Origin of the sequence: Streptomyces sp. NPDC052023 (genome assembly GCF_044548465.1) — a bacterium.
Taxonomy (GTDB): Bacteria; Actinomycetota; Actinomycetes; order Streptomycetales; family Streptomycetaceae; genus Streptomyces.
On sequence record NZ_JBIUBW010000001.1, the window covers coordinates 57672 to 115062 of the forward strand.

Sequence of the window (57391 nt, forward strand, 5' to 3'; positions counted from 1 at the left end):
TGTACTGGGAGACCGCCGACCAGGATCCATCGCTCGACGACTCCAGGCTCGAGTGGGCCGCGCTCTGGAACCCGCTGCCGAAGGTGGTGTTCTCCACCACGCTGTCGGCGGTGCAGGGCGTTGCCCGCCTGGCCTCCGGGAGCCTGGCGGAGGTGATCGAGCGGTTGCGGGCAGAGCCGGGGGAGGGCGACATCGCGATCGGCGGCGCGACCCTCGCCGCCGAGGCGGCCGCGTTGGGTCTGATCGACGAGTACCGGGCCATGGTCCACCCGGTGCTGGTCGGCGGCGGCATCCCGTTCTTCCCCCAGCGTGAGCGCCGGGTGGATCTCGAACTCGTCGAGACCCGCGCCTTCAGTTCGGGAGTCGTCCACCTCCGCCACCGCGTGGCGCGTTAGCCGACTCCTCCGCCAAGCCCTGGGAAGAACGGGCCAGTCATTCCCCACGGCCCGTCCTGGGGTCGGACTGGCCGACCGACACACGCAAACACCGAGGTCAGATATGCAATTCACGACTCGCCCCACCCTGAAGGGCACCTTCGGCATGGTGTCGTCCACCCACTGGCTCGCCTCGCAGTGCGCGATGGCCGTGCTGGAGGACGGGGGCAATGCCTACGACGCCGCCGTGGCCGGGGCGTTCGTGCTGCACGTCGTCGAGCCGCATCTCAACGGGCCCGCCGGCGAGGTGCCCATCCTGATCGCTCCCGCGGGCGATGAGGTGCGGGTGCTGTGCGGGCAGGGCGTGGCGCCCGCCGGGGCGAGCGTCGCCCACTACCGGGGGCTCGGCCTCGGCCTCGTCCCCGGCACCGGACCGCTCGCCGCCGCCGTCCCAGGTGCCTTCGACGCCTGGATGCTGCTGCTGCGCGACCACGGTACGAAGCCGCTCGCCGAGGTGCTGAAGTACGCCGTCGGTTACGCCGAGCACGGGCACGCGCCCGTGGAGCGCGTCGGCGAGACCGTCGAGAGCGTGCGTGAGCTGTTCGAGAAGGAATGGATCTCGTCGGCGGAGCTGTACCTGCCGGGAGGCAGGTCCCCGCGCCCCGGCGAGCTGCTGCGCAACCCCGCGCTGGCCGCCACCTGGAAGCGGCTGCTCGCCGAGGTCGCCGGGGCGGGGGACCGGGAGGCGCAGATCGACGCGGCGCGGGAGGTGTGGCGCACCGGATTCATCGCCGAGGCCCTGGTACGGCAGTCGGCGCGCCCCACGCTGGACACCAGCGGCCGGCACCACACCGGCACCCTCACGGCCGCCGACCTGGCCGGCTGGTCCGCGACCTACGAGGCGCCGGCGACGTACGACTGGAACGGCTGGACCGTGTGCAAGGCCGGCCCCTGGAGCCAGGGCCCGGTGCTGCTCCAGCAGCTCGCCCTGCTGCCGCCCGAGCTGCCCGCCTACGGCTCCGCGGACTACGTCCATCTGCTCATCGAAGGCGCCAAACTCGCCCTGGCCGACCGCGAGGCCTGGTACGGCGACGCGTGCGACGTGCCGCTCGGCGACCTGTTGTCGGCGCCCTACAACGCGGAGCGGCGCGGCCTCGTCGGCCACCGGGCCTCGTACGAGCTGCGGCCGGGGAGCCCGGGCGGACGCACGCCCCGGCTGAGCGCCCTCGCGGGTGTGGTGGCCGCCGACGAGCCCGGCTTCCACCCCATGGGGGCGGGGGAGCCGACCGTCGCCCGCAGCCCGGCCTCCCCGGTACCCGGCGAGCCCGGCGTCTCGGCGGACGGCGGTACCCGGGGCGACACCTGTCACCTGGACGTCGTCGACCGGTGGGGCAACATGGTCGCCGCCACCCCCAGCGGCGGCTGGCTCCAGTCCAACCCCGTCGTGCCCGAGCTGGGCTTTCCGCTCGGTACGCGGTTGCAGATGACCTGGCTGGAGGACGGTCTGCCGAACTCGCTCACGCCAGGACGCCGGCCGCGGACCACTCTCACCCCGTCGATCGCGCTGCGTGACGGGGTGCCGGTGATGGCGTTCGGCACGCCCGGCGGCGACCAGCAGGACCAGTGGCAGCTGCACTTCTTCCTGGCGGTCGCCCTGCGCTCCCCGGTCCGCGGCGGCCTCGACCTCCAGGGCGCCATCGACGCCCCGAACTGGCACAACGACAGCTTCCCCGGCTCCTTCCACCCGCGCGGAATGCGCCCGGGGAGCGTGACCGTGGAGGGCCGGACGGCCCCGGAGGTGGTCGAGGAGCTGCGGCGACGCGGACATGACGTCACCGTGGGTGACGACTGGTCGGAGGGTCGGCTGTGCGCGGTGGCGCGTGACCCGGAGACGGGTGTGCTGTCGGCGGCGGCGAATCCGCGCGGGATGCAGGGGTACGCGGTCGGACGGTGAGCTCCGGGGGCGGGGAGGGGGAGCCGGGAATTCATCCCGATTCCACCCGGAGTGCACCGGCGGGGCGGGGATTGTCAGTGCCACGTGCTCTCATGGAGGCATGTTCGAAGACATGGAAACCATCGACGAGTTTCTCGCACGTCACTCGGCCGACGTCGAAGAAGCGGTGCGCAAGGCCGCCGCGGCCGAGATCATGCCGCGCTTCCGGCAGCTGGCGGCGCACGAGGTCGACCAGAAGAGCGGCCCGCACGACCTGGTGACGGACGCCGACCGGCTGGCCGAGCGGCACCTCACCGAGGCGCTCGGCGCGCTGCTGCCCGGCTCCGTGGTGGTCGGCGAGGAGGCGGTGCACGCCAACCCCGCGTCGTACGACGCCATACGCGGCGACGCCCCGGTCTGGATCGTCGACCCCGTGGACGGCACCCGGCAGTTCGTGCACGGCGACGAGGGCTTCTGCACGCTGGTCGCGCTCGCGCACCACGGCGTCGTGCTGGCGTCGTGGACGTATGCGGCCGCCCGTGACCAGCTGGCCACGGCCGTCCGCGACCAGGGCGCCTTCCTCGACGGCGAGCGGCTGTTCCCCGGACCGCCCACGCCAGGCCGCGACCTGCGGATCGCCACCTCCCACCCGGACTACACGACCGACGAGGAGAAGCGCGCGCTGCTCGGCCTGTGGACGGACGGCGTCGCGCCGCGGGAGTGCGGCTCGGCCGGCCTGGAGTATCTCGCCGTCGCGCGGGGCGAGTCGGACGCGACGGCGTTCTCATGGGAGGCCGCGTGGGACCACGCGGCGGGGCTGCTGCTGGTCGAGGAGGCGGGCGGCGCCCATCTGACCCGTACCGGCGAGCCGTTCCGCATCACGGGAGGCAATGTCCTGCCCTTCACCGCGGCCCGCGACACGGCCACGGCCCGACGGGTGGCGGGACTGCTCGCCGCGGCGGTCTGAGCGAGGGTTCTCTCCCGAGGGGCACGGGGGTCACCCCGGCCACCTCGGCCTGACCGCGCCCGGCCGCCGTCCCGGCGGACCTGCCCGTCTGGCGCCAGGCCCTTCCCGTCCGGCGCGGGGAGCTGCCGGTCCTGGGGCGGGGCCCTACGGGTCCTGGCGCGGCGGGCCCCGTTGTCCCCGGCGTGCGGTGGAGGCACCGGCCCTCGCACGCCGTCGCTCGCGCCACGCGCCCCGTCGTCTTGGGCGCCACGCCCCGGCGCTCCCGGCCGTCGCCTCCGCCACGCCGTCCCTGCCTCCGCCCCGAACACCCCCGTCCCCGCCCGGCGGGCCCCCGTCGCGGAGGAGTGTCAGTCTCCCGGCATATCCTGATCCTGAGTGGCCATCGGCTGACGAAGGAGTCCGAAGGTGCCGTCGATGCTCGATGCGGTCGTGGTGGGTGCGGGGCCGAACGGACTGACCGCCGCCGTGGAGCTGGCCCGCCGGGGCTTCTCCGTGGCGGTGTTCGAGGCGCGGGACACGATCGGCGGCGGCGCCCGCACCGAGGAGCTCACGCTCCCCGGCTTCCGTCACGACCCGTGCTCGGCAGCCCATCCCCTCGGTATCAACTCCCCGGCGTTCCGGGCGCTCCCCCTGGACCGCTACGGCCTGGAGTGGCTGCACGCCGAGTTCCCCATGGCGCACCCGTTTCCCGACGGCAGAGCCGCGGTCCTGTCCCGCTCGGTCGGTGAGACGGCCGCGTCCCTCGGCCCGCGCGACGCAGGGGCGTACCGCAGGCTGGTGGAGCCCTTCCTGCCCCACTGGGACACGCTGGCCCGCGACTTCATGTCCCTGCCGACGACCGCGCTGCCCCGCGACCCGGTCACCCTCGCCCGCTTCGGCCTGGTGGGTCTGCCCCCTTCCACCTGGCTGACCCGCCGCTTCCGCGACGAGCCCGCCAAGACCCTCTTCGCCGGTCTCGTCGCCCATGTGATGGCTCCGCTCACCGGCCTCGCCACCGGCGCGATCGGCCTGGTCTTCGCCCTCGCCGCGCACGCCAGGGGCTGGCCCGTGGCCCGCGGCGGCTCCCAGTCCATCTCGGACGCGCTCGCCGCGTATCTGAAGGACCTCGGCGGCACGATCCACACGGACTACGAGGTCAAGCGCCTGGACGACCTGCCGCCCGCGCGCGCGTACGTCTTCGACACCTCACCCACCGCCCTGGCCCGCATCGCGGGCTTCGGCCGGTACTACGAGGGGTACCGCTACGGCCCGGGCGTCTTCAAGATCGACTACGCGCTGGACGGCCCCGTTCCGTGGACCGCCGAGGAGCCACGCAGGGCCGGGACCGTGCAGATCGGCGGGGACAGCGCCGAGATCGGCACCGCGCTGCGCGAGGCGTCCCGTCTCGGCCGGGCACCAGGGCGGCCGTTCCTCATCACCGTGCAGCCCGGTGTCGCCGACCCCACCCGCGCTCCCGAGGGCAAGCAGGTCTTCTGGACGTACGGCCATGTCCCGAGCCGCTGGACCGGAGACCTCACCGACGCCGTCGAGCGCCAACTGGAGCGCTTCGCCCCGGGGTTCCGTGACCGTGTCCTCGCCCGCGCCACCGCCGGACCCCCCGAGATCGCCGCCCGCAACGCCAACTACGTCGGCGGCGACATCGCCTCCGGCGCGGTCAGCGGTCTGCAGACCCTGCTGCGGCCCACCCTGTCCCTGTTCCCGTACCGCACCCCGCACCCGGCCGTGTACATCTGTTCCTCGGCCACCCCGCCGGGGCCGGGGGTGCACGGCATGTCGGGACACAACGCGGCGAAGGCCGTGTGGAGGAGGCTGAGGCAGACATGACCCCTCGCATCACGCTCGTCCAGGGCGACATCACCGAGCAGCGCGCCGACGCCGTCGTCAACGCCGCCAACTCCTCTCTGCTGGGCGGCGGAGGAGTGGACGGCGCGATCCACCGGCGCGGCGGCCCCGCGATCCTGGAGGACTGCCGCAAGCTGCGCGCCTCCCACTACGGCAAGGGCCTGCCGACCGGACAGGCGGTCGCCACGACGGCGGGCGACCTGGACGCGCGGTGGGTGATCCACACCGTGGGGCCGGTGCACTCCGCGCAGGAGGACCGCTCCGGGCTGCTGGCCTCGTGCTACCGGGAATCCCTCCGCGTGGCCGACGAGTTGGGCGCGCGAACCGTCGCGTTCCCGGCCGTCTCCGCCGGCATCTTCGGCTGGCCGATGGACGACGCCGCGCGCATCGCCGTCGAGACGGTACGGGCCGCGGGGACGTCGGTCGAGGAGGTCACGTTCGTGTTGTTCGACCAGGAGGCCTACGACGCCTTCGCGCGGCAGGTGGGCTGACCCGGGCCGCCCTGCCGGGCTCTCTCAGGGCGGCGCGCCGGACCTTCCCGCACTTCGAGGGCGGCAAGTCCGCCCGCTACGGGGGCGGCGACGACAGCTGGGGCGCGCACACGCACGACGAGTTCGCCGACTGCGACCGCGCCCGCACGTACCGTGCGCGCCCGCCGAGCGACGTGCGGGAGGCGAGGGCGGCGGCACACGCAGGGCGGCGGCCGCCGGGTGCCGGTAAGGAGGTCCCCGGCACCTGACGTGAGGTTCTGCGCGTGTCGGGCGCCGCACGGTGGAAACCCGTACGACCACGGGGCGCGAAAACGGCCCCGCGGCGGAAGGGGAGCACATGCGTTTCCGTGACCGCGCGCACGCCGGCCGGGAACTGGCCGGGCACATGCGCATCCTGCAGGAGAAGGGGACGCTCCCGGATCCCGTGGTCCTCGCCCTGCCCCGCGGCGGCGTCACGGTGGCCCGGGAGGTCGCGCTGGCACTCGGCGCGCCGCTCGACGTGCTGGTGGTCCGCAAGATCGGGGCGCCGTTCCACGAGGAGTTCGGGGTCGGTGCCATCGCGGGCGACGAGCCGCCGTTCTTCGACACCCGGGCCCTGGACCAGCTCGGCCTGAAGGAGGCCGAGCTGGCACCGATCGTGGCCCGGGAGCGCAGCGAGCTGCACCGCAGGGAGCAGCGCTACCGCCAGGACCGGCCCGCCGCCGAACTGCACGGACGTACCGCCATCCTCGTCGACGACGGACTGGCCACCGGATCGACCGCACGGGCCGCCGTGCGCGCGGTACGGCACCGGGAGCCCGAGCGGATCGTCGTCGCCGCGCCGGTCTGCTCGCACGAGGCCGTCGAGCTGCTGCGCGGCGAGGCCGACGACGTGGTGTGCATGCTGCGGCCGAGCCCGTTCCACGCGGTGGGCCTGTGGTACGACGACTTCGAGCAGCTGACGGACGAGGACGTGCTGGAAGCGCTGCACGGCAGCCGACCGGTCTGAGACCGGCCGGTTTAGCGATCAGTGTGGTCATGGGCGGGGCGGGGCGAAAGAATCCCTTTCGTACGTGAAGTCTGCGCATCACACCGAAAGGGACCTGACGCATGGACCAGCAGGACGAGCAGGAGCGCTTCGACGTCGTCGTTCTCGGAGCGGGCCCCGGCGGTTACGTCGCCGCCGTCCGGGCCGCCCAGCTGGGCAAGCGCGTCGCCGTCGTGGAGGAGAAGTACTGGGGCGGCGTCTGCCTGAACGTCGGCTGCATCCCCACCAAGGCCCTGCTGCGCAACGCCGAGCTCGCGCACATCGTCACCCGGGAGGCCAAGACCTTCGGCATCAAGGTCGACGGCGAGGTCTCCTTCGACTACGGCGAGGCCTTCCGCCGCAGCCGCCGGGTCGCGGACGGCCGGGTCAAGGGCGTCCACTACCTGATGAAGAAGAACAAGATCACGGAGATCGACGGGCGCGGCACGTTCCTGGACCCGCACACCCTCCAGGTCACCGACTACGAGGGCGGCACCCGCACGATCGGCTTCGAGAACTGCGTCATCGCCACCGGCGCCACCCCCAAGCTGCTCCCCGGCACCCGCCGCACCTCGCGCGTGGTGACCTACGAGGAGCAGATCCTCGCCGAGGACCTGCCGCGCTCGGTCGTCATCGCGGGCGCCGGGGCGATCGGCGTCGAGTTCGCCTACGTGCTGCACAACTACGGCGTGAAGGTCACCGTCGTCGAGTTCCTGGAGCGCGTCGCCCCGACCGAGGACGCCGACGTCTCGGCCGAACTGGCCCGCCAGTACCGCAAGCTGGGTATCGACGTGATGACCTCGACCCGCGTGGACGCCATCGACGAGTCCGGCCCCCAGGTCCGTGTCACGGTCACCGCCAAGGACGGCTCCCAGCAGGTGCTGGAGGCCGACAAGGTGCTCCAGGCGATCGGTTTCGCCCCCAACGTCACCGGCTACGGCCTGGAGAACACCGGCGTCCGCGTCAGCGACCGCGGCGCGATCGACGTCGACGGACGCTGCCGCACCTCCGTGCCGCACATCTACGCCATCGGCGACGTCACCGCCAAGCTCATGCTCGCGCACGCCGCCGAGGCCATGGGCATCGTCGCCGCGGAGACCCTCGCGGACGCCGAGACGATGGAACTCGACTACGCGATGATCCCGCGCGCCACCTACTGTCAGCCTCAGGTGGCCAGCTTCGGCTACACCGAGGCCCAGGCCCGCGAGCGCGGCCACGACGTCAAGGTGGTCAAGTTCCCCTTCACCGCCAACGCCAAGGCGCACGGCCTCGGCGACGCCACCGGCTTCGTGAAGCTGATCAGCGACGCCAGGTACGGCGAGCTCATCGGCGGCCACCTCATCGGCCCGGACGTCACCGAGTTGCTGCCCGAGCTGACCCTGGCCCAGCAGTGGGACCTGACCGTCCACGAGGTCGCCCGTAACGTGCACGCCCACCCGACGCTGGGAGAGGCGGTCAAGGAGGCGGTGCACGGGCTGGCCGGCCACATGATCAACATGTGAGCGCCCTTCACCCGGCCGGCGTAACCGGAATGGCGGCACCCCAGGGGCGCCCGGACGCTGGAGTCACCCACATGGGGACCCCGTCGGGCGCCCCTCACGGGGCCCGGCACGCGGCTCCCCGGGGGCTCATCGGGACATCTGCTCGGGGACGGAAGGAACGGCCGCCATGACTCAGCACGCTGCACATCAAACGGGAACCTCGCCCACCGGGCCTTCCGGCCGCCGCGAGGGATGGGTGACCGGCGGTGTCATGTTCGCCGCAGTGCTGATGCTGGTCGGCGGCGTGCTGGCGGTGCTCCAGGGCATCGCGGCGATCGCCGCGGACGACGTGTACACCCGCGTCGGCACATACGTCTACGAGCTGAACCTCACCGGCTGGGGCTGGATCCACCTGGTCGTGGGCGTGCTGGTGGCCGTCACCGGCTGGGGCCTGATGATGGGCGCGCCCTGGGCGCGGGTCGCCGGTATCACCCTGGCCGCGATCAGCCTGATCCTCCAGTTCCTCTTCCTGCCGTACCAGCCCGTCTGGTCCGTCGTCATGATGGCGATCGACGTGTTCGTGATCTGGGCCCTGGCCTCCTGGCGGGAGACCCCGGCCACCCGCTGAGGCAGCTCACCAACAGGGCGGCACCTCCGGGTGCCGCCCTGACCCGTGATCCGGCCGGGCCCAGGACAGAGAAGGTTGATGTCGGATTCTCGCCAGTCCCGGCGCGTCCGGTCGACCATGCTTGAGGCATGCAGAAGGGGATGCACACCGACACCGAACGCTGTCTGCGAGCCGTCCGTTCGAAGGACGCGCGATTCGACGGCTGGTTCTTCACGGCCGTCCTGACCACCGGCATCTACTGCCGGCCCAGCTGCCCGGTCGTGCCGCCCAAGCCGGAGAACATGGTGTTCCAGCCGAGCGCCGCGGCCTGTCAGCAGGCCGGCTTCCGCGCGTGCAAGCGCTGCCGTCCGGACACCAGCCCCGGCTCCCCGGAGTGGAACCAGCGCGCCGACCTGGTCGCCCGCGCCATGCGGCTGATCGCCGACGGCGTGGTGGACCGCGAGGGCGTGCCCGGTCTCGCCGCACGGCTCGGCTACAGCGCCCGGCAGATCCAACGCCAGCTGCTCGCCGAACTCGGCGCGGGCCCGCTCTCACTGGCCCGCGCCCAGCGTGCCCAGACCGCCCGGCTGCTCATCGAGACGACCGCGCTGCCCATGGCGCAGATCGCCTTCGCGGCCGGCTTCTCCTCCATCCGCACCTTCAACGACACCGTCCGCGAGGTCTACGCGCTCACCCCCGGCGATCTGCGCGCGCGGGTACCGGAGGGACACTCCGCAGGCACCCCGGGCGCCCTGTCCCTCCGGCTCCCGTTCCGCGCCCCGCTCAACCCCGACAACCTCTTCGGTCACCTCGCCGCCACCGCCGTACCCGGCGTGGAGGAGTGGCGCGACGGCGCCTACCGGCGCACGCTCCGCCTCCCCTACGGCCACGGCATCGTCGCGCTCACCCCGCAGCCCGACCACATCGCCTGCCGCCTCACCCTGAGTGACCTGCGCGATCTGCCCGTCGCCATCAGCCGCTGCCGCCGGATGCTCGACCTGGACGCCGACCCGGTCGCGGTGGACGACCAGCTGCGCGCCGACCCGGTGCTGGCGCCGCTGGTCGACAAGGCGCCCGGCCGGCGGGTGCCACGCACGGTCGACGAGGCCGAGTTCGCGATACGGGCGGTGCTCGGCCAGCAGGTCTCCACGGCGGCCGCCCGCACCCACGCCGCCCGGCTGGTCACCGCGCACGGCGAGCCGGTCGAGGACCCCGAGGGCGGCCTTACCCACCTGTTCCCGTCTCCCGAGGCCCTGGCCGGCCTGGATCCCGCCTCCCTCGCCATGCCCCGCACCCGCCGCACGACGTTCACGACCCTCGTGGGCCGACTCGCCGACGGCTCACTCCACCTGGGGGTGGAGAGCGACTGGCCGGACGCCCGCGCCCGGCTGCTGGCCCTGCCCGGCTTCGGCCCCTGGACGGCCGACGTCATCGCGATGCGCGCCCTCGGCGACCCCGACGCCTTCCTCCCCACCGACCTCGGCATCCGCCGTGCGGCGGGGGAGCTGGGCCTGCCCGCCACGCCGGCGGCGCTCACCGCGCGCGCGGCGGCGTGGCGGCCCTGGCGGGCGTACGCGGTCCAGTACCTGTGGGCGACCGACAGCCACCCGATCAACTTCCTCCCCGTGTAAGCGCCTTGGCACGTACCCGTGCAGTAGCCGCGAAAGAACCCGGACAAGGACCCCGATGCGACAGCACACCGTCATCGACAGCCCCTACGGCCTGCTCACCCTCGTCGCCGACGACGGCATCCTGAGCGGCCTCTACATGACGGACCAGCGTCACCGCCCGGCCGAGGAGACCTTCGGCGGGCGCGACGACAGGCCCTTCGGCGCGGCCGTCGACCAGCTGACGGCCTACTTCGACGGCGAGTTGCGGGACTTCACCGTCGAACTGCGCCTGAACGGCACGCCGTTCCAGCGCACCGTCTGGGACCAGTTGCGCCGCATCCCGTACGGTGAGACCCGCTCGTACGGCGAACTGGCCGAAGCCCTGGGCAATCCCTTTGCCTCCCGTGCGGTCGGCCTCGCCAACGGCAGGAACCCCATCGGCATCATCGTCCCCTGCCATCGCGTCATCGGCGCCGGCGGCGGCCTCACCGGCTACGGCGGCGGCCTGGAACGCAAGCGGCGCCTGCTCGACTTCGAGCGCGGCGCGGCCCTCTTCCCGCTCCCGCCCCGGCCCTGACGACAGGCCCTAACCGGCGAAGGCCCGCAGCAACCTGGGCAGCGCGGTACCGATCGGTTCCCGTACGACCTCGTCGGCGCGTTCGTCGTACGGGGTCGGCTCGGCGTTGACGATCACCAGCCGCGCCCCGTGGCCGACGGCGACGTCCGCGAGCCCGGCGGCGGGGTGCACCTGGAGGCTGGTGCCGACCGCGACGAACACCTGGCAGGCCTTGGTGATCGCGACGGCCTCGCCGAGGACCACCGGGTCGAGCCGCTCGCCGAACATGACCGTCGCCGACTTCAGGATCCCGCCGCACTCCCGGCACGCCGGGTCGTCCTCACCGGCCTCGACGCGGGCGAGCGCGTCCATCATGGACCCGCGCGCATGACACCCGGTGCACACCACACCACGTGCGCTGCCGTGCAGTTCGAGCACCTTGCGGGCGGGCATCCCGGCGAGCTGGTGCAGGCCGTCCACGTTCTGCGTGATGACCCGCACCGGCACCCCGGACCGCCCCAGCTCCGCCACCGCCCGGTGCGCGGCGTTCGGCTCCGCCCGCAGCGCCGCGTTCCTCCGCCGCATCTGCCAGGAGCGCCGGCGGATCTCCGGATCGCCCATGTAGTACTCGTACGCCACGAGCTTCTCGGCCTCCGGATCCCGCCGCCACAGCCCGTTCGGGCCGCGGTAGTCCGGGATGCCGGAGTCGGTGGAGATGCCGGCGCCGCTGAGAAGGGCGACGAGGGGCCTGTTCATGGCACCGAGGGCAGGGCGGCGGCCGGCGGGACGGCGAACGGATGTCCGGGCCGGCCGACGCAGGCTCAGCCGGCCCGGTGGCCGTTCTCCAGCTCGACCGTCTCCGAGCCGTCCGCCAGGGCGTCCAGCGCGGCCAGCACGCGGCGGCCCGTGGCGCCGGGCAGGTGGCCGGCGAGGTCGCCGGGCGCGACGAACCGCCACGACAGCAGCTCCTCCTCCTGCAACCGGATCGCCTTGATGTCCTCCTGGCTCAGGATCCCGCCGTCGTACAGGTACGCCACCAGCGGCGGCCGGGCCGTGCCGTGCACCCAGTCCACGGCGAGCAGCCGCCCGAGTTCGCGGTCCAGGCCGATCTCCTCCGCGGTCTCGCGCCGGGCGCCCTGCCGGGGGGTCTCGCCGTCGTCGGACTCGATCGTGCCGCCCGGCAGTGCCCAGCCCTCGCGGTAGTTGGGCTCGACGAGCAGCACACGGCCCTCGGCGTCGCGGAAGAGCGTGGCGGCACCAGCGAGGACGCGCGGCAGGCTCGCGATGTACGTGGCGAAGTCAGGAGTGGTCACCCTGGCAAGGGTAACCAGCGCGCAGGACCGTCTTCTGCGGCGCACGACCGCCCCGCCCGCGCCTTCCCGGCCTGTCCACGCGTCTTTGCCCACGTCCCTAGGTATCCGCCTGCGCCAGCCGCAGGGTCCGCTCCGCCAGTTCGCTGATCCGGATCCCGTCGAAGCCGAACACCGCGCTGCGCACCGTGTCCTGAAGCGGCTCCTTCCACTGCTCCGGGATCGCGTCCGCACCGGTCAGCACGCCGGCCACCGAGCCCGCAGTGGCGCCGTTGGAGTCGGTGTCCAGTCCGCCGCGGACGGTCAGCGTGACGGTGCGGGTGAAGTCTCCGTCGCCGTACAGCAGCCCCGCGGTGAGCACGGCGGCGTTCGGAATCGTGTGGATCCAGCCCAGCCCGGCGGTCTCCTCGCCCACCGTGGTCAGCGTGTCCTCCCAGGTCATCCGGGTCTCGTGCAGCGACATGACCCGCCGGACCGTGCGGGCCAGCCGGCTGCTCGCCGGAACGACGGCCAGCGCCTCGTCCAGGGCCTGGCGCACGGTGGAGACGGTGAACGCCGCCGAGACCAGCGCCGCCGCCCACATGGCGCCGTAGACGCCGTTGCCGGTGTGCGAGAGCACCGCGTCCCGGCGGGCCAGCCCGGCCGCGCGCCGGGGCTCGCCGGGACAGGTCCAGCCGTAGATGTCGGCACGGATCAGCGCGCCGATCCACTCCTGGTACGGGTTCTCGAACGTGGCCGTCAGCGGCGGCTTCAGGCCGCTCGCCAGGTTCCGGTACGCCGCCCGCTCGGCCGTGAAGGTCTGCAGGTACGGCAGCCGCAGCAGCCACAGGTCGCCGACCTGCTCGGTGCTGAAGCCGAAGCCGTGCGTCTCCAGCAGGTGCAGCCCGAGGATCGCGTAGTCGACGTCGTCGTCGCGGCAGCTGCCGTGGATGTGGCCACGGACGCACTGGCGCCACTCCGGGCGCAGTTCGATGGCGGTGCCGCCCGGAGGCGGCTCGGGGAAGTAGTCGGTGAGGGGCAGGGCGGAGGCCTGCCGCAGGTAGTCGTCGATGCGGTCGCGCGTCCACAGGTCGCCCTGCTCGACCGGTTTGCCCAGCATGTTGCCGGCGATCCGGCCCAGCCAGCCCCCCAGGACGCGGTCGGCGAGCTCTGGCTCGGTGCCCACAGGGGTCATGGCTACGGTCTACCCACTTCCGGCCACCGCCACAGACCGGCCCGGCCGGGCGCCGGGGATCCCGCGGACCGGGCCGGGTATGACGGCGGGGGTGTCCTGCGGTTAAGGTCGCAGCGGCGCGACTGGCCCTGACGTGCGCGGGGCCCGGAGAGCGAGGGGAAGACAAGGTGGCTGACGCTGTGGACGGTGCCCGTGGGGTGCTCATCGCCGCGGACAAGTTCAAGGGGTCGCTGACGGCCGTACAGGTCGCCGAGCGGATCACGGCCGGGCTGCGCCGCGTCGTGCCGGACCTCGCCGTGGAGTCGCTGCCCGTGGCGGACGGCGGCGACGGGACGGTGGACGCGGCCGTCGCGGCCGGTTTCGAGCGGCGCGAGGTGCGGGTCGCCGGTCCCCTCGGGGACCAGGTGACGGCCGCCTACGCGCTGCGCGGTGACACGGCGGTGGTGGAGATGGCCGAGGCGAGCGGGCTCCAGCGGCTGCCGGCCGGGGTCTTCGCACCCCTGACCGCTTCCACGTACGGCTCCGGGGAGCTGCTGCGGGCCGCCCTCGACGCCGGGGCGCGCACGATCGTCTTCGGGGTCGGCGGCAGTGCGACGACCGACGGCGGGGCGGGCATGCTGTCCGCGCTCGGGGCGCGGTTCCTGACGGCCGGCGGGGAGCCGGTGACGCCGGGCGGCGGCGGGCTGGCCGAGCTGGCGTCCGCGGACCTGTCGGGCCTGGACGCGCGGCTCTCCTCGGTCGAACTGGTGCTGGCCAGCGACGTCGACAACCCCCTGACCGGACCCAAGGGCGCGCCCGCGGTGTACGGCCCGCAGAAGGGGGCCTCCCCCGACGACGTGGCGACGCTGGACGCGGCGCTGGGGCACTTCGCCAAGGTCCTGGAGCAGTCCGTGGGCGCCCGGGCGGGCGAGTACGCGGGTGCGCCGGGGGCGGGTGCGGCGGGCGGCATCGGCTACGGCGCCATGCTGCTCGGCGCGCGCTTCCGGCCCGGCATCGAGGTCATGCTCGACGTGCTCGGCTTCGCGCCCGCCCTGGAGCGCGCGCACCTGGTGATCACCGGTGAGGGGTCGCTGGACGAGCAGACGCTGCACGGCAAGGCCCCGGCGGGCGTCGCCGCGGCGGCGCGGGCGGCGGGCAAGGAGGTCGTCGCGGTGTGCGGGCGCCTCGCGCTGACGCCTCAGGCACTGGAGGGAGCGGGGATCCGGCGGGCCTACCCGCTGAGCGAGATCGAGCCGGACGTGGCGAAGAGCATCGCGGACGCCGGCCCGCTCCTGGAGCGGACCGCGGAGCGCATCGCGCGCGACCACCTGGCCTGACACCTTCCGGTCGCCCCGGGCTCGCCCCCCACAGCGGGTGGGCGTCCAGGGGCGCCGCGATCACGGGCCCGGCATGCCGCCGACCCCGTCCAGCAGGGCCATGGTCCCGGGCGGCGGCTCGAACTCCGCCGCCAGGTTCTCCCGCGGACGGGTGACCGGCGAGGTGCCGGGATCACGGCGATCGCCGGGGAGCGGTGCCGGAGCAAGGCCGGTGCCACCTTCTCCGGGGAGACACCCGGCGCCCCGCCGCCACGCCGGCCGGCGTTCCCGACCGGTGAGCCGCCACACCGTCCGGGCGCACTGGGGACGCGTCAGCCGGCCGCGCCCTCCGCATCACGGTCGCCAAGGAACGGTGAAGGGCCCCGAACCACTCAGGTCCGGGGCCCTTCACCCACGTATCACCGTCCGCCACCGCCTACGGCAGCTGCGCCGCCCGTGCCTCGCGCCGGTTGTCACGGATGTTGTTCACGCGGCGGGCCGTGGCGAACAGCGGGATCACCGCGCCCATGACCAGCTGGAGCGCGCAGCCCGTCTGGAGGAGCAGCTGGCCGCTGGGGGCACCGAAGGCCCAGGCCACCAGCAGGCCCATGCTCAGCACGATCCAGGCGAGCATCGCGCCGGCCAGGCGGCCCCGCGGCTTCGGGTACTCCACGCGGCTCACCATCAGCCACGCGGTACCCAGGATCGCCAGCAGCGTCGCCGCGAAGGGCAGCTCCAGCAGCACGATGGCGACGACCGTCAGCGCGCCGAAGGGGCTCGGCATGCCCTGGAACATGCCGTTGGTCGGCGTCACACAGGAGAATCTCGCGAGCCTGAGCACCACGGCGAGCAGTACGACGATCGCGCCGACCGCCGCCACCCGCTGGTGCGCGTCGTCGGCGACCATGCCGTAGACCAGCACGAAGTACGCCGGGGCCAGGCCGAAGCTGATCAGGTCGGACAGGTTGTCCAGCTCGGCGCCCATGGGGGAGGAGCGCAGCTTGCGCGCGACCAGGCCGTCGAACAGGTCGAAGACCGCCGCGCAGAGCATCAGGATGACCGCCGTGGCCGCGCTGTGGCGGGCCATGCCGGTCTCCTGGCTGCCGGTGAGGTGCGGGATCAGGATGCCGGTGGTGGTGAAGTACACCGCCATGAAGCCGCACGTGGCGTTGCCGAGGGTGAGGGTGTCCGCTATCGAGAGGCGGAGAGAGAGCGGCATCTCCTCCTCGTCGTCGGCCTCCTCGGCCTCGGGCACCCAGCCGGCCTGGGTCTCCGGGTCAATCACGGTCAATTCGAGTCACCCCAGCCACGGTCTTCTGACCGACCTCGACCGCGACCTCCACGCCCTCCGGCAGATAGAGGTCCACACGTGAGCCGAAGCGGATCAGTCCGATCCGGTCGCCCTGCTCGACCTTCGTGCCCTCGGGCACGTAAGGCACGATACGCCGGGCCACGGCACCGGCGATCTGAATCATCTCGATGTCGCCGAGCTCGGTGTCGAAGTGCCAGACCACCCGCTCGTTGTTCTCGCTCTCCTTGTTGAAGGCGGGAACGAAGCCACCCGGGACGTGCTCGACGGACGTCACGGTGCCGGCCAGGGGAGCGCGGTTGACGTGGACGTTGAGCGGGCTCATGAAGATCGCGACGCGGGTGCGTCCGTCCTTCCACGGCATGATGCTCTGCACCACACCGTCGGCCGGCGAGATGACCCGGCCCTGGGCGATCTCACGCTCGGGGTCGCGGAAGAACCACAGCATCCCCGCCGCGAGCGCGGTGGCGGGAACGGCGACGGCCTTCGCGGCACCGGAGCGGCGTGCGCGGGCCAGGCTGAGGGCTGCGGTGGCGACGGTCGGCAGAAGCCACGGCGATGCTCCGCGCGCGAGGCGTACGCCGACCAGGCTGTCGCGGTGTGCAGAGGTTTGGCTGTGGGGCATGGATGACCTTCGTAGCGGATGATGCCGCGCTTCTGACGGGGGACGGCGGCTTTCCGGCGATCGTAGCGGCTAAGCGCCACAACTGGGTAAGCCAGGAAGCCGAGTCGGCGGCCGAAGAGTGCCTACGGGGTGTGATCTTCTTCTCGAAGAAAACACCCCGCTTCCGGACAATTCAGCCCTGGAACCGATACTCTTCGAGCAGCCTGCGCCCGATGATCATTTTCTGGATCTCGGCGGTACCTTCACCGATCAGCAGCATGGGAGCCTCACGGTAGAGACGCTCGATCTCGTACTCCTTCGAGAAGCCGTAGCCGCCGTGGATCCGGAAGGCATCCTCCACGACCTCCTTGCAGTACTCGGAGGCGAGGTACTTCGCCATCCCTGCCTCGAGGTCGTTGCGCTCCCCGGAGTCCTTCTTGCGCGCAGCGTTGACCATCATGGCATGCGCGGCCTCGACCTTGGTAGCCATCTCGGCGAGCTTGAACTGGATCGCCTGGTGCTGCGCGATCGGCTTGCCGAAGGTGTGGCGCTGCTGGGCGTACTGGACGCCCAGCTCGAACGCACGCTGAGCGACACCGCAGCCACGTGCGGCCACGTTGACGCGCCCGACCTCCACGCCGTCCATCATCTGGTAGAAGCCGCGTCCGGTGACCCCGCCGAGCACGCGATCCGCGGGAATCCGCAGGCCGTCCATGATGAGCTCGGTGGTGTCGACGCCCTTGTAGCCCATCTTGTCGATCTTGCCGGGGATGGTCAGGCCGGGACGGACCTCACCGAAGCCGGGCTCCTTCTCGACGAGGAAGGTGGTCATCGACTTGTGCGGGGCGGTGCCCTCGGGGTGACCTTCGTCACTTCGCACCAGTACGGCCACCAGGGACGACGTACCCCCGTTGGTCAGCCACATCTTCTGACCGTTCAGGATGAATTCATCGCCGTCCCGGACCGCCTTGGACGTGATGGCCGACACGTCGGAGCCCAGACCCGGCTCGGACATCGAGAAGGCGCCGCGGATCTCTCCGGCCGCCATCCTGGGCAGGTAGTGGTCCTTCTGCTCCTGCGTGCCGTGCTGCTTGAGCATGTACGCCACGATGAAGTGCGTGTTGATGATGCCGGAGACCGACATCCAGCCGCGGGCGATCTCCTCGACGCAGAGGGCGTACGTCAGGAGCGACTCGCCCAGACCCCCGTACTCCTCGGGGATCATCAGGCCGAACAGGCCCAACTCCTTGAGGCCGTCGACGATCGCCTGCGGGTACTCGTCGCGGTGCTCCAGCCCGGTGGCGACCGGGATGATCTCCTTGTCCACGAAGTCCCGGACCGTGGACAGGATCTCCTGCTGGACGTCGGTCAGACCGGCGGTCTGGGCGAGTCGCGCCATCGCTACTTCCCCTGTTCCTTTTCCTCGAGTTCGGGCCGGCCCGGCTGCTCGCCGCCGCGCTCCTTGATGTACGTCTCCGTGGGGACCATCACCTTGCGGCGGAACACGCAGACCAGCGTGCCGTCCTGCTTGTAGCCCCTGGTCTCCACGTGCACGATGCCGCGGTCGTTCTTCGACTTCGACGGCCACTTGTCCAGCACGGTCGTCTCGCCGTAGATGGTGTCGCCGTGGAAGGTCGGCGCCACGTGCCGGAGCGACTCGATCTCCAGGTTGGCGATCGCCTTGCCGGAGACGTCCGGGACGGACATGCCGAGGAGCAGGGAGTAGATGTAGTTGCCGACCACCACGTTCTTGCCGAAGTCGGTCGTCTTCTCGGCGTAGTTGGTGTCCATGTGGAGCGGGTGGTGGTTCATGGTGAGGAGACAGAACAGGTGGTCGTCGTACTCGGTGACCGTCTTGCCCGGCCAGTGCTTGTACGTCGCGCCGACCTCGAACTCCTCGTAGGTGCGTCCGAACTGCATCGCGCTCAGGCCTCCGGGATCTCGAACTTCGACGTGCGCCGCATGCCGGCCGCGCGGCCCTTGCCGGAGATGACCAGCGCCATCTTGCGGCTGGCCTCGTCGATCATCTCGTCGCCGAGCATCGCGGAGCCCTTCTTGCCGCCCGCCTCGGACGTGTAGTAGTCGTACGCGTCCAGGATCAGCTCGGCGTGGTCGTAGTCCTCCTGCGAGGGCGAGAAGATCTCGTTGGACGCCTCGACCTGACCCGGGTGCAGCACCCACTTGCCGTCGAAGCCGAGGGCCGCGGCGCGCCGGGCGACCTCGCGGTAGCCGTCGATGTTGCGGATCTGCAGGTAGGGGCCGTCGATCGCCTGGAGGTCGTTGGCACGGGCGGCCATCAGGATCTTCATCAGGATGTAGTGGTAGGCGTCCGCCGGGTAGCCGGGCGGCTGCTCGCCCACGACCAGCGACTTCATGTTGATGGACGCCATGAAGTCGGCCGGGCCGAAGATGATCGTCTCGACCCGCGGCGAAGCCTGCGCGATCTCGTTGACGTTGTTCAGACCCTGCGCGTTCTCGATCTGCGCCTCGATGCCGATCCGCCCGACCTCGAAGCCCATCGTCTTCTCGATCTGCGTCAGCAGCAGGTCGAGGGCGACGATCTGCTGGGCGTCCTGCACCTTGGGCAGCATGATGCAGTCGAGGTTGGGGCCGGCGCCCTCGACCACCGTCACGACGTCGCGGTACGTCCACTCCGTCGTCCAGTCGTTGACCCGCACGACCCTGGTCTTGCCCGTCCAGTCACCCTCGTTGAGGAACTTGACGATGGTGTGCCGGGCCTCGGGCTTGGCGAGCGGCGCGCAGGCGTCCTCCAGGTCGAGGAAGACCTGGTCGGCCGGGAGGCCCTGCGCCTTCTCCAGGAAGCGGGGGTTGCTTCCCGGGACCGCCAGACAGGAACGGCGGGGGCGCAGACGGTTGACGGTCATGCGGGGACCTCCAGGGGGTCGAGCTTGTTCGCTTTGCGGATCTCGTCGACGATACGGCCGATGATCCCGGTGATGTCGAAGTCCTTCGGGGTGAAGACCGCGGCCACTCCGGCGGCCCTGAGCTGCTCGGCGTCGCCGTTCGGGATGATCCCGCCGGCGATCACCGGGATGTCGGGCGCTCCGGCCTCGCGCAGCCGCTCCAGCACGTCCGGGACCAGCTGGGCGTGCGAACCGGAGAGGATGGAGAGCCCGACCGCGTGCACGTCCTCCGCCAGGGCGGCGTCGACGATCTGCTCGGGCGTCAGCCGGATGCCCTGGTAGACCACCTCGAAGCCGGCGTCACGCGCGCGCACCGCGATCTGCTCGGCGCCGTTGGAGTGCCCGTCCAGGCCCGGCTTGCCGACCAGGAAGCGCAGCTTGCCCACACCGAGGTCCTGGGCCGTCAGGTTCACCTTGCGCCGCACCCCGGACAGGGCGCTGCCCTCCTCGGCGGGGACGGCGACCGGCGCCGACGAGACTCCCGTCGGGGCGCGGAACTCGCCGAACACCTCGCGCAGGGCCCCGGCCCACTCGCCGGTCGTCACCCCGGCACGGGCGCACTCCAGGGTGGCCTCCATGAGGTTCCCGGTGCCCTTGGCGGCCTCCTTCAGCCGCTCCAGCGCCTTGCAGGGGCGGGGGTGGTTGAAGGGCGGCTGGTAGCGGGTGTCGCGCCAGCGCCCCAGCGCCTCGACGACGCGGGCCTCGACGGCCGGGTCGACCGTCTGGATCGCGGTGTCCAGGTCGGCGGTCAGCGGGTTCGGCTCGGTCGTCTCGAAGATGTTGACGCCGATGATCTTCTCCTGGCCGGACTCGATCCGCCCCCGGCGCTCGGCGTGCGAGGCGACCAGCTGCGACTTGAGGTAGCCCGACTCGACGGCGGCCATCGCGCCGCCCATCTCCTGGATGCGCTCCATCTCGGCGAGGGACTCGGTGACGAGCTCGCCCACCTTCGCCTCTATCACCTTCGAGCCCTCGAAGATGTCGTCGTACTCCAGCAGGTCGCTCTCGTGTGCGAGCACCTGCTGGATGCGCAGGGACCACTGCTGGTCCCAGGGGCGGGGCAGACCCAGGGCCTCGTTCCAGGCGGGCAGCTGCACGGCCCGCGCGCGGGCGTCCTTGGAGAGCGTCACGGCCAGCATCTCCAGGACGATGCGCTGGACGTTGTTCTCCGGCTGTGCCTCGGTCAGGCCGAGGGAGTTGACCTGCACGCCGTAGCGGAACCGGCGCTGCTTGGGGTTCTCGATGCCGTACCGCTCGCGCGTGACCTGGTCCCAGATCCGCCCGAACGCCCGCATCTTGCACATCTCCTCGATGAAGCGGACGCCCGCGTTCACGAAGAAGGAGATGCGGGCCACGACATCCCCGAACTTCTCCTGGGGAACCTGCCCTGAGTCGCGTACGGCATCGAGAACCGCGATCGCGGTGGACATCGCGTACGCGATCTCCTGGACCGGGGTGGCGCCCGCCTCCTGCAGGTGGTAGCTGCAGATGTTGATCGGGTTCCACTTCGGGATGTGGGAGACCGTGTACGCGATCATGTCCGTGGTCAGCCGGAGTGAGGGCCCCGGCGGGAACACGTGCGTCCCCCGCGAGAGGTACTCCTTGACGATGTCGTTCTGGGTCGTGCCCTGGAGCTTGGTGATGTCCGCACCCTGCTCCTCCGCGACGACCTGGTAGAGCGCCAGCAGCCACATGGCCGTGGCGTTGATGGTCATCGAGGTGTTCATCTGCTCCAGGGGGATGTCCTGGAACAGCCGGCGCATGTCACCGAGGTGCCCGATCGGCACACCGACCCGGCCGACCTCGCCGCGGGCGAGGATGTGGTCGGAGTCGTAGCCGGTCTGCGTCGGCAGGTCGAACGCCACCGACAGCCCTGTCTGGCCCTTGGCGAGGTTGCGCCGGTACAACTCGTTGGACGCCTCGGCCGTGGAGTGACCGGCGTACGTGCGCATGAGCCACGGCCGGTCCTTCTGACGCTCAGTCATGCAGCGCTCCTCAGATGTTCCGGAAGCGGTTGATCGCGTCGACGTGCTGGGCGCGCTTCTCCTGGTCGCGCACGCCGAGCCCTTCCTCGGGCGCCAGGCACAGCACGCCGACCTTGCCCTGGTGGGCGTTGCGGTGGACGTCGTGGGCGGCCTGGCCGGTCTCCTCCAGCGGGTAGACCTTGGAGAGCGTCGGGTGGATCTTGCCCTTGGCGATGAGGCGGTTGGCCTCCCAGGCCTCGCGGTAGTTGGCGAAGTGGGAGCCGATGATCCGCTTCAGCGACATCCACAGGTAGCGGTTGTCGTACTCGTGCATGTAGCCCGAGGTCGAGGCGCAGGTGGTGATGGTGCCGCCCTTGCGGGTGACGAAGACGGAGGCACCGAAGGTCTCGCGGCCGGGGTGCTCGAAGACGATGTCGATGTCCTCGCCGCCGGTGAGTTCGCGGATGCGCTTGCCGAATCGCTTCCACTCCTTGGGGTCCTGGGTCTGCTCGTCCTTCCAGAACTTGTAGCCCTCGGCGTTGCGGTCGATGATCGCCTCGGCGCCCATCGACCGGCAGATGTCGGCCTTCTGGTCGCTGGAGACGACGCAGATCGGGGTCGCTCCGCCGGCCAGCGCGAACTGCGTGGCGTACGAGCCGAGTCCGCCGCTCGCGCCCCAGATCAGGACGTTGTCGCCCTGCTTCATGCCGGCGCCGTTGCGGGAGACCAGCTGCCGGTACGCGGTGGAGTTGACCAGGCCCGGGGCCGCGGCCTCCTCCCACGACAGGTGGGTGGGCTTGGGCATCAGCTGGTTGGACTTCACGAGCGCGATCTCGGCGAGGCCGCCGAAGTTGGTCTCGAAGCCCCAGATCCGCTGCTCGGGGTCGAGCATGGTGTCGTTGTGCCCGTCGGACGACTCCAGCTCGACGGACAGGCAGTGCGCGACGACCTCGTCACCGGGCTTCCAGGAGTTGACGCCCGGACCGGTGCGCAGGACGACGCCGGCCAGGTCGGAGCCGATGATGTGGTACGGCAGGTCATGGCGCTTGGCGAGCGGCGAGAGCCGCCCGTAGCGCTCCAGGAAGCCGAAGGTCGACAGCGGCTCGAAGATCGAGGTCCACACCGAGTTGTAGTTCACCGAGGAGGCCATGACGGCCACCAGGGCCTCACCCGGGCCGAGTTCCGGCACCGGCACCTCGTCCAGGTGGATCGACTTGCGGGGGTCCTTGTCGCGGGTCGCGAGGCCCGCGAACATCTCCGTCTCGTCCTTGTGCACGGTGATCGCGCGGTACGACTCGGGGAGCGGCAGAGCGGCGAAGTCGGCCGGCGTGGAGTCGGGCGACTGGATCGCGGCGAGGATGTCCTTCACGGTCACGGTGTTGCCTCCGGCGGTGAGCGCCTCTGAGGGAGGGGCGCTGAGGGTTACGTCGGTGCTGCTGAGGGATGAGGGGTGTGCCGTCGGTTCGGCGGACAGTGCTTGTTCGGCAGCGCTTTGTGGCGCGGGAGGTTGCCTGTGACGCAGGCGTCCGGGCGCGCAAGCCGTCGGTTTGCGGGGACAGCCGGCGTACGAAAGGTCGCTGCACGCCGGCCGCCCGGACAACATCAACGTATGGCACCCCGTGTCATCCGGCAAGGCACTGGGTGCCAGAAATCTCGCTCAGACGAAATCTTTACGTAACAAATGAGCGATGATCGATCGAATGGTGTCCTGGAAGGCGTCAAAAAGGGGCTCTGACATGCCAAAACGGCCACCCCGAAGGGTGGCCGTCATCACAGCGGGCGAACCGCTCAGCGCTCCTTGAGCGCCTCCTCGATGGTCCGCATGACCTCGTCCAGCGGGGCATCGGTGCGGGCGACCGTCACCAGTACCTCGCCGTGCGCCGAGACCGCCGCGGGGGCCGGCTTCGGCGCCGTGGAGCGCCCGACGCCGATGCCCGCCCCGAACGTCTTGCGCACGATCCCGAAGGCGTGGTCCAGCTGCGCCTCCACGTCCCCCTGGCCGCCCGCGCGCAGCCAGCGCCGCAGGACGTGGTTGTGGGCGGTCACGACGGCGGACGCGGCCACCTCGGCCAGCAGCGGGTCGTCGTTGGCGTCGTCGTCGTGCGCGTGCTCGTCGAAGTGGCCCAGCAGATAGCGCGTGAAGAGGCGCTCGTAGCGGGCCACCGAGGCGATCTCGGCCTCGCGCAGCGTGGGCACCTCACGCGTGAGCTTGTAGCGGGCGACCGAGATCTCCGGCCGGGCCGCGTACATCTTCATGACTTCCTTGATCCCCCGGCACACCGTGTCGAGCGGGTGCTCGTGCGCGGGTGCCGCGTTGAGCACCGCCTCTGCCCGGATCAGGGTGTCGTCGTGGTCGGGGAAGATCGCCTCTTCCTTGGAGCGGAAGTGGCGGAAGAAGGTGCGGCGTGCGACCCCGGCCTGGGCCGCGATCTCGTCGACGGTGGTCGCCTCGTAGCCCTTGGTCGCGAACAGCTCCATCGCCGCGGCCGCCAGTTCCCGGCGCATTTTGAGCCGTTGGGCGGCGGCGCGACCGCCCGCGGCGCTCTCCGGCGCGTCGGGCGTGGCTGGTGTACGTGAGGACTTGGCGGGCTGGGACATGCCCTGAACGTACTGCATGTCCGCAGCTCGATGCGCAGGTCCGGGGTTTCCCCCGCCGCCGGCGGGCGGGACAGCGCCGGGCCGGGCGCCCGGAGATCGGCTGCCCGGCTCCAGCAGCCCGCCCCACTCCCCGGCCGTCCTGAACCAGTCGCCGGGCCGCCCGGCCCCGCCCGCCAGGGGCTGCGTCCCCGCGACCCGGCCCGGCGTGGTCGCGCCGGGCCGCTCCTGCGGGCCGGACGGATCCACGGAACGCCCCTAGCGGCGGGCGTACTCGCGGAAGCCCCGGCCCGTCTTGCGGCCGAGACAGCCCGCGGCGACCAGGTGCTCCAGCAGGGGCGCCGGGGCCAGTCCCGGGTCCCGGAACTCGCGGTGCAGCACCTTCTCGATGGCCAGCGACACATCCAGGCCGACCACGTCGAGCAGCTCGAAGGGGCCCATGGGGTAGCCGCCGCCCAGCTTCATCGCCGCGTCGATGTCGTCGAGGGACGCGTAGTGGTCCTGCACCATCTTGATCGCGTTGTTCAGGTACGGGAAGAGCAGGGCGTTGACGATGAACCCGGCACGGTCGCCGCAGTCGACGGCGTGCTTCCTGACCTTGGCGCAGACCTCGCGGACCGTGGCGTGGACGTCGTCGGCCGTCAGCACCGTGCGGACGACCTCGACCAGCTTCATCGCCGGCGCCGGGTTGAAGAAGTGCATGCCGATCACGTCCTGCGGACGCGAGGTGGCGCGGGCGCACGCGACGACGGGCAGCGACGAGGTGGTCGTCGCCAGGACCGCGCCCGGCTTGCACACCTTGTCCAGCGCCGCGAACAGCTGCCGCTTGATCTCCAGGTCCTCGGCGACGGCCTCGACGGCCAGGTCGACGTCCGCGAAGGCCTCGTACGAGCCCGCCGGGGTGATCCGCTCCAGGGTCTGCGCCGCCGCCTGCGCGGTCAGCCTGCCCTTGTCGACGGAGCGGGCGAGGGACTTGCCGATGCGGGCCTTGGCCGTCTGCGCCTTCTCCTCGCTGCGGGCGGCGAGCACCACCTCGTAGCCCGCCTTCGCGAACACCTCGGCGATGCCGGACGCCATGGTGCCGGAGCCCGCGACACCGACCGAGCGGACCGCGCGGCCCGGCGTCAGGTTCTCGTCCTCCCGCGGTGTCAGCGCGTCCGGCACGACGGTGGCGCTGCCCGGGGACTCGTAGGTGTAGAAGCCCCGGCCCGACTTGCGTCCCGCCAGGCCCGCCTCGCTGAGCTGCTTCAGGATCGGGGCGGGGGCGTGCAGCCGGTCACGGGACGCGGTGTACATGGCGTCCAGGACGGTCCGCGCGGTGTCGACGCCGATCAGGTCGAGCAGGGCGAGCGGCCCCATCGGCAGGCCGCAGCCCAGCCGCATCGCGGCGTCGATGTCCTCGCGGGAGGCGTACCTCGCCTCGTACATCGCGGCGGCCTGGTTGAGGTAACCGAACAGCAGGCCGTCGGCGACGAATCCGGGCCGGTCACCGACCGCCACGGGCTCCTTGCCCAGCTCGATCGCGAGGTCCGTGACCGCGGCCGTGGCCTGCGGTGCGGTGAGCACCGAGGAGACCACCTCGACGAGCTTCATCGCCGGGGCCGGGTTGAAGAAGTGCAGTCCCAGCACGCGCTCCGGGCGGGCCGAGTCGGCGGCCAGGCGCGTCACGGACAGGGCGTTGGTGCCGGTCGCCAGGATCGTCTCCGGGCGCACCACGCCGTCCAGTTCGCGGAAGATCTGCTGCTTGATCTCGTACGACTCCGGCGCCACCTCGATCACCAGGTCGGCGTCGGCCGCCGCCCGCAGGTCGGTGGCGGTGCGGACGCGGGCGAGGGTGTCCGTGCGCTCCTGCGCGGTCAGGCGGCCGCGCTCCACGGCGCGGGCCGTGGAGGACTCCAGGGCGGCGACGCAGCGCACCGCCTGGGCCTCGCTGATGTCGATGCCGACGACGTCGCGGCCGGCCTTGGCCAGGACCTCGGCGATGCCGGTGCCCATGGTGCCGAGGCCGACCACGGCAATGGTCTTGAGCGGGGACAGAGGGCTGTCGGACAGGGGAGTGGCCATCGCGGGACTCCTGGAAAATGAGGGTGACGACTGGGAACGCGCCGGGTGCGCCAAGGGCGCACCGGGTGCGTGAGGAGTGCGGGTGATTCCGGGCCGCAAGCGCACACGCCCGGCGCCGTCGCCGCGGACGTGCACACGCCCGGGAACGGAGATGACCGACCGGCCCTGTCCCGTGGCCGAGTCGTACTGCGGTACCTGACGTACCGAACCGACTTCTCGCGGCGGCTGCGTCACCAGGCCGTCGCGAGCGGGGTGCGAGTGGGTAACTCGCTCGTCTGAGCTTAACTCGTGGGTAACGAGCGCGCCAGCCCTCTGTCTTTGTGATGTAGGTCCCTCACGCCGAGATCGTTTGTACGCTCGCTTCATGGACGAAGAGTTGCGATCGCTCACGGAGCGCTTACGGCAGGAGTCCGCAGGTTCCGCGGAGTACGAGCGGCTGGCGGGCACCGAGGATCACGGCGAACTGGCCGAGGTGCTCACAGCGCCCGGACGGCCGTTGTGGGCCAGGGAGCTGGCCGCCTTCCGGCTCGGCCTCGCGGGCGACCGGCGGGCCTTCGAGTCCCTCGTCCTGCTCCTCAACCACCGTGATCCACCGCGCTGTGCGTCCGCCGCCCACGCCCTCGCCCGGCTCGGCGACCCGCGCACCGCCCGCGCGGCCGCCGCCCTCGCCACGAACGAACTGCGCGTCGCCTACGCCCTGCACCCCGTGCGCCTGCTCGTCGAGCTGCGTGCCCCCGAGTCCGCCCCCGCGCTGATCACCACGTTGCGGCGCCGGCTGCGCCCGCACGACCCCTACCACCGTGTGGCCCTCGCCTGCGTGGAGGGGCTGGGCGCGCTGGGCGACACCCGGGCCAGGGCCGTGCTGCACGAGGCGCTGGCACACCCGGCGCTTGCGGAGGCGGCGGTGGCGGCACTGGCACGCATTCCGGAGCAGCGCAGGGGTGAGGCGAGCGGTCACGGCTGACGCGGGTGGGGCAGCTCCCGTGCGTACCGCACCTCCGGCACCTCGACCCCCTCCACCTCGAAGGGCTCCTCCACGCCGTCCGCGGTGAACCCCGCCCGCTCGTAGAAGCGGCGGGCGGGGGTGTTGTCCCGCAGGACCCACAGCATCATCCGCGGGTGACCGGAGGCCCGGCAGCGTCGTACCGACTCCTCCAGCAGGGCCTGCCCGATGCCCTCGCCGTACCGCTCGGGGTGCACGTAGATCGCGTACAACTCGGCGTCCGCGGTGCGTACTTCGCCGTCCCGGTAGGGGCCGTGACAGGCCCAGCCGACGATCTCGCCCGCCCGCTCGGCGACCAGGTTCACCACCGTGCCGTCGCCCTGCCCGAAGCGGGCCCGGTGACGCGCGGCGTCCTGCGCCACGCTGAGCGCGTCGAGGTAGGCCTGCGGCATCAGGCCCCGGTAGGCGCTCTGCCAGCCACGGACGCGGATCTCGGCCACCCGGTCGCAGTCGGCGAGGGCCAGCTCCCGGATGTGCGGCCCGGTCACGCGGCGACCACCGCGAACGCGTCGATCTCCCTCAGGTACACGGGGCGGACCGGCCCGGCGACACGTACGAAGACCTGGCGGGCCTGGGCGGCCGGGTCGCCCGCGCCGGCCGGCTCACCGCGCTCGTCGAGCGGGAGCCGCGAGACGGCGACGATGCGGCCGGTGCCGATGACCCCGTGCGAGTACTGCGTGGCGGCTGCGACCCCGACGGGAGCGGGGATCCTGGTCGGCTCACTCATGCGTCCATCGTGGACCATGGGTCCGGCGTCGCTCCCGACGGGCCGTCACCTCACCTTTCAGCCACGGAAGCCGAGCAGCCTGTGCAGCGTCGAGCCCCGCGACTGCCCCGCGGTCTTGGCGACCAGGGGCTTCGGGCCGGGCAGTGCCGCGCACTGCGCGTCGGCCTCACCGCGACCGCGCGGCACGGTGCCGTCGGTGAGGTAGGCCGCCAGGTGCTCGTCCAGGCAGGTGTTCCCGCTGAGGGTGATGCCGTGGTTTCCGCCGTTCTTCTCCACCACCAGGCTGGAGCCGCGCAGCAGGCGGTGGACCGCCGCAGCGCCCTGGTACGGCGTGGCCGCGTCGTGCGTCGCCTGGAACAGCAGGACCGACGGCAGCTCGGTGTTGGCCACGTCCACCGGACGCAGCGACGCCGTCGGCCAGAACGCGCAGGGTGCGTTGTACCAGGCGTTGTTCCAGGTCATGAACGGTGCCTTCGCGTGCACCGCCCAGTTGTCCTTGCGCCACTGCCGCCAGTCACGCGGCCAGCCCGCGTCCCGGCACTGGACCGCGGTGTAGACGCTGTAGCCGTTCTCCGCGGCGGCGTCGGCCGCGCCGAAGTCCTCGTACGCCTCGACCAGCGGGCCGGGGTCCTTCTCGCCCACGTACGCGGCGAACGCCTCGGCCAGATAGGGCCAGTAGCCGTTGTAGTAGCCGCCGGGCAGGAACGTGTCCTCCAGCTCGGCCGGGCCCACCGTGCCGCCCGCGGGCCGCTTGTCCAGAGCCGTGCGCATCGCGTACCACGTGGCCTCGACCTTCTGCGGATCGGTGCCCAGCCGGTAGGAGGCGTCGTGTTCGGCGACCCACGTCATGAAGGCCCGGTGGCGGTCGCCGAAGGCGCTGTCCTGCGCGAGGTTGTCGTCATACCAGACACCCGTGGGGTCGACGACCGAGTCGAGGACCATGCGCCGTACCCGGTCCGGGTGCAGCTTGGCGTAGACCGCGCCGAGGTACGTGCCGTACGAGTAGCCGAAGTAGTTGATCCGCGGTGCGCCCAGGGCGCGGCGGATCCGGTCCATGTCCCGCGCGGTGCTGAGCGTGTTCATGTGCGGCAGCTCGCGCGCGTACTTCGCGCCGCAGGCGTCGGCGAAGGACTTCGCGCGCGTCAGGCCCGCCTGCTCGACGGCCGTGGTGGCCGGCACGGAGGCGGCGCGCACGGGGTTGAAGTGACCGGGAGCGCAGTTCAGGGCCGGCTTTCCGGCGCCGACGCCGCGCGGGTCGAAGCCGATGACGTCGTACTGGGCCGCCACCGCCCTGGGCAGTGCGGAGGCGACGAACCCGGCGAGCTTCAGCCCGCTGCCGCCGGGCCCGCCGGGATTGACCAGCAGCGGCCCCTGGAACGTCTTCGCGGTGTGCGGGACGCGGGACAGGGCGAGGGTGATCTTCCGCCCGCCGGGGTCCGCGTGGTCGAGGGGCACCTCCAGGGACGCGCACTGGAGCGTGGGGTAGTCGGCGGTGCCGCACTTCTTCCAGGTGAGCCCGGTGGCGTACGCGCCGCCGGCCCGGGCGGGGACGGCCGTGAACGTCCCGGCCACCACGACGGCGGCGCCGCACAGCGCGGCTGCACGTTTCTTCATGGGTGCTCCCAGGACGGAGGGTCGCGACCGCGAGTCCCGCGGTCCTCGCCGCATCGTCCCGGGGTGAGCACCTGTAAGAACGTGTTCCGCCAATTCTTGACCCGATTGGGCCGCGAGTTGCGCTCGAACGCTCTCAGATGAGCGAAAGTTGAGTCTGCTCGGGCCTCGCCGTCGGGGCGGGCTCCGGCTCCCGGATCCGGCGCCGCGTCCCCGCGCGCGTGGGGCCGATGCCGTACTCCTCGGCCAGCTCGTGCACCTGACGGGTGATCCGGCGCTGGTACCACTTCGGGGCGTAGGCCCCGTCCGCGTAGAGCCGCTCGTAGCGGCGCACCAGGTGCGGGTGCTCCCTGCCGAGCCAGGCCATGAACCACTCACGCGCCCCCGGGCGCAGATGCAGCACCAGCGGGGTCACCGAGGTGGCCCCCGAGGCCGCGATCGCCCGCACGGTGTCCCGCAGTTGGGCCGGCTGGTCGCTCAGGAACGGGATCACCGGCGCCATCAGCACCCCGCACCCGATGCCGTGCTCGCCGAGCGTCCTTACGACGTCCAGGCGCCGCTCCGGCGCGGGCGTGCCCGGCTCCACGGTGCGCCACAGCTCGGGGTCGGTGAAGCCGACCGAGACCGAGATGCCGACGTCCGTCATCCGGGCCGCCTGGGTCAGCAGCTCCAGGTCGCGCAGGATCAGGGTGCCCTTGGTGAGGATGGAGAACGGGTTCGCGTGGTCGCGCAGGGCGGTCAGGATGCCCGGCATCAGCCGGTAGCGGCCCTCCGCCCGCTGGTAGCAGTCGACGTTGGTGCCCATCGCGATGTGCTCGCCCTGCCAGCGGCGCGAGCCGAGCTGGCGCCGCAGCAGGTCCGGCGCGTTGACCTTCACCACGATCTGGGAGTCGAAGCCCAGGCCCGTGTCGAGGTCCAGGTAGCTGTGCGTCTTGCGGGCGAAGCAGTACACGCACGCGTGCGTGCAGCCCCGGTAGGGGTTCACCGTCCACTCGAAGGGCATGCGGGAGGCCCCCGGCACCCGGTTGATGATCGAGCGGGCCCGCACCTCGTGGAAGGTGATGCCGGCGAACTCGGGGGTGTCGAAGGTACGGGTGGTCACCGCGTCCGCGCCGAACAGCGCGGCGTCGGCCGGGCGGTCGCCGGATTCCAGGGTGAGGTTCTCCCAGCGCATGACACCTCCTCGGTAGCACTGCCCTCACAATAGAACATCTGTTCCCATGATCGTGCGGGCGTCACCTCCGATCGCGCTCCGATACCCGATCGATCACTTCCGTGCTCCCGATTTGGGCGGCCGGGGACCGGGGTGGTTGGCTTGCCCCGATCCCGAGAACTCAGGTGCTGGAGGAACTCCATGGCGCAGGTCGAGGCCACCACGGAACGCGTCGTCGCGGCGGACCCGGAGAAGGTGTTCGACACCCTCGCCGACTACAGCGGCACGCGCGCGAAGCTGCTGCCCGAGCACTTCAGCGAGTACGAGGTGCGCGAGGGCGGCGACGGTGAGGGCACCCTCGTCCACTGGAAGCTCCAGGCCACCAGCAAGCGCGTCCGGGACTGCCTCCTGGAGGTCACCGAGCCGACCGACGGCGAACTGGTCGAGAAGGACCGCAACTCCTCCATGGTCACCACCTGGCGCGTCACCCCCGCGGGCGAGGGCAGGTCCCGTGTCGTCGTGGTCACCGTCTGGCAGGGCGCGGGCGGCATCGGCGGCTTCTTCGAGAAGACCTTCGCGCCCAAGGGGCTCGCCCGGATCTACGACGCGATGCTCGACAAGCTGGCCGCCGAAGTGGAGAAGTAACCCAAGAGGCCGGTCCGCAAAGGGTGTTGGCCCCTCACCGGTTCGGGTGGATCTCAGCTCCCGCCGGCATGAATCCGTAACTCGTCGCGCTTGTTGGTAGTTGTCGCTTTTACGCGGTAATGGTGCAGCAGCGCGACGAGGGGAGCGGTACGTGGGCGTGACCACTCTGGTGCAGGACGAACCGGCCGTGGCGGTGGCGCCCCCGCGGCTCCCGGTGCCACCGCCCACCCCGGCCGCCGAACTCGGCCCGCGCCGGGTGCGGTTGGTCTTCTTCGGGCTGATGCTGGCCCTGCTCCTGGCCGCCCTGGAGCAGATGATCGTCGCCACCGCCCTGCCGAAGATCGTCGGCGAGCTGCACGGCCTGGACAAGATGTCCTGGGCGATCACCGCCTATCTGCTCACCGCCACGATCGGTCTCCCGATCTACGGCAAGCTCGGTGATCTCCTCGGCCGCAAGGGCGTGTTCCAGTTCGCCATCGTCGTCTTCGTCGTCGGCTCCGCCCTCGCGGGCCGCGCGCAGACCATGGACCAGCTGATCGCCTTCCGCGCGGTGCAGGGCGTCGGGGCGGGCGGGCTCATGATCGGCGTCCAGGCGATCATGGCGGACATCGTGCCGCCCCGGCAGCGCGGCAAGTTCATGGGGCTGATCGGCGCCGCGTTCGGCCTCGCCTCCGTCGCCGGGCCGCTGCTCGGCGGCTACTTCACGGACCATCTCTCCTGGCGCTGGTGCTTCTACATCAACGTCCCCTTCGGCCTGCTCACCATGGCCGTCGTCGCCGTCGTCCTCAAACTGCCCAGACCCCAGGTCAAGGCACGGCTCGACATCCTCGGAGCGCTGCTGCTCACCACGGCCTCGACCTGCCTGGTCCTGCTCACCAGCTGGGGCGGGACCGAGTACGACTGGGGCTCCCGGGTCATCCTCGGCCTCGCCGCCGGCGCCGTGGCCGCCATCGCGCTGTTCCTCGTCGCCGAGCACTTCGCCGCCGAACCGCTCATCCCGCTCAGGCTGTTCCGCGACTCGGTCTTCAACATCACCGGCCTGGTCGGCCTGGTGCTGGGCGTCGCGCTGTTCGGCGCCGCCAGCTATCTGCCCACCTTCCTGCAGATGGTCGACGGGGCCAGCGCCACCGAGTCCGGGCTGCTGATGCTGCCGATGATGGGCGGCATCGTCGCCGCCTCGATCATCTCCGGGCAGCTCATCAGCGCCACCGGCCACTACAAGATCCACCCGATCCTCGGCAGCGCCCTCTCCGTCGTCGGCATGTGGCTGCTCTCCCGGCTCGACGCCGACACCCCCCGGCTGCACTACAGCATCTGGATGGGGGTCCTCGGCGCCGGGATGGGCATGGTGATGCCGGTGCTGATCCTCGCCGTGCAGAACTCCGTGCGCCCCGCCGACCTCGGCACGGCGACCAGCGCCAACAACTTCCTGCGGCAGATCGGCGGCAGCGTCGGCGCCGCCGTCTTCGGCACCCTCTTCGCCGACCGCCTCACCGACTCCCTCGCCGAGCACCTGCCGCGCGCGGGTGCCGCCCTGCCCGACGCCGAGTCCATCACCCCCCAGGCCGTCCACGCACTGCCCCCGGCGCTGCGCGACGGCTACATCCAGGCCTACGCCGACGCCATGCCGAGGATCTTCCTGTACCTCGTGCCCGTGCTCGCCGCCGGCCTGCTTCTGTCGTTCTTCCTCAAGGAGAAACCGCTGGTGACCCACCACACCCCCGAGACGGACACCGCGCCGGTGAAGTCCCCCATCCCACAGGCCCGTTCGCCGCACGCCGCCGGGATCGCCGTCTGCGGCACCGTGCAGCACCCCGACGGGACCGTCGTCCCGCGCGCGGCGCTCACCCTCATCGACGTCGCCGGACAGCAGATCGGGCGCGGCGCCAGCGGCGAGGACGGACGCTACGCGCTGGCCACGCCCGGCTCCGGGGCGTACGTCCTGATCGCGGCGGCCGGTGGTCACCAGCCGCAGGCCGTCTCCGTGACGGTCGGCGAGCGCCCCGTCGAGCTGGACGTCGTCCTCGGCGGCGCGGGCCGCCTCGCGGGGAGCGTGCTCACCGCCGACGGCGCGCCGGTACGGGACGCCACGGTCACCCTCACCAACGTGCACGGCGAGGTCGTCTCCAGCACCCGCAGCGGACGCGAGGGCGGCTACGTCATCACCGAACTGGTCGCCGGTGAGTACACCCTCGCCGCCAGCGCGCCCGCGTTCCGCCCCGCCGCCCTCCCCGTCACCGTGCAGGCCGCCCGGGAGACCCGGCAGGACGTCGAACTGGCCGGCGGCGCCGTGCTGCGCGGCACGGTCCGGGCGAGCGGCGGGCGGCCCGTGGAGGACGCGCGCGTGACCCTGCTGGACGCGGCGGGCAACGTCGTCGACACCCTCACCACGGGTCCCGACGGCACGTTCCGGTTCGTCGACCTCTCCTCCGGCGAGTACACGGTCATCGCGGCCGGATATCCGCCCGTGGCGACCGTGCTCCAGGTGGCGGGCGGCGGGCGCACCGAACGGGACCTCCAGCTGGGCCACGAGGACTGAGCCGCCCAGGGGGGCGCACCCCCGCGCGCCCGGGCGCCTCAATTCCCGTATTGGCGCACATCGCGTGCGGTCGGCGCCGTACGGTGGTGAGCCGGGGCACAGATCTTGCACAGCCGTGGAGAGAGGGCCTGGGCCGTGGAGCATGGCACCGACCGGGAGGCACCTCCCGGCCACCCGGCCGGGAGCGGCACGCCGGCGGGGCGGGTCCCGCTGGCCGTGGTCGTGGTGGACCGCGAGGGCCTCGTGTCGCACTGGAGCACCGGCGCGCGGCGGTTGTTCGGCACCGCCAAGGAGTCCGCCACAGGCCGCCCGGTGAGCGACCTGCTGCCCGTCTCCGGCGCACTGCCGGCGCACCAGGACCCCTCGCCGTACGGACCCTACGGGGCGTCCGACGGTCTCGGTCCGGACCTCGGGGCCTCGCTCGACGGCGGACTGTCCTACCCGGCCGCGGGCAACGCCCGCCTCACCGTGCCCGATGGTCGCAGGATCGACGTGCTGTGGTGGGCGTATCCGCTGGTGGGACCCGGAGCGGAGCGGCTGCTGGTGCTCGCCGCCGACGCCGCCGCGCTGCGGGTGACCGACGGGGGCGAGGGCGCGCCCGCCGAGCGGATCTCGCCCGCCTTCGCCCTGCACACCGACTTCCCCGGCGCCGACGAACTGGCCCGCAGGCTCCCCGACATCCTGCCCAGCATGAGCGTCGGTGAGAGCGCCCGCATCGTCGGGCAGGTCCTCGAACTGGGCTACCCCGTACTGGAGTTCAGTCAGAACGACCGGGTTCCGGTCACCCCCGACTGGGGCGTGCCCCGGCGTGCCGACCGCACGGCACGGCGTGCGCGGCTCGCCCGGGCCATCGCCGCCGGTGCGCCCGTTCCCGAGGAGCTGCGCGACGAGGCCGGCGACCTGGAGTACGCCGCCGTACGCGAGCGTCTGGAGTTCCTCAACGAGGTCAGCGGGAGGATCGGCAGCTCGCTCGACCTGGCCCGGACGATCGTGGAGGTCAGCAGGGCGGTCGTGCCCCGCTTCACCGACGTCGCCGGCACCTATCTGCGCGAACAGGTCGTCGCCGGTGAGGGTTTCCCGGACGGCGTGCCGGACACCACCACCATGTGGCACCGGGTGGCCCTGGAGCACACCGACGAACCGGGCCGCTGGGACGACGTCGTCCCCGTCGGCGAGGCCATGCCGTTCCCGGCGGCCACGCCGTTCTTCCAGTGCATGACGACCGGCGAGCCCGTCCTCGTGCCCCGGATCAGCGAGGCGATGGGTCACGCCATCGCCTCGCAGTTCGAAAAGCGCGACATCCGGCCGCTGATCACGGGCCGCAGCATGCTCGTCGTACCGCTGAAGGCCCGTCATGTCGTACTCGGGTTCATGGTCCTGCTGCGGCACCCCGAGCGCGCCGAGTTCAACGACATGGACCGGGTCACCGGCGCCGAACTCGCCGCCCGCGCGGGACTGGTGCTCGACAACGCGCGCATGTACACGTTCCAGGAGAGCGTCGCCGAGACCCTCCAGGACAGCATGCTGCCGCACATCCCGGCCCGCATGTCCGGCTGTGACATCGCCACCCGCTATCTGCCCGGGACCCTGCTCGGGCGGGTGGGCGGCGACTGGTTCGACGCGGTGAAGCTGCCCGGCGCGCGCACCGCGTTCGTCGTCGGCGACGTCATGGGTCACGGCCTCAACTCGGCCGCCATGATGGGCCAGTTGCGCACGGCCGTGCAGACCATGGCCGCTCTCGACCTGCCGCCCGCGCAGCTGCTGCGCAACCTCGACGACCTCGCCCAGCGGCTCGGCGACGGCTATCTCGCGACCTGCGTGTAAGCCGTGTACGACCCGATCGCGGGCGAGCTGTACCTCGCCAACGCGGGCCACATCCCGCCCGTGCTGGTCCGCGCCGCCGACGGCCGCAGCGAGTTGCTCGATCTGCCCACCGGCGCGCCCGTCGGTGTCGGCGGGGTGCCGTTCGAGGCGGTGCGCGTGCGCGTGGAGCCCGGTGACCGCCTGGTGATGTGCACCGACGGGCTGGTCGAGATGCGCGGCGAGGACATCGGTGTCGGGCTCGCCACGCTGTGCGAGTCGGCCGCCCACCCGGCGGCGTCCATGGACGACGCCTGCGACACGATCATCCGCGCCCTGGGCGCACGCGGCGGACGCAAGGACGACGTGGCCCTGCTGATGGCCCGCCTGGGCGGCATCGAACCCGGCGACGTGGCGGAGTGGCGCTTCCCCCTTGATCCGGCCGAGGTCGGCCGGGCCCGCGCGGTGGTCCGCGAGCACCTGCACGCGTGGGGCCTTCCCGCGCTGGCCGGGAGCGCCGAGCTGATGGCCGGCGAGCTGGTCACCAACGCGGTACGGCACTCCCACCGCCGGCCGGTCGTACTGCGCCTCGTACGCGGCGACACCCTGCTGTGCGAGGTGGACGACGACGATCACGACCTGCCGACGCTGCTCAGCGCCGGACCGCTCGACGAGACGGGCCGCGGGCTGCGGGTGGTGAGCACCCTCGCGCGTGAGTGGGGCGCCAGCCGTACCAAGGAGGGCAAGACCGTCTGGTTCGAACTCACGCTGCCGGGTCGCTGAACCGTCCTTCAGGACGGCGTACTCCGGTCGAACGCGGCGTGAAGGTATGCGCCGTCTGCGCGCCGTGTCCTTGTGGCCACGCGCCGGGCGCGGTAGACCGTACTGGCCCGTCGCCCGCGGCGGGAAATCGGTCTCGGACCTGGGGAGTTGGCCATGAGTGTGACGAGTCGGTACCGGGCGGCCTGGGAAGGGTTCTGGCGCGAAGCGCCCGGCGGGCCGGGCTCCGTGTTCTGGGACGCCGAGCCCGCGCTGACCGCGGGACGGCACGTGGCCCTGTTCGAGCCGCTGCTGGCCGACCCCGGGCTGCCGATGGTCGACCTGGGCTGCGGCAACGGCACCCAGACCCGCTTCCTCGCCGGGCGGTTCCCGCGCGTCCTCGGCGCCGACCTGTCCGCGGCGGCCGTCGCGCACGCCGAGCAGGCGGATCCGGCCGGTCAGGCGACCTACCGCGAGCTGGACGCGGCCGACAAGGCCGAGGTGGAGGCGCTGCGCACGCAGCTCGGCGACGCCAATGTGTACATGCGCGGCGTGCTGCACCAGTGCGAGCCCGGGGACCGGCAGCCGCTCGCCGACGGGATCGCGACCCTTGTCGGCGAGCGTGGCCGGGTCTTCCTCGTCGAGCTCGCCGAGGCCGCCGGGCCCCTCCTGCGTGGCCTGGCACAGAGCCCGGCCGGTCCGCCCGCCAAGCTCGCGCCGGTCTTCCGGCACGGCATCGCGCCCGGCGAGGTCGCGGACGCCGCGGTGCCCGAGTACCTGACCGCGGCGGGCCTGACCGTGCTGGCGAGCGGCGAGCTGCCGCTCACCACCACGGAGACGGGGCCCGACGGCACCCGGATCGAGCTGCCGTCGAGGTGGCTGCTCGCGGGCCGCACCGGGTGACACGGATGTGCACGCGGGCGTAGGGTCGGGCGGCGTACGGGCTGCGCGTACCCCGTCCTGGTCGCCCGCCGAATCTCCGCGTAACGTGACGCTTCATGAAGATCCTGATCAGTGCCGACATGGAGGGCGCCACCGGTGTCACCTGGCCGGCGGACGTGCTGCCCGGCACACCCCAGTGGGAGCGCTGCCGTTCCCTGTTCACCTCGGACGTGAACGCGGCGGCGCTCGGCTTCTACGACGGCGGCGCCGACGAGGTGCTGGTCAACGAGGCCCACTGGACCATGCGCAACCTGCTGCTCGAGCAGCTGGACGAGCGGGTGCAGATGCTCACCGGGCGGCACAAGTCGCTGTCGATGGTCGAGGGCGTGCAGCGCGGCGACGTGGACGGGATCGCCTTCGTCGGCTACCACGCCGCCGCCGGCGCGGAGGGCGTCCTCGCCCACACCTACCTCGCCAACTCCATCACCGGCGTGTGGCTGAACGACGTCCGGGCCAGCGAGGGTCTGCTGAACGCGCATGTCGTGGCCGAGTACGGGGTGCCCGTGGTGCTGGTGACCGGCGACGACGTGGCGTGCGAGGACGCGCTCGGGTACGCGCCCGAGGCGCTCAAGGTCGCCGTGAAGGACCATGTGTCGCGGTACGCGGCCGTGTGCCGCACGCCGGCCAGGACCGCCGCCGACATCCGGGCCGCCGCCAAGGAGGCGGCCCCGCTTGCCGTGCGGTACGAACCGGTCGCTTCCGGCCCGTACACGGTCGCGGTCGAGTTCGACGCCGAGCACCTGGCCATGGCGGCGACCGTCGTGCCGGGCGTCGGCCGGACCGGGGAGCGCAAGGTGGCGTACACCAGTGCGACCATGTACGAGGGGATCCGCACCTTCAAGGCGGTCACCACCGTTGTCTCGGCCGCCGTGGAGGAGCAGTATGGCTGATCAACAGGCGCTGGACGAGGTCGTGGAGTTCACCTCCGGCCTCATCCGCATCGACACCACGAACCGGGGCGGCGGCGACTGCCAGGAGCGGCCCGCCGCCGAGTACGCCGCTCACCGGCTGGCCGAGGCGGGCCTGGAGCCCACGCTCCTGGAGCGCACCAGGGGCCGCACCAACGTGGTCGCCCGGATCGAGGGAAGCGACCCGTCCGCCGACGCGCTGCTGGTGCACGGGCACCTGGACGTCGTGCCGGCCGAGGCCGCCGACTGGAGCGTCCACCCGTTCTCCGGGGAGGTCCGTGACGGGGTCGTCTGGGGCCGGGGCGCGGTCGACATGAAGAACATGGACGCGATGATCCTCGCCGTCGTGCGGTCCTGGGCCCGCGAGGGCGTCCGGCCCCGGCGGGACATCGTCGTCGCGTTCACCGCGGACGAGGAGGCCAGCGCCGTCGACGGCTCCGGCTTCCTCGCCGACCGGCACGCCGGGCTGTTCGAGGGGTGCACCGAGGGCATCAGCGAGTCCGGGGCGTTCACCTTCCATGACGGGGCGGGCCGCGAGATCTACCCGATCGCGGCCGGCGAGCGCGGCACGGGCTGGCTCAAGCTGACCGCGCGCGGGCGGGCCGGGCACGGCTCCAAGGTGAACCGCGAGAACGCGGTGACCCGGCTGTCCGCCGCGATCGCGCGGATCGGCGCGCACGAGTGGCCGCTGCGGCTGACCCCGACCGTGCGTGCGGCACTCACCGAGCTGGCCGCGCTGTACGGCGTCGACGGCGACCTGAGGGACGTCGACAGGCTGCTGGAGAAGCTCGGGCCGGCCGCCAAGCTCGTCGAGGCCACCGTCCGCAACAGCGCCAACCCGACCATGCTGGACGCCGGATACAAGATCAACGTCATTCCGGGCGAGGCCGTGGCCCACGTCGACGGGCGGTATCTGCCCGGCGCCGAGCAGGAGTTCAAGGACACCCTCGACCTCCTCACCGGGCCGGACGTGGACTGGGAGTTCGAGCACCGCGAGGTGGCGCTCCAGGCCCCGCTGGACTCGCCGACGTACGCGAGGATGCGGGCCGCCGTCGAGGAGTTCGCCCCCGAGGGGCACGTCGTGCCGTACTGCATGTCGGGCGGCACCGACGCCAAGCAGTTCTCCCGGCTCGGCATCACCGGCTACGGCTTCGCGCCGCTGAAGCTGCCCGAGGGCCTCGACTACCAGGCCCTTTTCCACGGCGTCGACGAGCGGGTGCCCGTCGAGGCGCTGCATTTCGGGGTGCGGGTCCTCGACCGGTTCCTGCGGGACGCCTGACCACATGGGGGAGAACGTGCAGACCCTGCCGTACGGTTCCTGGCCGACGCCCATCGACGCGGCCCTCGCCGCCGCGCACGACGGGCACCCGGAGTACGTGGGCTTCGTCGGCGACGAGGCGTGGTGGACCGAGCCACGGCCCACCGAGGGGGGCCGTCGCACCCTGGTGCGCCGGCACGCCGACGGCACGGAGGAGTCCGTGCTGCCCGCGCCGTGGAACGTGCGCAGCCGCGTCATCGAGTACGGCGGGCAGCCCTGGGCCGGTGCCCTGGTCGACGGTCGTCCGGTCGTGGTGTTCGTGCACTTCGCCGACCAGCGTCTGTACCGGTACGAGGAGGGCGGCGAGCCGCGCCCGCTGACACCGGTGTCGGCGGTGGGCGGCGGGCTGCGGTGGGCGGATCCGCAGCTGCGGGTGGAGCGCGGCGAGGTGTGGTGCGTGCTGGAGGAGTTCACCGGCGACGGGCCCACCGACGTGCGGCGCGTACTGGCCGCCGTGCCGCTGGACGGCTCCGCCGCCGGCGACCGGGACGCCGTACGCGAACTGAGCGACGGCCGGCACCGCTTCGTCACCGGGCCCCGGCTCTCGCCGGACGGGCGGCTCGCGGCGTGGCTCGCCTGGGACCATCCGCGGATGCCGTGGGACGGCACCGAGCTGGTGCTCGCCGAGGTGACGGACGACGGCACGCTGACCGACCCCCGCACGGTCGCCGGCGGCCCGCGGGAGGCCGTCGCGCAAGCCGAGTTCGACGCCGAGGGCGCCCTGCTGTACGTCAGCGACCGCACCGGCTGGTGGAACCTCTACCGCGACGGCGAGCCGCTGTGCCCGCGCGAGGAGGAGTTCGGCGGCCCGCTGTGGCGGATCGGCAGCCGCTGGTTCGCCCCGCTGGACGGCGGGCTGATCGCCGTCGTGCACGGCCGCGGCGCCACCGCCCTCGGCATACTCGACCCGGAGACCGGAGAGGTCGTCGACGCGGCCGGCCCCTGGACCGAGTTCACGCCCGCCCTCGCGGTGCACGGCGAGCGGGTCGTCGCCGTCGGCGCCAGCCCGCGCAGCGCCTACGAGGTGGTCGAACTGGACGCCCGTACCGGCCGGGCCCGGGTGGTCGGCGCCGAGCACGACGACGTGGTGGACCCGGTGTTCTACCCGGAACCGCAGATCCGCACCTTCACCGGACCCGCCGGGCGCGAGGTCCACGCGCACGTCTACCCGCCGCACAACCCCGGCTGCACCCCGCCCGGCGCCGAGCTGCCGCCGTACGTCGTCTGGGCGCACGGCGGCCCGACCAGCCGCTCCCCGCTCGTCCTCGACCTCTCGATCGCCTACTTCACCTCGCGCGGCATCGGGGTCGCCGAGGTCAACTACGGCGGCTCGACCGGCTACGGGCGGGAGTACCGGGAGCGGCTGCGCGAGCAGTGGGGCGTCGTCGACGTCGAGGACTGCGCGGCCGTCGCGCTCGCCCTCGCCGAGGAGGGCACCGCCGACCGCGACCGGCTCGCCGTGCGCGGCGGCAGCGCGGGCGGCTGGACCACGGCCGCGTCGCTCACCATGACCGACGTCTACGCCTGCGGCACGATCATCTACCCGATCCTCGACCTGGCCGGCTGGGCGTCCGGGGAGACGCACGACTTCGAGTCGCAGTACCTGGAGAGCCTGGTCGGACCGCTCGCCGAGGTTCCCGGGAGGTACGCGGAGCGCTCGCCCGCCGGGCACGCCGACCGGATCACCGCCCCCTTCCTGCTGCTTCAGGGCCTGGACGACGTGATCTGCCCGCCCGCCCAGTGCGAGCGGTTCCTGGAGGAGATGGAGGGGCGGCGGGTGCCGCACGCGTACATCGCCTTCGAGGGCGAGGGGCACGGGTTCCGGCGGGCGGACACCATGATCCGCGCCCTGGAGGCCGAACTCTCGCTGTATGCCCAGGTGTTCGGGCTGACCCCGCCCGAAGTCGCGACGCTGGAGCTGAGCAAGTGAAGGAACTCCTGCGTCCGCCCCGGCTGGCTCCCGGCGCGCGGGTGGCCGTCGTCGCGCTGAGCGGGCCGGTGCCCGAGGAGCGCTTGAGCGCCGGGCTCGACGTGCTGCGCGGCTGGGACCTCGACCCGGTGGTGGCACCCCATGTGCTGGACCGGCACGCCGAGTTCCCCTATCTGGCGGGCACGGACGCCGACCGGGCCGCCGACTTCCAGGCCGCCTGGTGCGATCCGTCCGTGGCCGCCGTGCTGTGCGCCCGCGGCGGGTACGGGGTGCAGCGGATGGCCGACCTGCTCGACTGGGACGCGCTGCGGGCGGCCGGACCGAAGGTGCTCGTCGGCTTCAGCGACGTCACCGCGCTGCACGAGGCGTTCGCCACCCGGCTCGGCCTGGTCACGCTGCACGGGCCGATGGCGGCGGGCGTGGACTTCATCAAGAACGCGCGGGCGCAGGACCATCTGAAGGCCACGCTGTTCGCGCCGGAGACGGTCCGCACGATCGCCTCCGGCGGTGCCGCCCTGGTGCCCGGGCGGGCCCGGGGCGTGACCCTCGGTGGCTGTGTGAGCCTGCTCGCCGCCGAGCTGGGCACCGCGCACGCCCGGGCAGGTGCCCGGGGCGGGCTGCTGATGATCGAGGACGTGGGGGAGGAGCCGTACCGGCTCGACCGGATCCTGACCCAGTTGCTGCGCGCCGGATGGCTCGACGGGGTGGCCGGGGTCGGGCTCGGCTCCTGGCTCGACTGCGGCCCGTACGAGATGGTGCGCCGGGTGCTCGTGGACCGGCTGGGCGGACTGGGCGTTCCGGTCGCCGAGGAGTTCGGGTTCGGGCACTGCGAAGGGGCGTTGACGATCCCGTTCGGTGTGGCGGCGGAACTGGACGCGGAGGCGGGGACGCTGACGCTGGACGAGCCCGCGCTGCGCTGAGTGCCCGTCAGTTTCCGTGCAGAAACCGCCGTCACGGTGATTGACCTCGGCTGACACGTGTCACAGCATGTCAACCGGCCGGCAGGTACTGGCCGGTATCCGGGTTGTCCTCAGCGTGGAGGTCTCGTGTCCCGACGTGTGCCCAGATCTCGTGCCGTCCTCGCCGCCGCTCTCGGCGCCGCGCTCGCCGCTCCTGTCGCCCTCACCGCCCCCGCCACCGCCGCGACCGGCCAGTACTCCGTCACCGCCCTGAAGTTCACCGTCCAGGCCGGCGGCCGGACCTGCACGATCGACGCCGACCTCTACCGGCCCGCGGGGATCGGCAGCGCCCGGCCCGCCCCCGCCGTCCTCGCCACCAACGGCTTCGGCGGCAGCAAGAACGACGGCTCCACCGACGCCATCGGCAGGAGCTTCGCCCAGCGCGGGTACGTGGGACTCGTCTACTCCGGGCTCGGCTTCGGCCGCTCGGGCTGTCTCGTCTCGCTCGACGACCCCGCCACCGACGGGCGGGCCGCCTCGCAACTGGTCGACTTCCTGGCCGGCAAACGCGCCGCCGACGACGGGACCAGCGCCGACTTCGTCACCCTGGACGCGCCGGGCGACCCGCGCGTCGGGATGATCGGCGGCTCCTACGGCGGCGCCGTCCAGCTCGCCACCGCCTCCGTCGACCGCCGCGTCGACGCCCTGGTGCCGATGATCACCTGGAACGACCTTGCGTACTCGCTCGACCCGAACAACGCCGTCGGCGCCGCCGACGTGCCCGGCGCCTTCAAATGGCAGTGGACCAACGGCTTCTACCTCATCGGGGAGGGCCAGCCGCTGCTGGAGCCGAGCCTCGATCCGTCCCGCATCAACTCCCTGGCCTGCCTGCACTTCGTCACCCCGGCCTGCGACACCATCCGCACCCTCAACTCCGGCCGCTACCCGGCCGACCGGACGCGGGAGCTGCTCGCCTACGCCCGCAGCGTCTCCCCGGTGTCCTATCTGCACCGGGTCCAGGCGCCGACCCTGCTGGTCCAGGGGCAGGCCGACACCCTCTTCAACCTCGACGAGGCCACGAGGACGTACAAGGCGCTCAAGGCCCGGGGCACGCCGGTGAAGATGATCTGGCAGTCCTGGGGGCACAGTGGCGGCATCAGCGATCCGGCGGCGGGCGAACTCGACCTCGCGGCGGGCAATCTGGAGACCAGCTACGTCGGCAGGCGGATCCTGGCCTGGTTCGACCGTTATCTGCACCACAGGACCGGCGTCGACACCGGGCCCGCCTTCGCCTACTACCGGGACTGGGCCGGCGACCCCGGCAGCCGGTACGCCACCGCCGACCGGCTGCCCGTACCTGGGCGGAAGCTGTACCTCTCCGGCGACGGCAAACTCGTGGACGACCGCCGGAAGGTCGCGCGGGGCAGCCGCAGCTACCTCAACTGGCTGACCCCCACCAGCCATTCGGAGAGCTCCCTGGCCGGGATGCTCGGGCTGCCGGATGCGGCACCGCATGACATCAAGGGCACCTACCTGGCGTGGACCGGAGAGCCACTCCGGCGGCCGGTGGAGGTCGTGGGAGAGCCCCGGGCCCGGCTGAAGGTGGTCTCGCCGACGGCCGAGCGGACCCAGGGCTCCGGCGACGCCGCCGACAGACTGGTCCTGTTCGCGAAGCTGTACGACGTCGCCCCCGACGGCACGCAGACGCTGGTGCACCGGCTGGTCGCGCCGGTGCGGGTGCCGGACGTGCGGCGGCCGTTCACCGTGACGCTGCCGGGGATCGTGCACCGCTACGAGCGGGGGCACCGGCTGCGGTTCGTGATCGCGGCGAGTGACGGGGCGTACTTCGGCAACCGGGGCGTCAAGCCGGTGACCGTGGTGAGCGCGCCCGGCGACACCGGGGTGCTGGAGCTGCCCGCGGTCCGGGACTGACGGCCGGGGCTGCGGTGGCCGGGGGCCGGTCGTAGGGTGGCGGGATGCCGCACATCGCGTCCCGCCACCTCGCCGAGGGCCCCCGGGTGGGCATACGCCACTTCACCCACGAGGACGGCGCCGAGTTCACGGCACGGGTCCGGGAGAGCAAGGATCTGCATCACCCGTGGCTCTTCCCGCCGGACACCGCCTCGGCCTACGCCCGCTATGCCGGCCGCCTGATCGAGGACCCGACGAAGGCGGGGTTCCTGGTGTGCGAGACGGACTCGGGCGCCCTCGCCGGGTACATCAACATCAACAACATCGTCGGCGGCGCCTTCCAGTGCGGCGCTCTCGGCTACGGCGCCTTCGCGCACGCCGCCGGGCGGGGCCTGATGCGCGAAGGGCTGAACCTCGTGATCGACCACGCCTTCGGGCCGATGCGCCTGCACCGGCTGGAGATCAACGTGCAGCCCGGCAACACCGCGTCCATCGCCCTGGCCCGCACCTGCGGGTTCCGGCTGGAGGGCTTCTCGCCCCGGATGCTCCACATCGACGGCGCCTGGCGCGACCACGAGCGCTGGGCGCTCACCACCGAGATGCGGACCGATAGTTGATCTTCTCAGGACGGCGTCCCTCCCCGTGAACCGGCGGACGAGGACCCGGTACGAAAGCTCGAGGTGCAGGGCTTCTGGGTGCACCTGGACGCCGACGTGCTCGACCCGTCCGTGATGCCCGCCGTCGACAGCCCCGACCCGGACGGTCTCCTCCCCGATCAGCTGGTGGAACTGCTGCGGCCGTTGCTCGCCGCACCTCACTGCGCCGGCCTGAACGTCACCATCTACGACCCCGACCTCGACCCCGAGGGCACGGCGGGCGCGCTGCTCGCGGACGTCGTGGTGGACGCCTTTGCGCAATCCTGACCGGCGGCTCCCCTGGCCAGCTCGGCGGCGGGCGGGTTCCATGGTGATTCGTGACGACGATCCGACGTGACGTAGTGACGCTCCCGGCCGCCGAGTTGGGGCCGGACAACCCCCTGCCACCGCTGCGCCCCCTCGACGAGGCACACCGCATCGACGACCGTGACCGGGAGGACCTGCCGCGGGACATGGCACGGCAGGTCGGGTACGCCCCGCTGCGCAGCCTGCTGCCGGCGCAGGTCCGGGACGGCTACGAACGGGCGCGCGCACCACGGGACTTCGACGCCGTGGTGATCGAGAACGACCGGCTGCGTGCCACCGTGCTCCCCGCCCTCGGCGGGCGGCTGATCTCCCTGGTCCAGCTGCCGTCCGGCCGTGAGCTCCTCTACCGCAACCCGGTGTTCCAGCCCGCCAACTTCGCCCTCAACGGTGCCTGGTTCTCGGGCGGCGTCGAATGGAACATCGGCGCCACCGGCCACACCACCCTGTCCTGCTCGCCCCTGCACGCCGCCGTCGTCCCCGCCCCCGACGGCGGGGAGATGCTGCGCCTGTGGGAGTGGGAACGGCTGCGCGACCTGCCCTTCCAGGTCGACCTCTGGCTGCCCGAGGGCTCCGGGTTCCTCTACGCGGGCGTCCGCGTCCGCAACCCGCACGAGCGGCCCGTGCCGGCCTACTGGTGGTCCAACATCGCCGTCCCCGAGGAGTGCCGGGTACTCGCCCCGGCCGAGAAGGCCTGGAACTTCAGCTACGAGCGCCGGCTGCGCAGGGTGCCGGTCCCCGCGCACGACGGGACCGACCGGACGTATCCCCTCAACAGTGATTATCCGGCCGACTACTTCTACGAGCTGCCCGAGGGACGGCGGCCCTGGATCGCCGCGCTCGACGCCGACGGGCAGGGCCTCGTGCAGACGTCCACCGACGTGCTGCGCGGGCGCAAGCTGTTCGTGTGGGGCTCGGGCAGCGGCGGGCGGCGCTGGCAGCAGTGGCTCACCGAACCCGGCACCGGCGGCTACTGCGAGATCCAGGCCGGCCTCGCCCGGACCCAGCTGGAGCACGTGCGGCTGGAGGCGGAGAGCGAGGTCTCCTGGCTGGAGGCCTACGGACCGCTCCGCGTGTCCCCGGAGGGCGAGGACTGGGCGAGCGTGGTCCGCGACGCCGAGGCGCGGCTGGAGGCGGTGCTGCCGCGGGCGGACGTGGCCGCGGCGTACGAGGCCTGGAAGCCGTACGCCGACACCGAACCCCGCGCTCGGGTCGCCACCGGCTCGGGCTGGGGCGCGCTCGAAGTGCTGAGCGGGGGCTGGAAGCTGCCGGGCACGCCGTTCGAGGAGGACACCCTCGGGGACGACCAGGCGCCGTGGCTCCACCTGCTGCGGGCCGGGTCCCTTCCCGAGCCGCGCCGGGTAGGGCCGCCGGGCGGGACACTGGTCGGGCCGCACTGGCGGGACATGCTGGAGACGGCTCCGGCCACGCCCCTCGCCGAGTACCACCTCGGGGTCGCGCAGTGGCACGCCGGGGACCGGGCGCAGGCGGTGCGCAGCTGGGAGCGGGCGCTCGCGCCGGCGGCCTCCGTCTGGCCGTTGCTGCGGTGCCTGGCGGTCGCGGACCAGGAGAGCGGCCACCACGAGCGGGCCGCCGACCGCTATGGGGAGGCCTTCGACGACCTGTGCCGGGAGCGGCGTGACGACGGCGAGGCATGGACGGCGGCCATGGCGGCGCTGGGCCGGGAGGCGATCGGCGCGCTGCTCGCCGTACGGCGTCCGGCGCAGGCGCGGGCCGTGTGGGAGCGGCTCCTTCCCGCGACGCGGGCGCGGGGCCGGTTCCGGTTGCTCCAGGCCGAGTTGCTGGCCGCCGAGGGGCGGGCCGAGGACGCCCGCGCGGTGTTCGAGGCCGGCTTCGAGGTGGCCGACCTACGGGAAGGGGACGAGGTCATCGGGAGGTTGTGGGAGCGGATCGGCGGCGGACCGCTGCCCGAGCGGTACGACTTCCGGATGCGGCCGCCGGCATCCTGAGGACGGCGTTAAGCGGGGGCGGCCAAGGGTACCCGGCAGCCATGGACCGCATGGATCATCTGCAGCACCTGGACAAGCACCTTGTCGACGAGCTGGCGCAGGTCGCGCGGGAGACGATCCGCGACGAACTGCGCCAGCAGACGCGCAAACAGCGCCGCAAGGCCACGCTGTACGCCGCGTCCGGCGCCGTCGCCCTGTACGCGGGCGCGGCCGTCGCCCTGGCCGTCGGGCTCGCGCTCGCCCTCGTCCTGCCGGGCTGGGCCGCCGCGCTCGTCACCGCGGCGATCCTCGGAGCCGTCGCCTATCTGCTGCGCGGCGCCGCCCGGCCGCACGCGCCCGGAACGCCGCACGGCCGCGCCGAACTGACGGCGGACCAGGACCGCGCGCAGGGCGCCGTCCCGCAGGCCGGACCGGGCAGCGCGGCGTACCCGCCGGCGCCGCCCGTCCCGCCCGCTCCGCCCGTGACGCCGCCGCGCCCGGAACGCATCGACCCCGTCGATCCCGGGGGCCCGCACCACCGGGCCTGACGCGGGGCGCCTGACCGAGGGGGGCGGGGGGGGGGGGGGCGGCGCCGGCCGGGCCCCCCCCCCCCCCCCGCGGGGGGGGGGGGGGGGCGGGGGGGGGGGGCCCGCCCCGGGGGGGGGGGCCGCCCCCCCCCCCCCCCCGGGGGGCGGGCCCCGCCGGCCCCCCCCCCCCCCCCCGGGGGGGGGGCCCCCCCCACCCCCCCGCCCCCCCACGCCTGTGTACTGCCGGCTGTCAGGTCTTCTTCGTCGCCGACCCGGCCTCGTCCTCGACCGCTTCGGACCTGGCGTCACCGGACGCCCCGTCACCGTCGGCCTTCTCACCGGCTGCCTCGCCGGCCTCGTCGCCACCGTCCGGCTTGTCACCACCGTCCAGGGATGCGGCGTCCGGCTCCACCACGGCCTCGCGGCCCGGCCGCTTCCTCGCCGAGACCACGATGTAGGCCACGGCCAGCAGGAACACCAGCAGCGCGGTCCAGTTGTTGAGCCGCAGGCCCAGGATGTGGTGGGCGTCGTCGACCCGCATGTACTCGATCCAGAAGCGTCCGGCGCAGTACGAGGCGACGTACAGGGCGAAGGCCCGGCCGTGGCCCAGGTTGAAGCGCCGGTCGGCCCAGATCACCAGGACCGCGACACCGATGCACCACAGGGATTCGTAGAGGAACGTCGGGTGGTAGTACCCCGGCACCCGCCCGTCCGCCGTGGAGGTGATGTGCAGCGCCCAGGGCAGGTCGGTCTCCCGCCCGTACAGCTCCTGGTTGAACCAGTTGCCCCAGCGCCCGATGGCCTGCGCCAGCGCGATCCCGGGGGCGACGGCGTCGGCGTAAGCGGGCAGCGGGATGCCCCGCCGGCGGCAGCCGATCCACGCGCCGACCGCGCCGAACGCGATCGCGCCCCAGATGCCGAGGCCGCCCTCCCAGATCTTGAAGGCGTCCACCCAGTCGCGGCCCTCGCTGAAGTACAGCTGGTAGTCCGTGATCACGTGGTAAAGGCGGCCGCCGACCAGGCCGAACGGCACCGCCCAGACCGCGATGTCGGCCACAGTGCCGGATCGCCCGCCGCGGGCGATCCAGCGCTTGTTGCCGTACCACACGGCCACGAAGACGCCGAGGATGATGCAGAACGCGTAACCGCGCAGCGGGATGGGGCCGAGGTACAGCACTCCGCGCGACGGGCTGGGGATGTAGGCAAGTTCCATGGCAGGGTCGACGCTACCGTGCCGGGCGGGCCCGATGTCGGGCGGCCCGGCTACGGCTCCATAACAGGCCAGGCCCGCGCCTCAGCCGCGCGCGGCCTCCTGCACCTGCTGCTTCAGCTTGTCGGGCGTCATCGTCTGGTCCTGGTAGATGTTCTTGCCGTTGAGCAGGACGGTGGGCGTGCCGCTGAAGCCGCCCTTGGTGAAGGCCTCATTGGACTTGTCGACCCAGCTGTTGTGCTTGCCGTCCTCGACGCAAGTGCGGAAGGCCGGCGTGTCCAGTCCCTTGACCTTCCCTGCCAGCTCGATCAGCTTGGCGTTGTCCGCGAAGGCGTCGTCGGTCTCCGGCGGCTGGTTGTCGTAGAGCACGTCGTGGTACGCCGTGAAGTGTCCCGCGTCCTGTGCGCAGGCCGCGGCGTTGGCCGCGTTGCGGGAGCCGCTGCCGCCCATGTTGCCGTCGATGATCGTGGCCAGCCGGTAGTCCACTCTCAGCTGGCCGGCCTCCGTCAGCTCGTGGATCGTCGAGCGGTAGGTCTGCTCGAAGGACTGGCAGGCCGGGCAGCGGAAGTCCTCCCAGACCGTGAGCGTCGACTTCGCGTCCTCCTTGCCGACCGGGATGGCGAGGTTGTCCTCGCCGTTCGCCCCCGAGGGCGCCACGACCGGGCCCGCGCTGTCGCCGGTCTCCTTGCCGGCGTTGGCGGCGACCACGCCGATCACCGCGGCCAGGCCCAGGACACCTACGACCGCCGTGCCGACGATCAGCGCCCGCCTGCGCTTGTCCGCGGCCTTCTGCTTCTCACGCTCGACCGCCAGCCGCTCCCGGGCGGTGCGCTTTCCGTCACGGTTCTTCTCGCTCACACCCCGCAGAACGAACCGGGGAGGCGCACCGCGCCTCCCCGGTCCCAGGTCCACCCGTACGAGGGACCCGTATGACTTGCCGTCATGTACCCGTATGACATTCCGGGGCCGTCACGCCTGCCCGCGCACGCCCTTCGCCAGGTCGCCCGCGAGCGCGCGGACCGCCTCGACGCCGGCCGCGTCGTCGGGCGCGTCCAGCATCCGCTTGACGAAGGCCGAGCCGACGATCACCCCGTCGGCGAAGCCGGCCACCTCGGCGGCCTGCGCCGCGTTGGAGACGCCGAGCCCGACGCAGACGGGCAGGCCGGTGCCGGTGGCCCGAGTACGCCGGACCAGGTCCTGGGCCTGCGTGCCCACGGACTCCCGGGTGCCCGTGACGCCCATCAGAGAGGCGGCGTACACAAAGCCGCTGCCGGCCGCGGTGATCTGCGCGAGCCGCTCGTCCCTGCTGCTCGGCGCGACCACGAAGACCGTCGCCAGGCCGTGCTTCTCGGCGTGCTCACGCCACAGCGCCGACTCCTGCACCGGCAGGTCGGGCAGGATGCACCCGGCGCCGCCCGCTTCGGCCAGCTCGGCGGTGAAGCGCTCGACGCCGTAGCGGTCGACGGGGTTCCAGTAGGTCATGACGAGGACCGGCTTGCCGGTGGCCTCGTGCGCCTCGTGGACCGTGCGCATGACGTCCGCGATCTTCACGCCACCGCGCAGGGCGATGTCGTCGGCGGTCTGGATCACCGGGCCGTCGAGCACGGGGTCGCTGTGCGGCAGCCCGACCTCCACGACGTCGGCGCCGCCGTCGAGGACGGCCTTGATCGCCTCGATGCCACCGTCCACGGTGGGGAACCCGGCCGGAAGGTAGGCGATCAGGGCGGAGCGGCCCTCGGACCTGGCCGCGGCGAGGGTGTCGCTCAGCAGCTGGATGTTCCCGCTCACTTGGCGTCTCCCTCGATCTCGGCGGTGCCGGAGGCGTCCTCGGCGACCTCGGCGTCGGTGTCGTACAGCCCGAAGTAGCGGGCGGCGGTGTCCATGTCCTTGTCGCCGCGGCCGGAGAGGTTGACCACGATCAGCCCGTCCTTGCCGAGTTCGCGGCCGACCTCCAGGGCACCGGCGAGCGCGTGCGCGCTCTCGATGGCCGGGATGATCCCCTCGGTCCGCGAGAGCAGTCGCAGGGCCTGCATCGCGGCGTCGTCGGTGACCGCGCGGTACTCACCGCGCCCGGTGTCCTTGAGGTAGGAGTGCTCGGGACCGATGCCGGGGTAGTCGAGGCCGGCCGAGATCGAGTAAGGCTCGGTGATCTGGCCCTCGTCGTCCTGGAGGACGTAGGACCGGGAACCGTGCAGGATGCCGGGCTCGCCCGCGGTCAGGGTGGCCGCGTGCTCACCGGTCTCCACGCCGTGCCCGGCGGGCTCGCAGCCGATGAGACGGACGCCGGTGTCCGGGATGAAGGCGTGGAACAGGCCGATGGCGTTGGAGCCGCCCCCGACGCAGGCGACGGCGGCGTCGGGGAGACGGCCGGCGCGCTCCAGCAGCTGGCGGCGCGTCTCGACGCCGATCACCCGGTGGAAGTCGCGGACCATGGCGGGGAAGGGGTGCGGGCCCGCGACGGTGCCGAACAGGTAGTGGGTGTGGTCGACGTTGGCGACCCAGTCGCGGAAGGCCTCGTTGATGGCGTCCTTCAGCGTGCGGCTGCCCGACTTCACGGCGATGACCTCGGCGCCGAGCATCCGCATGCGCGCCACGTTGAGGGCCTGGCGCCGGGTGTCGACCTCACCCATGTAGATCGTGCAGTCGAGGCCGAAGAGGGCGCAGGCGGTGGCGGTGGCGACGCCGTGCTGGCCCGCGCCGGTCTCGGCGATGACGCGGGTCTTGCCCATCCTCCGGGTGAGCAGGGCCTGGCCGAGGACGTTGTTGATCTTGTGGGATCCGGTGTGGTTCAGGTCCTCGCGCTTGAGGAAGATCCGGGCGCCCCCCGCTTCCGCGGCGAAACGAGGGACCTCGGTGAGCGCCGAGGGGCGGCCCGTGTAGTTGACGAGCAGGTCGTCCAGTTCGCGGGCGAACTCGGGGTCGGACTTGGCCTTGTCGTACTCGACGGCGACCTCGTCCACGGCGGCGACGAGGGCCTCCGGGATGTACTTGCCGCCGAACGCCCCGAAGTAGCCTTCGGGGCTGGGGACCTGACCCTCCGGGTCGGGGACGAAGAAGTTGCTGGGCATGCGTGAGCCTCACGGTGAGTGTGTGGAATGACACTGATCGCCGTGGGGGCGGGGCTTCGTCAGTCGGCTGACGGCCGGCTGTGGCTTGTCGCGCCCGCGCGGCGGTGGCCGCACATCGGACAGAGCCCCGCGCCCCCGAAGGGGCGCTGCCATCGGCGGCCGTTCACCTGGCCGGGTTCGTCACCGATCACGTAACGGACCCTGCGACCGTGCACCCGGCGGGCGGGGGCGCGGCAGCCGCGCGGGCGGCAGCCGCGCGCGAGGCGCGCGTGCCGGTCCGGGGTCGTCGTCGTGGTCGTCATCGCGGCCAGCCTACCGGTGGGTCAGCCCCGGCCGTGCCGCAGCGCGGGGTGGGCGCCGGCCGCCACCAGGTCGGACACCGCGGTCCTGGGGTCCTTGCCGGTGACGAGGGACTCGCCCACGAGGACGGCGTCGGCGCCCGCGTTGGCGTAGGCGATCAGGTCGTGCGGGCCGCGGATGCCGGACTCGGCGATCTTGACGAGGCCCTCCGGGATCTCCGGGGCGATCCGCTCGAAGGTGCCGCGGTCGACCTCCAGGGTCTTGAGGTTGCGCGCGTTGACGCCGATGAGCTTGGCGCCCGCGTCGACCGCGCGGTCGACCTCGTCCTCGTCGTGCACCTCGACGAGCGGGGTGAGCCCGATGGACACCGCCCGCTCGATCAGGGACTCCAGGGCGGGCTGGTCGAGGGCCGCGACGATGAGCAGCGCGAGGTCGGCACCGTACGCGCGGGCCTCCCACAGCTGGTACGACGTGACGATGAAGTCCTTGCGCAGGACCGGGATGTCCACGCGCGCCCGGACGGCCTCCAGGTCGGCGAGGGAGCCGCCGAACCGGCGCTGTTCGGTGAGGACGGAGATGACGGCCGCGCCGCCCGCCTCGTAGTCCGCCGCGAGGCCGGCCGGGTCGGCGATCGCCGCCAGCGCGCCCTTGGACGGGCTGGACCGCTTGACCTCGCAGATGACCTTGACGCCGTCGCCGCGCAGGGCGGCCAGTCCGTCCTTGGCCGCGGGAGCCTTCGCCGCGCGCTCCTTGAGCTCGTCGAGGCTCACACGCGCCTGCCGCTCCGCGAGGTCGGCACGGACTCCGTCGATGATCTCGTCGAGCACACTCACGCGAGTGGCCCCCTTCCAGACGGTTGACTGTCAAAGCGGCACCGAAGAGGAAAACCGGTGGTCACTGCGATGGTATCCGGAGCCGGGCGAAGGCCTCACATCCGGTTGACGCCGGTCCCAGTACCTGGACATCCGCCAGTTGATCAAGGGTGCAGCCAGCCACCGAAGGGCGAGTTCCGGACAACGGTGAAGAGCAGCAGCAACGCGCCCACGCCCCACATCACGGCGGGACGCGGATCGAGGCGCAGCGGCCGCCCGCGCGCCGCGCGGACCACCCAGACGGTCCACAGCGCGGCGAAGAGCAGATAGCCGGCGACGGCCAGGGCGTTGGCCTGCAGCGCCGCCGGGAGGTCGCCGTGGACGAAGGCGTGCGCGCTGCGCAGACCGCCGCAGCCGGGGCAGTACAGGCCCGTGACGCGCAGCAGCGGGCAGACGGGGTAGTGGCCGGGTTCGTTGGGGTCGACGGCGCCCACATAGGCGAAGGCGGCGGCGACGGCCGCCAGCACGCCGACGGGGACGGCGAGCCGTGCTGTGCGGGTGCTGCGGCTGCCGGTGTTCATGCCCGCATTGTGCCCGGCCCGGGCGCGCGGGTGCGCAAAGGGGCGGCCCGGCGTCGTGCCGGGCCGCCCCTCGACGAGGTCGCGGCGGAAGTGGGCCGTGCGGGAAGGATCAGCTCTCGGCGGCGACCGGCTCGCGGGTGGTCACGGCGCGCGCGGGCTGCGCGGCGCCGGACGTCATCCTGAGGGGCTGCGCCTTGGGCGCGCCCAGGCCCATCGCGCGCATGATCCAGCCGACGACGCCGCCCAGGACGATGACCGCCATGCCGCCCCAGAAGCCGAGCGGGTTGTCCATCACCATGAAGGCTCCCGCGACGCAGAAACCGATGAAGGCGATGATGACACCGGTCCAGGCGGCGGGGGTGTGACCGTGCCCGTGGCTGCTGTCCGCCATTGCTTGCTCCTCGTTGCCGTATGCGTGTGTGAGCCTGACGCTCGACGTTCATTGTCCCGCACGCCTGCGCGTGTCGTGCGCGCGGGGCCGCTCCCGGGGGCGTCTGATGCGCCACACCGCGCGGATGGTCCGGCCGCTACGCGGGTCCGGTGCCGGTCGGGTCCTCGCCGCGGTCGAGGGCCTTCCAGAGGTCCTCGGGCCGGTCGGGGCCGACGGCCGTGGCGCCCCGGCGCGCGCCGGGGGCAGCGCCACGCTCGTAGCGGCCGGACATCGCGGGCCACAGGCGGCCGTAGCGCAGGGCGAGGAGGCCGGCGAGCAGGATCAGGGCGCCGCCCACGGCCGCGGCGTACGGCCACGCGGTGTGGGTGAGGGCCTCCACGGTGGCGGAGGTGTCGCCGGAGGCCTGCGCGGCCTTCTCGTCGAGCGCGGAGCTGTCTGAGGCGCCGTACAGGGCGGCGGCCACGGTGCCCGCGCCGCACAGCGCGAGCAGCCCGGCCACCACCAGGCGGCCGGCCCTGCGGACGGCGAAGACGGCGACCAGCGCGGCCAGGCCCACTATGGCGAGGGCCGCCGGGACGCCGGTGACGTCACTGCCCCGGGCGGTCAGCGGGAAGGCGCCGCCGGCCACCGTCGCGGTGCCCTCCGACCACTGCTGACGGGTGGCCAGCAGCGCCACGGCCGCGCCGAGCGCACCGCACAGCAGGGCGAGGGCAAGACTCCGGCGCCCGGCGCGCGCGGCTGCGGGGGCTTCGGAACGGGGGTGAGGAACAGCAGTCACGTACTCCACTATCGCCTGCCCCGGGCGCGAACCGTCACCCGGGGTTCACGTGAGAAGCGCCCTATTGTGCGAGCCGGTTCGCCGTGTGGACCGCGCGCAGGACGGCCGCCGCCTTGTTGCGGCACTCCGTGTCCTCGGCGACGGGATCGGAGTCCGCGACGATGCCCGCGCCCGCCTGGACGTACGCGGTGCCGTCGCGCAGCAGGGCGGTGCGGATGGCGATGGCCGTGTCGGAGTCGCCGGCGAAGTCGAGGTAGCCGACGCAGCCGCCGTACAGCCCGCGCCGGGACGGCTCCAGTTCGTCGATGATCTGCATCGCGCGCGGCTTGGGCGCGCCGGAGAGGGTGCCCGCGGGGAAGCAGGCCGTCAGCACGTCGAACGCGGTGCGGCCCGCCGCGACCCGGCCGGTCACGGTGGAGACGATGTGCATCACGTGCGAGTACCGCTCGACGGACATGAAGTCGACGACCTCCACCGAGCCGGGCTCGCAGACCCGGCCGAGGTCGTTGCGCCCGAGGTCGACCAGCATGAGGTGCTCGGCGCGCTCCTTGGGGTCGGCGAGCAGCTCCTCGGCCAGCGTCTGGTCCTCCTGCGGGGTGGCGCCCCGCGGCCGCGTGCCGGCGATGGGGTGCAGCAGCGCCTGCCCGTCCTCGACCTTGACCAGCGCCTCGGGCGAGGAGCCGACGACGTCGAAGCCCTCGAAGCGGAGCAGGTACATGTACGGCGAGGGGTTCGTCGCCCGGAGCACCCGGTAGACGTCCAGCGCGCTCGCCGTGCACGGCGTCTCGAACCGCTGCGACGGCACGACCTGGAAGGCCTCGCCGGCCCGGATGCGCTCCTTGATGTCCTCGACGGCCTCCTGGAAGTCGGCGCCGCCCCACAGCGCGCTGTACTCGGGCAGCTCCGACGGCGGCAGCACGGCCGGTGGCTGGGCCACCGCGCGCGTGAGGTCCGCCTCCATGGCGTCGAGGCGGGCCACGGCGTCCGCCCAGGCCTCGTCGACGCCGGTGTCGAGGTCGTTGTGGTTGATCGCGTTGGCGATCAGCAGGACCGAGCCCTCCCAGTGGTCCATCACCGCGAGGTCGCTGGTCAGCAGCATGGTCAGCTCGGGCAGCCGCAGGTCGTCCCGCTCACCGGGGCCGATCTTCTCCAGACGGCGGACGATGTCGTAGCCCAGGTAGCCGACCATGCCTCCGGTGAAGGGCGGCAGGCCCTCCTGGTGGGGCGTGTGCAGGGTCTCGACGGTGGCGCGCAGGGCGGCCAGCGGGTCGCCGTCGACGGGCACGCCCACGGGGGGCTCGCCCAGCCACTGTGCCCTGCCCTCCAGCGCGGTGAGGGTGGCGGCGCTGCGGACGCCCACGAACGAGTAGCGGGACCAGGAGCGGCCGTTCTCCGCGGACTCCAGCAGGAAGGTGCCGGGGCGCTCGGCGGCGAGCTTGCGGTAGAGCCCGACCGGGGTGTCGCCGTCGGCGAGGAGCTTGCGGGTGACGGGGATGACGCGGCGGTCGGTGGCCAGCTTGCGGAACGTCTCGAGGTCCATGGCGGCTGACCTTACTGATCTCGGGCGGGTACGCCGTGATCGGCGTCCTTCAGCAGGACGTCGGCGTCGAAGCAGGTGCGCGCGCCGGTGTGACAGGCGGCTCCGACCTGGTCGACCTGGACGAGCACGGTGTCGGCGTCGCAGTCGAGGGCGACGGACTTGACCCACTGGAAGTGACCGGAGGTGTCGCCCTTCACCCAGTACTCCCCGCGGCTGCGCGACCAGTACGTGCAGCGGCCCGTCGTCAGCGTGCGGTGCAGGGCCTCGTCGTCCATCCAGCCCAGCATCAGCACCTCACCGGTGTCGTACTGCTGGGCGATGGCGGGCAGGAGCCCGTCGGCGCTGCGCTTGAGGCGCGCGGCGATCTCCGGGTCGAGGCTGCTGGGCGGTGGCGTACTGGTCATGGGTGCCATTGTGCCGCGCCGCACCGACAGCCCCGGGCGCCGTCCACTGTGCGGTACGGATACCCGGTCGTAGGCTGACTCCATGTCGACCTTTGCCAAGCGTGAACGGCTCCTCCTCGCCGACCTCTTGGAGACCGCCGGTCCGGACGCCGAGACCCTGTGCGAGGGCTGGCTGACCCGCGACCTGGCCGCGCACGTGGTCGTGCGCGAGCGCCGCCCGGACGCCGCGGGCGGCATAGTGATCAAGCAGCTCGCGCCTCGCCTGGAGAAGGTGATGGAGGAGTACGCGGACAAGCCGTACGCGGAGCTGATCCAGCTCATCCGCAGCGGCCCGCCGCGCTTCTCACCCTTCCAGCTCAAGCAGATCGACGAGATGTCGAACACGATCGAGTTCTACGTCCACACCGAGGACGTCCGCCGCGCCCAGCCCGACTGGACCTCACGCGAGCTCGACCCGGTCTTCCAGGACGCCCTGTGGTCCCGTCTGGAGCGCACCGCCCGTCTGATGGGCCGCGGTGTCCCCACGGGCCTGGTGCTGCGCCGCCCCGACGGCCAGACGGCGGTCGCCCACCGCGGCACCCCGGTCGTCACGGTGACGGGTGAGCCGTCGGAGCTGCTGCT

At 72.5% G+C, this 57391-nt stretch carries 51 protein-coding genes and 2 pseudogenes (2 of these 53 only partly in view); 26 read left to right on the forward strand and 27 right to left on the reverse strand.

What is annotated here, in order from left to right:
- From ACIHCM_RS00240 to ACIHCM_RS00285, 10 genes are all read left to right on the forward strand, one after another.
- Positions 1–395, forward strand: the 3' portion of a protein-coding gene (locus tag ACIHCM_RS00240) for a dihydrofolate reductase family protein (RefSeq protein WP_399887154.1). The gene continues 169 nt to the left of window position 1, outside the view; only the last 395 of its 564 coding nucleotides appear in the window; the start codon falls outside the window, past its left edge; it ends in the stop codon at positions 393–395.
- 103 nt (positions 396–498) lie between these two features.
- Positions 499–2328 (forward strand): gamma-glutamyltransferase family protein, encoded by a 1830-nt coding sequence (locus ACIHCM_RS00245; RefSeq protein ID WP_399887156.1) that lies wholly within the window; start codon positions 499–501, stop codon positions 2326–2328.
- Between the two features lie 100 nt (positions 2329–2428).
- A complete protein-coding gene (locus tag ACIHCM_RS00250; protein ID WP_399887158.1) occupies positions 2429–3274 on the forward strand; it encodes an inositol monophosphatase family protein in 846 nt (281 codons plus the stop codon).
- Positions 3275–3688: 414 nt separating this feature from the next.
- On the forward strand, positions 3689–5098 hold the full coding sequence (locus ACIHCM_RS00255) for a phytoene desaturase family protein (RefSeq protein WP_399887160.1): 1410 nt from the start codon (positions 3689–3691) through the stop codon (positions 5096–5098).
- On the forward strand, positions 5095–5607 hold the full coding sequence (locus tag ACIHCM_RS00260; protein ID WP_399887162.1) for an O-acetyl-ADP-ribose deacetylase: 513 nt from the start codon (positions 5095–5097) through the stop codon (positions 5605–5607). The genes ACIHCM_RS00255 and ACIHCM_RS00260 overlap by 4 nt, the downstream gene beginning before the upstream one ends.
- Before the next feature lie 337 nt (positions 5608–5944).
- A complete protein-coding gene (locus ACIHCM_RS00265) occupies positions 5945–6595 on the forward strand; it encodes a phosphoribosyltransferase (protein WP_399887165.1) in 651 nt (216 codons plus the stop codon).
- A gap of 101 nt (positions 6596–6696) precedes the next feature.
- Positions 6697–8115, forward strand: coding sequence for a dihydrolipoyl dehydrogenase (gene lpdA / locus ACIHCM_RS00270; protein WP_399887167.1), 1419 nt, complete (start codon positions 6697–6699; stop codon positions 8113–8115).
- Between the two features lie 166 nt (positions 8116–8281).
- A complete protein-coding gene (locus tag ACIHCM_RS00275; RefSeq protein ID WP_399887169.1) occupies positions 8282–8722 on the forward strand; it encodes a hypothetical protein in 441 nt (146 codons plus the stop codon).
- A 128-nt stretch (positions 8723–8850) separates the two neighbouring features.
- On the forward strand, positions 8851–10332 hold the full coding sequence (locus ACIHCM_RS00280; RefSeq protein WP_399887171.1) for an AlkA N-terminal domain-containing protein: 1482 nt from the start codon (positions 8851–8853) through the stop codon (positions 10330–10332).
- A 55-nt stretch (positions 10333–10387) separates the two neighbouring features.
- The gene (locus ACIHCM_RS00285; protein WP_399887173.1) at positions 10388–10888 is read left to right on the forward strand and encodes a methylated-DNA--[protein]-cysteine S-methyltransferase; all 501 of its coding nucleotides are present in this window, start codon (positions 10388–10390) and stop codon (positions 10886–10888) included.
- Between the two features lie 9 nt (positions 10889–10897).
- Here ACIHCM_RS00285 and ACIHCM_RS00290 read toward each other — a convergent pair whose 3' ends face one another.
- The 3 genes from ACIHCM_RS00290 to ACIHCM_RS00300 all read right to left on the reverse strand — a co-directional run bounded on the left by ACIHCM_RS00290 (position 10898) and on the right by ACIHCM_RS00300 (position 13351).
- Entirely contained in the window at positions 10898–11623 is a 726-nt protein-coding gene (locus tag ACIHCM_RS00290; RefSeq protein ID WP_399887175.1) for an SIR2 family NAD-dependent protein deacylase, read from the reverse strand.
- 65 nt (positions 11624–11688) lie between these two features.
- Positions 11689–12180: an NUDIX domain-containing protein gene (locus tag ACIHCM_RS00295; protein ID WP_399887177.1), complete on the reverse strand. Its 492-nt coding sequence runs from the start codon at positions 12178–12180 to the stop codon at positions 11689–11691.
- Positions 12181–12277: 97 nt separating this feature from the next.
- Positions 12278–13351 (reverse strand): ADP-ribosylglycohydrolase family protein, encoded by a 1074-nt coding sequence (locus tag ACIHCM_RS00300; RefSeq protein ID WP_399887179.1) that lies wholly within the window; start codon positions 13349–13351, stop codon positions 12278–12280.
- Positions 13352–13530: 179 nt separating this feature from the next.
- On the opposite strand from ACIHCM_RS00300, the gene ACIHCM_RS00305 reads away from it, so the two are divergent.
- Positions 13531–14667: a glycerate kinase gene (locus ACIHCM_RS00305; RefSeq protein WP_399888653.1), complete on the forward strand. Its 1137-nt coding sequence runs from the start codon at positions 13531–13533 to the stop codon at positions 14665–14667.
- A gap of 415 nt (positions 14668–15082) precedes the next feature.
- Here ACIHCM_RS00305 and pssA read toward each other — a convergent pair whose 3' ends face one another.
- The 9 genes from pssA to ACIHCM_RS00350 all read right to left on the reverse strand — a co-directional run bounded on the left by pssA (position 15083) and on the right by ACIHCM_RS00350 (position 26106).
- Positions 15083–15901, reverse strand: coding sequence for a CDP-diacylglycerol--serine O-phosphatidyltransferase (gene pssA / locus ACIHCM_RS00310; protein ID WP_399888655.1), 819 nt, complete (start codon positions 15899–15901; stop codon positions 15083–15085).
- Between the two features lie 22 nt (positions 15902–15923).
- The gene (locus ACIHCM_RS00315; RefSeq protein WP_393110250.1) at positions 15924–16580 is read right to left on the reverse strand and encodes a phosphatidylserine decarboxylase; all 657 of its coding nucleotides are present in this window, start codon (positions 16578–16580) and stop codon (positions 15924–15926) included.
- Positions 16581–16752: 172 nt separating this feature from the next.
- The gene (locus ACIHCM_RS00320) at positions 16753–17958 is read right to left on the reverse strand and encodes an acyl-CoA dehydrogenase family protein (RefSeq protein ID WP_399887182.1); all 1206 of its coding nucleotides are present in this window, start codon (positions 17956–17958) and stop codon (positions 16753–16755) included.
- 2 nt (positions 17959–17960) lie between these two features.
- Complete coding sequence (locus tag ACIHCM_RS00325) at positions 17961–18479, reverse strand: MaoC family dehydratase (RefSeq protein ID WP_399887184.1); 519 nt, start codon at positions 18477–18479, stop codon at positions 17961–17963.
- 5 nt (positions 18480–18484) lie between these two features.
- Positions 18485–19444 carry an HpcH/HpaI aldolase/citrate lyase family protein gene (locus ACIHCM_RS00330; RefSeq protein ID WP_399887186.1) on the reverse strand — a complete coding sequence of 320 codons (960 nt, stop codon included), beginning with the start codon at positions 19442–19444 and terminating at the stop codon, positions 18485–18487.
- Positions 19441–21468, reverse strand: a complete 2028-nt coding sequence (locus ACIHCM_RS00335) for a protein meaA (RefSeq protein ID WP_399887188.1) — start codon at positions 21466–21468, stop codon at positions 19441–19443. The genes ACIHCM_RS00330 and ACIHCM_RS00335 overlap by 4 nt, the downstream gene beginning before the upstream one ends.
- A gap of 10 nt (positions 21469–21478) precedes the next feature.
- On the reverse strand, positions 21479–22822 hold the full coding sequence (gene ccrA, locus ACIHCM_RS00340) for a crotonyl-CoA carboxylase/reductase (protein WP_393110240.1): 1344 nt from the start codon (positions 22820–22822) through the stop codon (positions 21479–21481).
- Between the two features lie 413 nt (positions 22823–23235).
- On the reverse strand, positions 23236–24045 hold the full coding sequence (locus tag ACIHCM_RS00345) for a TetR family transcriptional regulator (RefSeq protein WP_399887191.1): 810 nt from the start codon (positions 24043–24045) through the stop codon (positions 23236–23238).
- A gap of 255 nt (positions 24046–24300) precedes the next feature.
- Positions 24301–26106 (reverse strand): 3-hydroxyacyl-CoA dehydrogenase family protein, encoded by a 1806-nt coding sequence (locus ACIHCM_RS00350; RefSeq protein ID WP_399887193.1) that lies wholly within the window; start codon positions 26104–26106, stop codon positions 24301–24303.
- 364 nt (positions 26107–26470) lie between these two features.
- Between ACIHCM_RS00350 and ACIHCM_RS00355 the strand changes: the two genes are divergently transcribed.
- A complete protein-coding gene (locus ACIHCM_RS00355; RefSeq protein WP_399887195.1) occupies positions 26471–27070 on the forward strand; it encodes an adenylosuccinate lyase in 600 nt (199 codons plus the stop codon).
- Here ACIHCM_RS00355 and ACIHCM_RS00360 read toward each other — a convergent pair.
- From ACIHCM_RS00360 to ACIHCM_RS00375, 4 genes are all read right to left on the reverse strand, one after another.
- On the reverse strand, positions 27061–27597 hold the full coding sequence (locus tag ACIHCM_RS00360; RefSeq protein ID WP_399887197.1) for a GNAT family N-acetyltransferase: 537 nt from the start codon (positions 27595–27597) through the stop codon (positions 27061–27063). The genes ACIHCM_RS00355 and ACIHCM_RS00360 overlap by 10 nt on opposite strands.
- Entirely contained in the window at positions 27594–27836 is a 243-nt protein-coding gene (locus ACIHCM_RS00365; RefSeq protein WP_399887199.1) for a hypothetical protein, read from the reverse strand. Before ACIHCM_RS00365 ends, ACIHCM_RS00360 begins: the two co-directional genes overlap by 4 nt.
- A 57-nt stretch (positions 27837–27893) precedes the next feature.
- The gene (locus tag ACIHCM_RS00370) at positions 27894–29450 is read right to left on the reverse strand and encodes an alpha/beta hydrolase (protein ID WP_399887201.1); all 1557 of its coding nucleotides are present in this window, start codon (positions 29448–29450) and stop codon (positions 27894–27896) included.
- Positions 29451–29583: 133 nt separating this feature from the next.
- On the reverse strand, positions 29584–30621 hold the full coding sequence (locus tag ACIHCM_RS00375; protein WP_399887203.1) for an Rv2578c family radical SAM protein: 1038 nt from the start codon (positions 30619–30621) through the stop codon (positions 29584–29586).
- A gap of 180 nt (positions 30622–30801) precedes the next feature.
- Here ACIHCM_RS00375 and ACIHCM_RS00380 point away from each other — a divergent pair, with 180 nt between their 5' ends.
- The 13 genes and pseudogenes from ACIHCM_RS00380 (at position 30802) to ACIHCM_RS00440 (ending at position 47707) form a co-directional block, all read left to right on the forward strand.
- The gene (locus ACIHCM_RS00380) at positions 30802–31245 is read left to right on the forward strand and encodes an SRPBCC family protein (RefSeq protein ID WP_393110228.1); all 444 of its coding nucleotides are present in this window, start codon (positions 30802–30804) and stop codon (positions 31243–31245) included.
- Positions 31246–31396: 151 nt separating this feature from the next.
- On the forward strand, positions 31397–33784 hold the full coding sequence (locus tag ACIHCM_RS00385) for an MFS transporter (protein ID WP_399887205.1): 2388 nt from the start codon (positions 31397–31399) through the stop codon (positions 33782–33784).
- Between the two features lie 135 nt (positions 33785–33919).
- Positions 33920–36367, forward strand: a pseudogene (locus ACIHCM_RS00390) (SpoIIE family protein phosphatase).
- Between the two features lie 153 nt (positions 36368–36520).
- Positions 36521–37246: a class I SAM-dependent methyltransferase gene (locus ACIHCM_RS00395; protein ID WP_399887207.1), complete on the forward strand. Its 726-nt coding sequence runs from the start codon at positions 36521–36523 to the stop codon at positions 37244–37246.
- A 95-nt stretch (positions 37247–37341) separates the two neighbouring features.
- Positions 37342–38175 (forward strand): M55 family metallopeptidase, encoded by an 834-nt coding sequence (locus tag ACIHCM_RS00400; protein ID WP_399887209.1) that lies wholly within the window; start codon positions 37342–37344, stop codon positions 38173–38175.
- Complete coding sequence (locus ACIHCM_RS00405; RefSeq protein ID WP_399887211.1) at positions 38168–39472, forward strand: M20/M25/M40 family metallo-hydrolase; 1305 nt, start codon at positions 38168–38170, stop codon at positions 39470–39472. The genes ACIHCM_RS00400 and ACIHCM_RS00405 overlap by 8 nt, the downstream gene beginning before the upstream one ends.
- Positions 39473–39476: 4 nt before the next feature.
- The gene (locus ACIHCM_RS00410; protein ID WP_399887213.1) at positions 39477–41441 is read left to right on the forward strand and encodes a S9 family peptidase; all 1965 of its coding nucleotides are present in this window, start codon (positions 39477–39479) and stop codon (positions 41439–41441) included.
- Complete coding sequence (locus ACIHCM_RS00415; RefSeq protein ID WP_399887215.1) at positions 41438–42361, forward strand: LD-carboxypeptidase; 924 nt, start codon at positions 41438–41440, stop codon at positions 42359–42361. The genes ACIHCM_RS00410 and ACIHCM_RS00415 overlap by 4 nt, the downstream gene beginning before the upstream one ends.
- Before the next feature lie 126 nt (positions 42362–42487).
- Positions 42488–44272, forward strand: a complete 1785-nt coding sequence (locus ACIHCM_RS00420) for a CocE/NonD family hydrolase (protein WP_399887217.1) — start codon at positions 42488–42490, stop codon at positions 44270–44272.
- A 44-nt stretch (positions 44273–44316) separates the two neighbouring features.
- Positions 44317–44868: a GNAT family N-acetyltransferase gene (locus ACIHCM_RS00425; RefSeq protein WP_399887219.1), complete on the forward strand. Its 552-nt coding sequence runs from the start codon at positions 44317–44319 to the stop codon at positions 44866–44868.
- A gap of 63 nt (positions 44869–44931) precedes the next feature.
- Positions 44932–45174: pseudogene (locus ACIHCM_RS00430) on the forward strand (arginase family protein); the annotation flags it as partial.
- Between the two features lie 50 nt (positions 45175–45224).
- Complete coding sequence (locus ACIHCM_RS00435) at positions 45225–47180, forward strand: DUF5107 domain-containing protein (RefSeq protein WP_399887221.1); 1956 nt, start codon at positions 45225–45227, stop codon at positions 47178–47180.
- A 41-nt stretch (positions 47181–47221) separates the two neighbouring features.
- Entirely contained in the window at positions 47222–47707 is a 486-nt protein-coding gene (locus ACIHCM_RS00440; protein ID WP_399887223.1) for a phage holin family protein, read from the forward strand.
- A gap of 229 nt (positions 47708–47936) precedes the next feature.
- Here ACIHCM_RS00440 and lgt read toward each other — a convergent pair whose 3' ends face one another.
- The 11 genes from lgt to hisI form a co-directional block, all read right to left on the reverse strand.
- A complete protein-coding gene (lgt, locus tag ACIHCM_RS00445; protein ID WP_399887225.1) occupies positions 47937–48899 on the reverse strand; it encodes a prolipoprotein diacylglyceryl transferase in 963 nt (320 codons plus the stop codon).
- An 81-nt stretch (positions 48900–48980) separates the two neighbouring features.
- Entirely contained in the window at positions 48981–49754 is a 774-nt protein-coding gene (locus ACIHCM_RS00450; RefSeq protein WP_399887227.1) for a DsbA family protein, read from the reverse strand.
- Positions 49755–49865: 111 nt separating this feature from the next.
- Complete coding sequence (gene trpA / locus ACIHCM_RS00455; protein WP_399887229.1) at positions 49866–50684, reverse strand: tryptophan synthase subunit alpha; 819 nt, start codon at positions 50682–50684, stop codon at positions 49866–49868.
- Positions 50681–51964 (reverse strand): tryptophan synthase subunit beta, encoded by a 1284-nt coding sequence (gene trpB, locus ACIHCM_RS00460; RefSeq protein ID WP_399887231.1) that lies wholly within the window; start codon positions 51962–51964, stop codon positions 50681–50683. Before trpB ends, trpA begins: the two co-directional genes overlap by 4 nt.
- A gap of 59 nt (positions 51965–52023) precedes the next feature.
- Positions 52024–52266: a tryptophan biosynthesis modulator TrpM gene (gene trpM / locus ACIHCM_RS00465; protein ID WP_399887233.1), complete on the reverse strand. Its 243-nt coding sequence runs from the start codon at positions 52264–52266 to the stop codon at positions 52024–52026.
- A 21-nt stretch (positions 52267–52287) separates the two neighbouring features.
- Complete coding sequence (trpC, locus tag ACIHCM_RS00470; protein ID WP_399887235.1) at positions 52288–53097, reverse strand: indole-3-glycerol phosphate synthase TrpC; 810 nt, start codon at positions 53095–53097, stop codon at positions 52288–52290.
- A 143-nt stretch (positions 53098–53240) separates the two neighbouring features.
- Complete coding sequence (locus ACIHCM_RS00475; protein WP_399887237.1) at positions 53241–53657, reverse strand: DUF2752 domain-containing protein; 417 nt, start codon at positions 53655–53657, stop codon at positions 53241–53243.
- A 109-nt stretch (positions 53658–53766) separates the two neighbouring features.
- Positions 53767–54048, reverse strand: coding sequence for an HGxxPAAW family protein (locus tag ACIHCM_RS00480; RefSeq protein ID WP_399887239.1), 282 nt, complete (start codon positions 54046–54048; stop codon positions 53767–53769).
- A gap of 136 nt (positions 54049–54184) precedes the next feature.
- A complete protein-coding gene (locus tag ACIHCM_RS00485) occupies positions 54185–54835 on the reverse strand; it encodes a TIGR02234 family membrane protein (RefSeq protein WP_399887241.1) in 651 nt (216 codons plus the stop codon).
- 52 nt (positions 54836–54887) lie between these two features.
- Positions 54888–56366: an anthranilate synthase component I gene (locus ACIHCM_RS00490; RefSeq protein ID WP_399887243.1), complete on the reverse strand. Its 1479-nt coding sequence runs from the start codon at positions 56364–56366 to the stop codon at positions 54888–54890.
- Positions 56367–56377: 11 nt separating this feature from the next.
- Complete coding sequence (gene hisI, locus ACIHCM_RS00495; RefSeq protein WP_365455149.1) at positions 56378–56770, reverse strand: phosphoribosyl-AMP cyclohydrolase; 393 nt, start codon at positions 56768–56770, stop codon at positions 56378–56380.
- Between the two features lie 82 nt (positions 56771–56852).
- Here hisI and ACIHCM_RS00500 point away from each other — a divergent pair, with 82 nt between their 5' ends.
- Positions 56853–57391: the 5' portion of a TIGR03085 family metal-binding protein gene (locus ACIHCM_RS00500; protein WP_399887246.1), read on the forward strand. It continues 97 nt past the right edge of the window; the window shows 539 of its 636 coding nt (coding positions 1–539); its start codon is at positions 56853–56855; its stop codon lies off the right edge, out of view.

Bases quoted from the DNA above. Each gene is read 5' to 3' on its own strand.
- ACIHCM_RS00245 (WP_399887156.1), top strand. From the start codon at position 499: ATGCAATTCACGACTCGCCCCACCCTGAAGGGCACCTTCGGCATGGTG.
- ACIHCM_RS00250 (WP_399887158.1), top strand. From the start codon at position 2,429: ATGTTCGAAGACATGGAAACCATCGACGAGTTTCTCGCACGTCACTCG.
- ACIHCM_RS00255 (WP_399887160.1), top strand. From the start codon at position 3,689: ATGCTCGATGCGGTCGTGGTGGGTGCGGGGCCGAACGGACTGACCGCC.
- ACIHCM_RS00260 (WP_399887162.1), top strand. From the start codon at position 5,095: ATGACCCCTCGCATCACGCTCGTCCAGGGCGACATCACCGAGCAGCGC.
- ACIHCM_RS00265 (WP_399887165.1), top strand. From the start codon at position 5,945: ATGCGTTTCCGTGACCGCGCGCACGCCGGCCGGGAACTGGCCGGGCAC.
- lpdA (WP_399887167.1), top strand. From the start codon at position 6,697: ATGGACCAGCAGGACGAGCAGGAGCGCTTCGACGTCGTCGTTCTCGGA.
- ACIHCM_RS00275 (WP_399887169.1), top strand. From the start codon at position 8,282: ATGACTCAGCACGCTGCACATCAAACGGGAACCTCGCCCACCGGGCCT.
- ACIHCM_RS00280 (WP_399887171.1), top strand. From the start codon at position 8,851: ATGCAGAAGGGGATGCACACCGACACCGAACGCTGTCTGCGAGCCGTC.
- ACIHCM_RS00285 (WP_399887173.1), top strand. From the start codon at position 10,388: ATGCGACAGCACACCGTCATCGACAGCCCCTACGGCCTGCTCACCCTC.
- ACIHCM_RS00290 (WP_399887175.1), bottom strand. From the start codon at position 11,623: ATGAACAGGCCCCTCGTCGCCCTTCTCAGCGGCGCCGGCATCTCCACC.
- ACIHCM_RS00300 (WP_399887179.1), bottom strand. From the start codon at position 13,351: ATGACCCCTGTGGGCACCGAGCCAGAGCTCGCCGACCGCGTCCTGGGG.
- ACIHCM_RS00315 (WP_393110250.1), bottom strand. From the start codon at position 16,580: ATGCCCCACAGCCAAACCTCTGCACACCGCGACAGCCTGGTCGGCGTA.
- ACIHCM_RS00320 (WP_399887182.1), bottom strand. From the start codon at position 17,958: ATGGCGCGACTCGCCCAGACCGCCGGTCTGACCGACGTCCAGCAGGAG.
- ACIHCM_RS00325 (WP_399887184.1), bottom strand. From the start codon at position 18,479: ATGCAGTTCGGACGCACCTACGAGGAGTTCGAGGTCGGCGCGACGTAC.
- ACIHCM_RS00330 (WP_399887186.1), bottom strand. From the start codon at position 19,444: ATGACCGTCAACCGTCTGCGCCCCCGCCGTTCCTGTCTGGCGGTCCCG.
- ACIHCM_RS00335 (WP_399887188.1), bottom strand. From the start codon at position 21,468: ATGACTGAGCGTCAGAAGGACCGGCCGTGGCTCATGCGCACGTACGCC.
- ACIHCM_RS00345 (WP_399887191.1), bottom strand. From the start codon at position 24,045: ATGTCCCAGCCCGCCAAGTCCTCACGTACACCAGCCACGCCCGACGCG.
- ACIHCM_RS00350 (WP_399887193.1), bottom strand. From the start codon at position 26,106: ATGGCCACTCCCCTGTCCGACAGCCCTCTGTCCCCGCTCAAGACCATT.
- ACIHCM_RS00355 (WP_399887195.1), top strand. From the start codon at position 26,471: ATGGACGAAGAGTTGCGATCGCTCACGGAGCGCTTACGGCAGGAGTCC.
- ACIHCM_RS00365 (WP_399887199.1), bottom strand. From the start codon at position 27,836: ATGAGTGAGCCGACCAGGATCCCCGCTCCCGTCGGGGTCGCAGCCGCC.
- ACIHCM_RS00370 (WP_399887201.1), bottom strand. From the start codon at position 29,450: ATGAAGAAACGTGCAGCCGCGCTGTGCGGCGCCGCCGTCGTGGTGGCC.
- ACIHCM_RS00375 (WP_399887203.1), bottom strand. From the start codon at position 30,621: ATGCGCTGGGAGAACCTCACCCTGGAATCCGGCGACCGCCCGGCCGAC.
- ACIHCM_RS00380 (WP_393110228.1), top strand. From the start codon at position 30,802: ATGGCGCAGGTCGAGGCCACCACGGAACGCGTCGTCGCGGCGGACCCG.
- ACIHCM_RS00395 (WP_399887207.1), top strand. From the start codon at position 36,521: ATGAGTGTGACGAGTCGGTACCGGGCGGCCTGGGAAGGGTTCTGGCGC.
- ACIHCM_RS00400 (WP_399887209.1), top strand. From the start codon at position 37,342: ATGAAGATCCTGATCAGTGCCGACATGGAGGGCGCCACCGGTGTCACC.
- ACIHCM_RS00405 (WP_399887211.1), top strand. From the start codon at position 38,168: ATGGCTGATCAACAGGCGCTGGACGAGGTCGTGGAGTTCACCTCCGGC.
- ACIHCM_RS00410 (WP_399887213.1), top strand. From the start codon at position 39,477: ATGGGGGAGAACGTGCAGACCCTGCCGTACGGTTCCTGGCCGACGCCC.
- ACIHCM_RS00425 (WP_399887219.1), top strand. From the start codon at position 44,317: ATGCCGCACATCGCGTCCCGCCACCTCGCCGAGGGCCCCCGGGTGGGC.
- ACIHCM_RS00440 (WP_399887223.1), top strand. From the start codon at position 47,222: ATGGACCGCATGGATCATCTGCAGCACCTGGACAAGCACCTTGTCGAC.
- lgt (WP_399887225.1), bottom strand. From the start codon at position 48,899: ATGGAACTTGCCTACATCCCCAGCCCGTCGCGCGGAGTGCTGTACCTC.
- trpB (WP_399887231.1), bottom strand. From the start codon at position 51,964: ATGCCCAGCAACTTCTTCGTCCCCGACCCGGAGGGTCAGGTCCCCAGC.
- trpM (WP_399887233.1), bottom strand. From the start codon at position 52,266: ATGACGACCACGACGACGACCCCGGACCGGCACGCGCGCCTCGCGCGC.
- ACIHCM_RS00475 (WP_399887237.1), bottom strand. From the start codon at position 53,657: ATGAACACCGGCAGCCGCAGCACCCGCACAGCACGGCTCGCCGTCCCC.
- ACIHCM_RS00480 (WP_399887239.1), bottom strand. From the start codon at position 54,048: ATGGCGGACAGCAGCCACGGGCACGGTCACACCCCCGCCGCCTGGACC.
- ACIHCM_RS00490 (WP_399887243.1), bottom strand. From the start codon at position 56,366: ATGGACCTCGAGACGTTCCGCAAGCTGGCCACCGACCGCCGCGTCATC.
- hisI (WP_365455149.1), bottom strand. From the start codon at position 56,770: ATGACCAGTACGCCACCGCCCAGCAGCCTCGACCCGGAGATCGCCGCG.